The organism is Natrialba aegyptia DSM 13077, assembly GCF_000337535.1.
GTDB lineage: Archaea > Halobacteriota > Halobacteria > Halobacteriales > Natrialbaceae > Natrialba > Natrialba aegyptia.
Window position 1 is genome coordinate 1 of the sequence record NZ_AOIP01000020.1, and the last position, 57671, is coordinate 57671.

Sequence of the window (57671 nt, forward strand, 5' to 3'; positions counted from 1 at the left end):
GCTCAGAGATGTGTATAAGAGACAGGAGGAGGCCGGCTCACCGTCGATCGAGACACTTGCCGAAGGCGGGCTTCTCGATTTCCCCGCTGACGTTGCGTTCGGACGGACCGATGCCGACGAAACGTTCCTCTATGCCTGCAACTTCGCAATCGGGCGGTTTGAGGCCGAAGAAGAGACCGCAGAGCCGAGTCTCGTTCGGCTCGACGTCGGCGCAACCGGCGCGTTCTTCGAACCGAACGAGTTCGTCACAGCTGGTGAGACCGCAGACGATGAGGCAGCTAGCGAGTCGGATGATGATACTGAGATGGGAGACGCGGCTGATGACGGTGAGACGGATGCTCGAAACGATGGGAGTAATGGGGTCAGTGGAGACAACGGTACTGGGAACGAGAACGGAACCGGAACCGGAACTGGAACCGGAACTGAGACCGGGAACCACGGGGATACCGAAGACTACTGACGACAGTTCCAGCACCCGCTGATGGACGGGCAGCAGTGAACTCGCTGTTGTCTCCTGGGGTGCGCGATAGAACGCAACCGAATGCGGTGGCGACGGATCGATCGGGCGGCGTCTGCGTTGAGTTCGATAGAGAAGTACCTCGTGATTCGTGAGAACGGCAACCGCAAAGGGGAGAACCGATCAGATGACGCGGTTCTGCAGGTAGTCGAGGTGCTTTGCGTTGTAGACGATTTTGACCTCGTCGGTCTCGGCGGAGCCGATGCAAGTCAGACGGACGTTCTTGTCTTCGACCTCCTCGTCGGAGAGAATCTGCTGCATGTCCATCTGGATTTCCCCCTCCTTGACGATGGCAGCACAGTTCGCACAGGCACCGGCACGGCACGAGAAGGGCCAGTCGTAGCCCTGGGCCTCAGCCGCTTCGAGGATGTATTCGCCCTCGTTGACCTCGAGGGTGCCGTAATCCTCTTCGTCGAGCCCGGCATCTGCTGCCTGGCCGAAGAGGTCGTCATCATCCATGTCCCAGCCTTGGTCGTCCAGCACTTCGTAGTTGAGGTATTCTACCGTGGGCATCAACCGGCGGTTCGAGTCCCGCACTGGTATAGCTTGCTGTTCGGTTTTCAATGGTTTTTGAACCAGAATTTGGCGTTCGTCTGAAACTGATCGCTGAACTCGAGGTAGAAGACGGCCGGTACGCGACTCAAAGCGGCACCAGGACGAAGAAGCCGTAGGGCAGTCCGAGGGATGCTGAGGGGCTGATAATCCAGAAAGAGACAAGGCGTGCGATCGTTGGCCGAACGAGGTCGTCTGCGTCGACCATTTCTTCGGGATCTTCCTCGCCGATTTTGGGCACTTCGTTCGAGTATCCTGTGTTACTGCGCCCGTCGTGAACTCGAGTTCTTCGTCGTCGCGGCCGTTTTGCCGGTGACACTGGTCCCAACTGCTGGTCCCCAGGCGATGCTTATAGACGAGCCGCCGATAGTGAAGCCGACGGAGAGGCGACGAGAATTCCGAGTCGCAAGATCACAGAGAGCATGGCCCATAGACACGAAAGTCGGAAAAATCCGTTTCCAAGTACCGAGTGACTGCCAACGTGGCTGAGAGCTACCGAACGCCCGCTAACGAGTTCAAAATCCGAATATCGGCACGAATCTGAACGTGAGATAGGCACCGACTGTCGAGATGATCGGGACGACGTTTTGCATGAGGATGACGCGAGCAGTCGTCGATGGGTCGAACAGGTCGGAGGCGGCGGGGATGTCTTCGGGTTTTTCCTCGCCGATTTTCGGAGGTGTTTCGCCGGCTTCTTCGGCGGTGAGTGCCCCGATCGACACTCGTGTTTCTTCACCGGCTCTGACGCCGGAGAGCGTCGTTGTTCGGGTCGCTCGTCCCCAGCCGAGGCCGATGATGCTCATCGTTGCCACGACGACGAAGCTAGCGGGAATGCCGATCCAAGAGAGGCCGGTGACGATGGTCGAACTGATGACGGCGACGATGATCGCTGCTGTCAGCGGCAGGTTCGTGATGTCGTTGCCGAGCGTATCGAGCGTGCGGCGCGCAATCGTGAAACAGCCGATCGCGACGGCAGCCGAGCCGATCACGATCAGTGCGGTCATATCGATCGGAACGGCGGTCGAGCCGATCGCGAGTTCAGTTCCGGAGCCGGAAACGGTGCCGTAGATCGGGGCGATTGCGTTCGCGATGTTGCTCGTTCCGGACGAAAAGCCCATGAGACAGCCGATGGCGACGACGACGAACGCACCGGTGATCTCGCGGCGGTTCGTGCCGTCGCCGAACCGGAGTCGAGGGAGCGTTCCGCTCCGGTCGATGGTGATCATTTCGCGACCCTCGCGGTTCGTTTCGATTGCAACCCACTCGTTGATTTTCGGGTAGAAGTACCGGCCGACGACGCCGGCGACCCAGAAGCCGGTGATCGGTGCAACGACCCACCAGATGACGATTTCGCCGAGAACGTCCCAGGCGAGTTCACCGGTTGCGAGGCCGAGTGCGGCGATAGCGCCGACGGCGGTCATCGAGGTGGAGGCGGGGACGCCGGCGTAGTTGCCGAGAAAGAGTGCGCCGCCGATGAAAAAGAGGACGGCGACGTTCGAGCGCATCGTAAACACGCCGGTGTCGTGGACGAGGTCGTTACCGAGGGTGTCGACGACCTGCGGACCGATCGTGATCGCGCCGAGGAAGAAGAACACGGCCATCAACCCGGCGGCCAGTACCTTCGTGATTACGTTCGCGCCGACGGCGGGGCCGAACGCGGGGCCGGTCGTCGCTCCGCCGATGTTGTACCCGACGAAGATTGCGACGAGAATTCCCACGATAAGCAGTACTTCCGTCACGTGTTGGAGTCACGCGATCCGACCCTAAAAACGCGCCTATTCCGGTCGGCTCCGACGAGGGTGGACGGCCATGTTTGCGACGGCTGGTGCGTTTCTCATCAACGCGGAGCGGTGAGACCCAAAGCGTTTCACCGAATCGGATCCTGTATTACAATAGCATGTTGCCACGCGTATCATCGACTCGGTGGGGAGGCGTTCGGCGGAGTGAACGGCTGTTGTCGTGGTCGCAGGCGCGACTGCTGGTGACTGGTGTGGGTTTGGATATTTTCTTTCAATGAGACCGGCACGTATCGACGCGATCGTCGACCTCGCGTACGGCGCGTTGATCCTCCTCTCGGTTGTCTTGATCGCGACGCTCGACATACAGGTTGGGCTGGTGTTCGGGTTGGGTGTGTTCGTCTCGTACGTACTCCACGTCGTTTGGAAGATGGCCCGGTTCGATCCGGACTGGATGACGACGGCCGTTCAGGAGTCCGTCGAGCAGACTGTTGGGGAGACCGTCGAAGAACGGGTCGAACAGACGGTCGAAGAGACCGTCGGCGAGACGGTCGAGCAGACTGTCGGAGAAACGGTCGAAAAACAGGTCGGGGACACCGTCGAGGAGACGGTCGAGCAGACTGTCGAGGAACAGGTCGGACAGACGGTCGAGGAGACCGTCGGCGAGACGGTCGAACAAACGGTTGGCGAACAACTCGAGCAGGTCCAGTCACAGGTCGAATCGGTGGACGAACGCATCGATCGCCGCCCTCGCGAGGACCAGGTCGAGGAACTCATCGAAGAGTCGACCGAAGCGGACGACGACGCCGAGAATTGAGACGGACTGCTGTCAGTCAGTTCCGGCGCACTCCCAGGACGGGTCGCGGGTGGTCGGGAATCAACATAGCAGAGTGTATGATCGCTCGTCGACCCGTCGACTCATCTTACCGCACGACAACGACAGGGACCGAAGATCGATTGACGACCTTTTTGGCGACGTTGCCGACGTAGAGGTACTCCGAGACCGAACCGCCGTGACTGCCGACGACGCCGGTCTCGTAGTCATCCGCGCGGTCGATGATCGCGCGAACGGGATGCCCGAGTTCGACGACGGTATCGAGTTCAGCGTCACTAACCACAGGAAAGCAGTGACCGCCAGCAGATTCATTATCTCAGTTCTATTATCGAGAGTCGGAGAAGGGTTTTTACTTCATGGACGGCACCGTTCGGACAGTGTCCAGTAGTGACTCTCAGAACGTTTTAAGCGGTCTGACTAAAGGGTCGTTTGGGGCTGGGTTCTTCTCGGTCTTGCTTCGGTTCCGCTTACACTCATCGTCTCGCGGGAAAGTACAACCCTCGTTCATGGTGGTCCGATGATAGCGGTTGGACTTATCGTTGGATACCTCTACGATGGAAGATCCACTGACAGTTCTCGAGCCGGATTAATTGGCGGTTTTGCTGCGTCAGTCGGGGGAATTATGGCATTTGGCACAGGAGCGGTTACGAGAATTCCCACGCCCCTAACTGAAAGTTCGGTAATCGAGATCGTTACAATACCGTTTGTGCTCATGCTGCTGACCCTGTGTTTTGCTGCACTAGTGATGATCTGTGCAATGGTTGGAAACTGGTTGGCGACAATCAGCCCTCGTTTCTGATCTATTGGACACACAGATAATCGACGACAGTCCAGACGGTTGGTCTATTTTCTCCGTCCCGTCGTACGTATCCTGAAACTGGTAGGAGTCACGGGAGGGGGTGATGGTGGCACAGTCGGTAGAAGCGTAGGGTGGTGAGGTGGTGAAAGCAATGGGACGGTGAGGGCGGTGGAAGCAGTGGGGGTGGCGAAGGTCACGGTCTAGGAGGGATGAACGATCAGACGAACGGGACGGCAACGAAGAAGCCGTACGCCAGAAGCGTCGACATCGCCGGCCCGATGATCCACATCGAGATGTACTTCATCACGGCTCGCGGGTTGAACAGGCTCCCCGCGTCAAGAACCTCGTTGGGTTCGGCTTCCCCGATCTTCGTGACCGGGGTATCCGGTTCCGCTTTTAGTGCGCCAGTCGCGAGTTCAGCGTCGGCTTCGCCGCGAATCGCTTGGCGGGCCGTGACGGGTCGGGTCGCTCGTCCCCAGCCCAGGCCGACGATCGTCATCACCGACGCCATCACGAGACTGATCGGGATGCCGGCCCACGAGAGCGCGGTCGTGATCGTCGAGGCGGTGAGCATGACGACCAGGGCGGCCAGCAGCGGGATGTCGCTGAGTTCGCTGCCGACGGATTCCATCGTCCGTCGAGCGATGGTGAAGCCGCCGAACCCGATCGCCACCGTCGCGATGATGATGGCGGGGTTCCGATCGAGCGCCCCGCTGCTGACGAGCGGTGCGACGGCGTTCGGGACGTTGCTCGCGCCCGCGCTGAAGGCCATGTAGCAGCCGATGACGAAGACGACGCACGTCCCGACGAGTTCCTGAATCGTCGTGTTCGGTCCGAGCGTCGGCTTCGGAACCGAGCCACCGCGATCGAGGGCGAGCAACGGTCCCTCGGAGGCTCGAATCTCGAATCGGCGGTTGAGTTCCGGGTAGACGTACCGACCGACGGTCGCGCCGATCCAGAACCCGATGATCGGGGTGACGACCCACCACGAGACGATCCTGCCGATTTCCGCGTAGTTGACCGTGTCCGTCGCCAGCCCCAGCCCGGCGATCGCGCCGACGGTTACCATCGAGGTCGGGACGGGAACGCCGAAGACGTTCGCGATGAGGATTCCCAGCCCGATGAAAAAGAGGACGGCGACGCCGGCGGCGAGCGAGATCTCGATCGTGATAATCCCCTCGCTCAGCGTGTCCATCACGTTTCGGCCGACGGTCCAGCCGCCGAGGAAGACGAAAACCGTCATCAGCCCGGCTGCGGTGGCCTTTCGGAGCAGTCCGGCCCCGACGGCGGGCCCCCATGCGATCCCCGTCGACGACCCGCCGATGTTGAATCCGACGAATATTGAGGCGACGATCCCGACCAGGAGCACGGTTTCCACCATCGGTTGGTACTATCGGTCTCTCCATGAAATACGTATTGGGACGACGAATCACTCAGTTGAGGTATGTGACACGGAACAACATGACACATAGCATCCGACGGTCGTTCGCCGGTCTGATCCGATCCTAATAAAACATTGATAGTTCGGTCACACGCCCCAGAAAAACGCGATTCCAAGGACGGTTACGACCGACAGAATCAGCTGTAGGGGCGCACCGACGCGGAAGTAGTCGCCGAACCGGTAGCCGCCGGGTCCGTAGACGAACAGATTCGTCTGGTAGCCGATGGGGCCGAGGAAGGCCGTACTCGCTGCGAACGTGACCGCCAGCACGAACGCGAACGGGTTCGACCCGATGCCGGCCGCCGCCGCCGCTGCGACAGGGAGAAGCAAGACGACGCTCGCGTTGTTACTGATCACCTCCGTAATGAGCCCCGTCACGATGTAGAACAGCCACAACACGACGAGCGTCGGCAAAAAGTCCGCCGTCGAGACGACGAGCGACGCGAGATAGGCCGCCGAACCCGTTTGCTCGAGTGCGATTCCGAGCGGGATCACGCCCGCGAGCAGGAAGATGATATCCCACTCGACCGCGTCGTACAGTTCGTTCGGTTCGAGCACGCCGGTCACGACCATCGCGACGACGCCTGCAAGCGCCGCGATCAAGATCGGATAGAACTCGAGCGTCGCGACCGCAACGACGCCGACCATGATCGCGACCGCGATCGGCGCTTTGTCGGTGCGGTAGTCGGGCTGGGGCGGTTCGCGGGCGACGATCATATCCCCCCGCCGCGCGAGCCGATCCAGCGTCTCCGGCGGGGCCTGGACGAGCAACGTGTCACCGACATCGAGGCGTTTGCCAACGATGCGTTCGCTGACGAGTTCACCGCGGCTCCGCAGGCCGAGGACGGCAGCACTGAACTCGTCGCGGAACGCCTCGGGGTCGAGACGGTCGCCGACGAGGCGGGAGTCGAGCGAGATAACGAGTTCGGTGAGGATGCCCGCGTCGGCGTCGGTCGAGAGGCCGGCCACGGACTGCGGGCGGGCGACGGGTTCGACGCCGGGGATGTCCGCGAGTTCGGTGATCGCGTCGCGGTTCGTTCGGACGACGAGGATGTCGCCTTCGGTGAGCGGGAGGTCCTGGCGGGGAGCGACTGCGCGGCCGGGAGTGGAGTCGGAGTCGGCACCGGCTTCGCGGTCGCGGTCGCGACTACGATCGCGAACCACCTGGACGATGTCGATGTCGGGGCCGAGAATCTCGGTCGCGTCGCCGACGGTACCGTCGACCAGGGGGGAGCCGGGGACGACCGCCACGTCCGCGACGTAGTCGCTTACGGCGTACTCCGCCAGATAGTCCGCCCGCGGTGGGACGCGCTCTGGAAGAAGGTAGTGGCTGACGAAGATCAGGTACAGTCCGCCCACGAGGGCGACGATGAGTCCGAGTCGAGTGAACTCGAACATCGAGAAGCGGTGGAGTTCGGGGTACGTGGTGCCGAGTCGGGCGCTGACGTCACTCGCGAGGATGTTCGTGGAGGTGCCGATGAGGGTGAGCATGCCGCCGACCTGCGAGGCGTACGACAGCGGGATGAGGAGTTTCGAGGGCGACGTGTTCCCGCGGTTGGCAACGTCGGTGACGACCGGAACGAGCAACGCGACGACGGGGGTATTGTTCAGCACGCCCGAGACGGGGCTGGTTGCGGCGACCGTCGCGAACAACTGCTTTCGGACGCTCGTTCCCGCGAACGCGGCCATGCGGCGGCCGAGTTCCTGCACGATGCCGGTCCGACTGATCCCGCCGCTCAGGATCAACATCGCGAGGACGGTGATCGTCGCTTCGTTCGCGAACCCGGAGATGCCGGTTGCGGGATCGATCCCGGTCCACGGTTCGAGGACGACCAGGATGACGATCAGCAGGATCGCAGTGACGTCGACCGGGAGCCGTTCGGTGAGAAAGAAGACGAGTGCGAGGACGACGACCCCGAAGACGACGATCATATCCGTCGTCAACTCGGGTTGGGTCGCCGTCTCCTGTACGAGCGGGGCACTCGCCGCCATGGGTATCGAAGACCACACCGGGCGAAGATGTAATCTCTCTGCACGGACGCTGAACAGTGTTCGATCGATGGTCGTCGACTCGGCATCCGCCCAAACCGTCGCCTTTACTCGGGTCGCCCGCACGCACACACATATGACCGGGACGGAGACCGATACGGCGACGAGCGAGACCACTGACGAGTTCGAGACGTTCGAGGTCATTCCGGCCGTCGACATCCAGGACGGCGAGGTCGTCCAGCTCGTCCAGGGCGAGCGCGGAACGGAACGGACCTACGGCGAGCCGGTCGCGGCCGCGCGGCGTTGGATCGACGCCGGCGCGGAGTCGCTCCACCTCGTCGATCTCGACGGCGCGTTCGAGGGCGAACGAGCGAACGCTGCGGCCATTGACGCCGTCATCGACACCGTCGACGTGCCGACGCAACTCGGCGGCGGCATCCGAACCGCCGCCGACGCGCGAGCCCTTCTCGACCGCGGTGTCGACCGCGTCATTCTCGGCACCGCGGCCGTCGACAACCCCGACATCGTCGCCGAAATCAGCGAGACCCACCCCGACAGCGTCGTCGTCAGCCTCGACGCGAAAGACGGCGAGGTCGTCGTCGAAGGCTGGACCGAAGGCGCTGGCATCTCCCCGGTCGAAGCCGCCGAACGCTACGCCGACCTCGGTGCCGCCGCGATCCTCTTTACCAACGTCGACGTCGAAGGCCAACTCGAGGGCGTCGCGACCGAGCCCGTTCGTGAACTCGTCGAGGCGACCGACGTGCCGGTGATCGCAAGCGGCGGCGTCGCGACCCTCGAGGACGTCCGTGAACTCGAGGCGGCCGGCGCGGCTGCGGTCGTGGTCGGAAGCGCGCTCTACGAAGGCAAGTTTACGCTCGCGGAGGCCCAAGCTGCCGTGGATCGTTCGTAATCCCGAAACATGCTATTGATCCCCACACTACCGAAAGAGTCGTCTTGATTCCGCGAGAGGGAGCGGTCGATGCCACCATCACCGTCACCGCCACCGTCATCGTCGCCATCCGCGTCGACGCCGGCGACCGTTCGCGATCTCACTCCCGACGACGCTCCCGCGCTAACTGCCCTCTACGAGGAGTACGAGTGGTGGGACGACCGCGACGAAGCCGCCGTTCGGGACGCCCTCGCCGAGACGGCGGTCGCCGTCGGCGTCGAAGCGGACGGACGACTCGTCGCCGCGGCGCGGGTGCTGACCGATCACACGTACTACGCGACCGTCTACGACGTTATCGTCGCTGCTGACCATCGTGGTGAGGGGATCGGCGAGACGCTCATGCGCGCCGTCGTCGATCACCCGGACCTGCAGTCGGTCGCCGGCCTCTCGTTGCTCTGTCGGCGCGGACTGGTTCCCTACTACGAGACGGTCGGTTTCGAACTGTTCGATCCCGAACTGGAAATTCCCGAAGGCGGCGTCGAGGAACTGGTCCGGATGACCTATACCCATCCTGACGACGAACACGGAGACGCGGACGAAAACCGAGACTGACCGCGCCGCTCAGGATCGCCAGTACGACGGCAACAACAGCACGAGCACCGGCACGATTTCGATCCGGCCGATCCACATCATGACGATCATCATCGCGCGCGAAACCGGCGAGAACCCCGCGTAGTTCTCCATCGGTCCGGCGAGTTCAAACGCGGGGCCGATGTTCAGGAAGATCGAGGCCGCCGCACCGAGCGCGGCGAACTCGCTGACGTTGGTGGCAGCCCAGACGGCGTCGACGACGAGGAACACCGTCAGCCCGAAGAAGATGACGAGCACGAGCAGGACGTAGCCGATGATGTCGTTGACGGTCTCTTCGTCGACGACGCTGTCGCTGACCCGGAGCGGTCGGATGGCGTCCGGATGCACCGCGGTGAAGAGGTTCCGACGGAACGCTTTGAGGACGACCAGCCAGCGCAGGGACTTGATCGAACAGGTCGTGCTCCCGGCCATGCCGCCGAGGAACATACACAGGAACAGGACGTGCTTTGCGCCGGCCGTCCAGTGGTTGAAATCGGTGCTTGCGTAGCCGGTCGTCGTCACCATGGAGACGACGTTGAACAGGCCGTGGCGGATCGTCTGCTCGATGCGCAACTCGATGGCCGGATCGACGGCGAGGACGCCGATGACGATCGCACCGAAGACGCCGAGCGTTCCGAGATAGAATTTGAGTTCTTCGGACTGCAACGGCCGCTCGAACTCGCCTTGCGTGATATAGTACAGCAACACGAAGTTGGTCGAGCCGACGATCATGACGGGAATGAGCGTCCACTGGACGATCGGACTGAAAGCGGCGATGCTGTTACTTTTGGGCGAGAATCCGGCCGTGGAGACGCTCGTGAGCGCGTGTGCGATCGCGTTGAACAGCGTCATCCGCGGTGCGAGGCCGACGAGATTGAGCGCGTAGAGGGCGACGATCGTGGCGAGCGTGAGGCCGACGTACAGCCCCCAGATAAGCCGCGCGGTCTCGGAGATGTGTGGGCGGAGTTTGCGCACGTTTCGCGTCTGCGTTTCGGTTTCCATCAACTGGGCACCGCCGACCATCAGGTGCGAGAGCAGACCGATGGCGACGATCAAAATCCCGAGTCCGCCGAGCCACTGGAGGATCTGTCGCCACAGCAGGATCGACCGGGCCTGGTTGTCGAAATCCCACTCGGTCATGATAGTCGCTCCCGTCGTCGTCAGTCCGCTCATACTCTCGAAGAACGCATTAAGCGGTCCGTAGATGCCGGCAAACGAGGATTCGCCGCCTGACGCTGTGCCGGTGAATAGAAACGGAATCGTGCCGATAAGGGCCACGCTGAGCCAGGTGAACGCGACCATCAGAAACGACTCTCGCTGGCCGAGTTCACGGTCGTCGCGCAGTTGTTCGAGCGCGAAGCCGACTGCGATGGTGATGGCGATGGCGACCAGAAACGGTCGCAGGTCGGTGCCGTCGATCACGGCGAGGGCGAGCGGGGCTGCGAGGGGGACGGCAAGCCATCGAAGCACCGTTCCGGTGAGGCTACAACTCGAGCGCCAGTCGACGCGAATCTGCATTCAGTAGGAAACGCTGCGAGAGGGACGGTCATAATCCGTTCGGAAGAGACCAGCAGGAGTCCCCCTGCCACGCCCAGCAGGTGTGCCCTCCGATGACCGCTGTCGTTCGGGAATTATAATCCGGTTAGATCGGCGACTGATTCGACGATGTATCGGGTCTGCAATCGATCAATCTGTGCGCCAGATAGGTCACGACTGGTTGTAATCACGTCCGATATAGAGTGCGAGGACGTTGAGTCCCAGCAGGGCGAGAAAGACGAGCGTGATCCGCGGATTGCCGAGTCCCTGCGTCAACAGCGGCAGGTGGACGAACGGCAGGGCGACGGCGATCCAGAACGACAGAAACTGCGTCGATCCCTTGAGCGAGTGGATGAATCGACTGCGCGCCGGATCGCTGTTTTGGTTCGACTCCGACCCTGCTGGAGACAGGGAGTCGTTCGACAGTGGGGAGGGGCTGGGGGAGTTGGACATTGTGACGGGTCACCTCTTCGTAGTAACGACATTCACTCAGGATAGCATATAACCGTCAGACGGTTGGTCTCGTTTCGGTCCGTTTCACGCCCGTAATGATGGTAATACTACCCTTCGAAACATCTTTAGAACTGCGTAAAAATTTTACAAGCGCCTCTAAATCTGTCTCACGATATTTGTCATGACATGTGGAACGGTCCGTTATAGCTGCTCCATTCTCCGTCACCGATCGCTCGTGGCCGCTGCATACTCTCCGTCGCAACCGAGCGCAATCCCCTTGTACCGAGAACGCAACCATTTCGACATGAGCGAGCGACGCGCGACCGTCACACGAGACACGGCCGAAACGACGATCGAATGCACGGTGTCCGTCGACGGCAACGGCACAGCCGCGGTCGAAACCGGCGTCGGCTTCTTCGATCACATGCTGACGGCCTTTGCCCGCCACGGCCTCTTCGATCTCGAACTCGAGTGCGACGGCGACCTCGATATCGACGATCACCACACGGTCGAGGACGTGGCGATCGTCCTCGGGACGGCGTTTGATGAGGCACTCGACGATCGGGCGGGCATCGTCAGGTACGCCGACCGGCGCGTCCCGCTCGACGAAGCCGTCGCGTCGACCGTCGTCGACGTGAGCGGTCGCCCCCGATTCTACTTCGACGGCGAGTTCTCCCAGGCGGCGATCGGCGAGTTCACCAGCGACATGGCGCGTCACTTCGCGGAGTCGCTGGCGATGAATGCGGGACTGACGCTGCACGCTGGCGTTCGCGGCGAGAACGCCCACCACGAGGTCGAGGCGCTGTTCAAGGCGCTGGCGCGCGCGCTCGACGACGCGACGCGGCTCGATGACCGACGCGAGGGAACCCCGAGTACGAAGGGCACGTTGACCGACTAAGTGAAATGCAGCGCGAGGCCCCATCACCGACGAACTACGACGACGGGCGGTGCAACTCCTCGCCGCGCTCGACGAACTCGTCGCGTTCGAGTGCGTGTTCGATTATCTCCTCGGCCTCCTCGGCTTCGAGATCGTAGGCCCCGGCCGCCAGCGATTCGACGGCCTCGCGGCCCATCGGGAACTCGCGGTTGCGAAGCAAGCGGATGACCTTGGTGTAGGCTCGCGGCGATGCTGGGGCCGCTCGCGTCGATTCGGATCGGGCTGTCGACTTGGCTTCGGTTTCGGTTGGATTCGATTCCTGGGCTGGTTCTGCCGTCGCTTCGTCCGTCTCGCCAGTCGCATCTCCGGAACCCGATGTCTCCTCTGACGGCTCGTCGAACGTAATCTCGTTTCCCGTTTCGAAGCGCTCTGCCGGTGGCGCGTCCGATTCTGCGTCCGAATCCGTCTCCGAGTTCGAATCCGAATCTGAACCCGAATCCGAGTTCACCGCGCCTTCCGAACTCGTACTCTCTGGAGGAGTTCTCTTCGTACTCGAATCGTCGCTCCCAGTCCCGTCAGTAGCCGGGGCCTCGGCCGTTTCAGCGTCGCTGTGTGACCGGTGTGAGTCGGTGACGGTGTCGCTTCGGAGCCGCTCGAGGAGCGGTTCGAGAACGGTTCCAAGACGGCGTTTGCAGTCCGGACAGAGACTCACGCGGCGTTGTTCGGCCTCCGTCGGATCGAGTTCAGCGGGAATGACCTCGTAGGTGCCGGCAGCATCGCTGGCACAGAAGTCACAGTGGTTGAGCGCGCGCATAGAATACCGTCTCGTTCGAAGTGGTAAAAACGTCCGTCAGACACAGGGTGGCGCGGCGGTCGAGTTTGCTGAACGGTGTCGACCGCTCTGCATCGTGACGGTATCGACGCGTCCCGTCACCTCGACTGCTGAACTCGTTGTGACCGAGCGTCAATCACCGACCATTATACCTGGGCACGCGTATACTCACCAACGAATGTTCGACGAGATAATGGGGAAGTTCGAGGGGTCCCCGAGCCAGCAAGCAGTCATTCGACTCCTGTTAGAGCGTGGCTTTTCGGTCAACGACGACGGTCGCGTCGTTTCGGGCGGGATCGAGATCCCGAACACCGGTATCGCTCGCGAGATCGATGTCGATCGCCGCGTCGTCGACTCGACGACGAACGCGATCCTCGACGATCCCGAACTCCGGCGGATCTTCCAGAACATCTCGCAGGTGCCGAGCCTGATGGATCTCGCACCCGTGCTCGATCTGACGGTGCTTTCGATCGCCGTCGACAACGCGGAGCAAAAGGGGATCGTCGCCGCGGTGACGGGGACGCTCGCCGAAAACGACATCTCGATTCGCCAGACGATCAGCGAGGACCCCGAGTTCACCGACGAGCCGCGGCTGTACCTGATAACCGACGAGGACGTTTCGGGCGCGGCGATCACAGAGCTTCGCGACCTCGAGTTCGTGCGGAAGATCGAGTTACAGTGAGCGTACAGTGAGCGACCCGATCGACTGTGCGAGGTAAAACCGTGAATGACACCTACACGACGATCGCCGAGGCCGCGACCGCCGAGTTCGTCGTCCAGGGCTCGGAGTTTATCGGCCACGCGCGCCCGGTCGAATCCGTCGCGGACGCCGAGGCGTTCGTCGATGCGATCCGCGAAGAGTACGCCGACGCGACGCACAACGTCCCCGCCTACCGGGTGCGCGCGGACGCCGACGGCGACCTTCTCCGGGAGTATTCAAACGATGACGGCGAACCCTCGAGTTCGGCGGGCAAGCCGGCGCTCAACGTCCTCGCGCAGCGCGAGATCGAGAACTGCGCGGTCGTCGTGACGCGGTACTACGGCGGGACGAATCTCGGCGTCGGCGGCCTCGTCCGGGCGTACTCCCGCGCGGTGAAAGACGCCGTCGACGCGGCGGGGGTCGTCGAGGAGCGCCCCCACGAACGCGTCTCGATCACTGTAGAGTACGACGATTCGGGCACCGTCCGCGGCATCATCGAAAGCGAGGGCTACGAGTTCGACGCGGACTACCAGGCCGAGGTTTCCTTCGTCGTTCGCGTCCCGGTCGCGGCGGCCGACGCCTTCCGTGATCGGATTCGAAGTGCGACGAGCGGGCGTGCCGAACTCGAGTCGGCGTAAGGGTACGGGTACAGCGCTTCGAAGCGGGACGATGTTCTTCGGCTTAGGGCAGTGTCGTCGTTCGATCCGAGAGCCGCCGTTCGACCGTCGCGATGATCGTTTCCGGCGCGTCGAGGGACTCGCGGTCGAGACGCACGTCGAACAGCCCGCGATCGAAGACGAGTTCGTCGTCGCGCAGGCGGACGTGATCGATTTCGTCCCAGGGGACGAATCTGCTGGTGTAGGGTCGCTGTTTGACGAGGCCGTTCTCGTAGAGCCGGATCTCGGGGTCCGTTCCGGTTTCGCCGACGCGGAATCGGCCCTCGATGAACCCGCCGACGAGCCAGCAGAGTCCGAGCGTCCCCCAGCCGAGCGCGGTGAGCCAGTTCCCGCCGGCCGCGTTGAGGACACCAAGCGCCGGCCAGGCGACGAGCAAAAGCGCGTCTATCTTTGGCGTGCGTGGCGGGTGCCAGCGACACGCCGCGATCGGACGGCCGTGCGCTCTGTCGGCGGCGTACCGCGTCTCGGCGACACCCTGCAGCACGTATCCGGCGACGAGGAGCGCGCTCGTCGACGCGGCGGCCACGAGTCCGAGTTCGGTATCGACCGGACCCAGCACCGAGGCGAGGCCGACGAGCCCGAACGGTACTATAGGAAAGAACGGCGCGGCTCGCTGAACTCGGCCGCGGCCCAGTCGGGCCGGGAGGTCGTGGAAGCGACGGTGGACGGCGGTACCGAGACCGATCCCGACGACGAGTCCGACGAGGGTCACACCGGCGAGGACAGCGGTATCACCGTTCAGTGCCGTTGCACCCGTCAACGCCACCGCTGCGAAGACGACGCCGATGTAGCCCGCGAGAATGCGTCGCTCCATCGCAGCAGAGACGGATGCCGTGGCAGTACCGCCGTCAGCTTCCCCTGCGGATGAACGACCGTTCATACGCTTCCGTACGCGAATCGAGGGTATATGTGTACCGGAGCTGACCAGTCTCAGACCTCGCCGGCGACGGCTGCGGAGCGGTCGGCGGTACCCGTCGTGGTCCCGCGCGATCGGTTCCGATTCGTGAGGCCGACGAGCATCGCCAACCCGAGTCCGCGGAGCGACAGGGTGATTCCGGAACTCGTCAGTGACAGGTTGATACCGGCGACGGCGAGCACTCCCTCGAGAATCAAGAGCGGGATCTCGGGTACCACCAGTAGAATTGGAGGAACCACGTAAATTCTCTCCCACATGTAAAACCGTAAGGCATGTGCGCTCTGTACTTCGGAAGTATTATCACCTGATTTCAAGAGCCTACCACATGAGAGTATGACTGGATTCTTCATGACCTTATGGAGACAATATCGATCGGTACCGATTGTCTATCGGATCGGAGTAGCGTTCGTTCTCGGCGCTATCGTCGGGTTGGCCGTCGGTCAGCCGGCGATGGAACTCCAGCCGATCGGTGACTTGTTCGTCCGATTGCTCGAGATGATCATCGTTCCGATCATCATTTTCACGTTGTTGATGGCGACGCGGGAACTGTCCCCGAAAAACCTGGGTCGGATTGGCGGACAGGTCGTGCTCCTGTATCTCGCCACGACCGCCGTTGCCATCGGAATGGGACTTGGCGTTAGTAATCTCATCGATCCCGGGACGGGGATGACCTTAGAGCAGACGGACGTCCAGACTGGACAGACGCCGTCGCTGACGGATCAAGTGTTCAATATCGTCCCCGAAAACCCCATCACTGCGATGGCGGAGGGGAACATCCTCGCGATCATCTTCTTCACGCTCGTCTTCGGCCTCGGGATGACGATGGTCCGAGCGGAAGTCGAACCCGACTCGGCCGTCCGGAACGGCATCGACACCATCTTCGACGTGGTTGATGCCGGCGCAGAGGTTATGTTCAAAATCGTCTGGGGAGTCATGGAATTCGGCGTCCTCGGCGTATTTGCGCTGATGGCGGCGCTGTTCGGAGAAGTCGGTGCCCAGGCCATCGGAGCGTATTTCTCCCTCTCGATGACGCTCGCGATCGCCATCGGACTTCAGATCGCGCTGGTCTACCTCCTGGTCATCATTCGAGGTGCGGTTGGCGTTTCACCCGTCGACTTCCTTCGCGGCATCAAGGAGGCACTTATTACGGCACTCAGTATTCGGTCGTCCACCGCGACGCTCCCCATCTCGATGTCGGACGCCGACGAGAACCTCCAGATCAAAGAGCGCGTATACGGTTTCTCGCTCCCGCTGGGAGCCACGATCAACATGGACGGCACGGCGATGTACCTCGGCATCGTCGCCATCTTCGCTGCGAACATCGCCGGTGCTTCACTCACACTAGTCGAACAGCTTACTATTCTGCTGACCGCGCTTCTTATGAGCATCGGCACTGCGGGCGTTCCCAGCGCGAGTCTGGTCATGATGACCGCGGTGTTGACTCAAGTCGGGCTTCCACTCGAAGTGATCGGGATGATCGCGGGTATCGATCCGCTGCTTGACCGCCTCCGGACGATGAACAACATCGCCGGCGATATGGCGGTAACGACGGTCGTTGCAAAGTGGAACGATGCGATCGACCTCACATCCGGCGTGTGGGCTGACGCCCCCGCCGAGTTCAGTGAGGAAGCCGTTAGCGCGACGAACGACGACTGAACACCCCTAAATTCCGATAAATGATACACGGTGCGCGGAATATCACGGTCGGAATCGCGGATCCACGCGACAGACACAGCCCTGAAACCGTACGACGTCACCCATCTGAGGTTACATCTCTGTGCAACTCGAGTGGGAAAATTGGGGTTGGATTGGTTCGGACGGACGCAATCATCCGCTCCTCGCTTCGACCCGATCGCTACAAACCGGGATCGGCCTCCGCGGTCGGAACGGTGCCGTTGTCGGGGTGGGCACTGTGACCGATTCCGATCGTACGGAATCCGACGAAATCAACCCTGCGGAGGGAGTGAAAGGCGATTTTTCGACGAACACGAACCGAATGGAACCGATCGTTGACCGCGCACGCGAGATAATCCCTGGCGGTGCACAGACCGGGTTGCGGGCACAGGCGTACGACACGGGGGATGTCGCCTTCGAGTCGGCGTCGGGTGCCACGCTGACGACCGTCGCCGGTGAGCAGTACACCGACTACCACCTCGGATTCGGCCCGATCATCCTCGGCCACGCTCACGAGGATGTCGACGCGGCGGCCCGAGCGGCTATCGACGACGGCGTCTTGTACGGTGCGGGCACAACACCGCTGGAGGTCGAGGTTGCTGAACGCCTCGTCGACCTCGTACCCAGCGTCGAGATGGTGAACTTCTGCAACAGCGGCAGTGAAGCCACTTATCACGCGATCCGGCTCGCCCGAGCCGCCACCGGTAACGAGAAGGTGCTAAAATTCGAGGGCTGTTACCATGGCTGGCACGACTACGTCGACGTCAGCGTCTATCCACCCGCCGACCGCGTCGGCGAGCGTTATCCCGAGTCCGACGGTATGCTCCCGGCAGCCGTCGAGAACACGCTTGTCGCTCCGTTCAACGATCCCGACGCCGTCGAGGGGATCGTTCGCGACCACAGCGACGACCTCGCGGCGGTCATCCTCGAGCCCGTTCCCCACTCCGTCGGCTGTCTCCACCCGCGAACGGAGTTCCTCGAGACGCTGCGCGAGGTGACCGAAGTCCACGGCGTTCCGTTGATCTTCGACGAGGTCATCAGCGGCTTCCGTCACTCGCCACACGGCGTTCAGGGCGAGGTCAACGTTACCCCCGATCTCACTTGCGTCGCGAAGGCCTTGGGCAACGGGTATCCCGTGGCGGCCGTCGGTGGCCGATCAGATCTACTCGCCCAGGCGGGCGGTGACAACGAGTCCGGCGTTGTCATCAGCGGGACGTATTCGGGTAGTCTTCCGGGACTAGCCGCTGCACGCGAGACTATCGACACCATCGTCGCCGAGGACGTTCAGGCGTCCCTGACCGACCTCGGTGACCGCTATCGCGACGGGCTGGCCGACCTACTCGAGGACCACGGGGTCGACGGCCGGGTTGTCGGCCACCGGAGCATTTTCAGCGTTCAATTCGGCGTGCGTGGCGAACCCCGTACCTACGAGGACGTTCTCGGACTCGACGAGGAGCGCTTCCACGCGTTCGCGGCGGGCATGCGAGAGCGCGGCCACTTCTTCACGCCGAACCCGTACAAGCGCCACCACCTTTCGGCCGCTCACGACGAGGCCCACCTCGAGTCTTATCTCGAGGCTGCCGATACGGTACTCGCTGAACTCTGATTCGGCTTCTGAACCAGAGACGTGTCCCAGGGGACGGCACGCTCAACTGTCTTCTCGATCACGCTCCGTGTGAACCTCTTACTTCCAACTGTTGATGCCACCGCCGACCTCCCTCTCTTCGACTTCTTCCTGTACGACGTACCGGAACGCGAACATCTTTTACGTTCCTCCCGGAGACAGCGTACATGAACGCCATTACCGCAGCCGATTACTACGATTTGCGGCAGGTTTCGGAACCCCGACTCTCGCCGGACGACGAACGGGTGGCGTTCGTCCGCCGAACGCCGACGGACGACCGATCCCACGAAGCGACGATTTTCGTCGTCCCGGTCGGCGGCGACGAACCGACCCAGTTCACCATCAGCGAGGGCGTCGATAGCCAGCCCCGCTTTAGCCCCGACGGCGATCGCCTCGCGTTCGTCAGCACCCGCGGCGAGGCCGACGACCGACAGCAACTCTGGGTCGCCCCCACGACGGGCGGCGAGGCCCGCCAACTCACGTCCGTCGTCGGCGGCGTCACCGAACTCGAGTGGAGCCCCGACGGCTCGCGGCTGCTCTTCACCCAGCGCGTCACCGCCGACGACCGCGCGGAAGACCGCGACCTCGCGGTCGATCCCGACTACGAACCCGCGGAGCCGGACCCGCGCGTGATCGACCGCATGGTCTACCGCGCCGACACCGAGTACGCGGACGGCCGACGAAGCCACGCGTACGTTTTGGACGTCGAGACGGCGCTCGAACGCGACGCCGATCCTCGGGAGGCGGGGACCGGCGACGCCATCGAGCGCCTCATCGACGGCGACGAGGACCACATCAGCCCGACCTGGGGCGACGACGCCACGATCTACTACGCGGTCAAAACCGCCGCCGAGGGCGTCCACCCCGACGACTCGCTCCGCTACGACCTGTACGAGCACGACCTCGACACCGACGAGGCGACGGCCTTTGCGCAGACGACGGGCTGGGCAACTGAACTCGCGGCGACGGCGGACGGCCTGGTTGCGTTCGAGTTCACTCCGGCGGAACGGTCCTCGATGCGCCAGACGGAGGTCCGCGTCCACGATCGGGAGACGGGAACGGAGACGACGCCGACGGCGTCGCTCGATCGGACGATCGGTCACCGCTGTGACTTCGCGTGGGCACCGGACGGCGAGTCGCTGTATTTCACGACGCCGGAGACGGGATCGCGGGTGCTCTGGTCGGTCGCCGTCGGCGCGGGGATGGGAGCCGGTGCTGATGACGGGACGAGTGACGAGGTCGGCAGCGAGGAGCCGACGCGCGTCTACGGCGAGGGCGTTACGGTCGCGGATTTCTCGGTCGGCGAGAACGCGGTGGCCCTCGTCCAGAGTGAGTGGGATCATCCCGGCGACGTGTTCGTCACGACGCGAAGCGGCACCGAGACCCACCGGCTGACGCGCGTCAACGGCGATCTGCTCGCGGACCGGGCGGTGCGCCAGCCCGAAGAAGTCTGGTTCGAGGGCGGTGCCGTCGCCGATGGTGGTACTGGTGACGGTGCCGGTGCGGAGGGTGGTACGGATGACGGCGTCAAGGGCGGCGATGGCGGGGACGACGGCGACGGAGCGGAGACGCAAATTCAGGGCTGGCTCCTGACGCCGCCAGAGTTCGACGCCGACGCCGCGGGCGGGCCGGACGAGACGTATCCGCTCGTCGTCGAGATTCACGGCGGCCCGCACGCCCAGTGGACGACTGCGGGGACGATGTGGCACGAGTTCCAGACGCTCGCGGCGCAGGGCTACGTCGTCTTCTGGTGTAACCCGCGGGGCTCGACGGGGTACGGCGAGGCGCACGCGACGGCGATCGACCGCGACTGGGGCGACGTTACCCTCGCGGACGTGCTCTCGGGCGTCGAGACGGTCTGCGAGCGCGAGTTCGTCGACGAAGACGAGACCTTCGTCACCGGGGGGAGCTTCGGCGGGTTCATGACCGCGTGGACGGTCACCCGAACTGACCGCTTCCGGGCGGCGGTTTCCCAGCGCGGCGTCTACGACCTCACCGGTTTCTACGGCTCGACGGACGCGTTCAAACTGATCGAGGGCGATTTCGACGCGACGCCCTGGGACGAACCCGATTTCCTCTGGGAGAACTCGCCGGTAGCACACGTCGCCGAGGTCGAGACGCCGACGCTGGTGCTTCACTCCGATCGCGACTACCGCACGCCGGCCAACACCGCCGAACTGTTCTACCTCGGCCTGCAGAAACACGGCGTCGACACCCGGATGGTCCGCTACCCGCGCGAGGGACACGAACTCTCACGGTCCGGAGAGCCCGGTCACGTCGTGGATCGCCTCGAACGTCTCGTCCGCTGGTTCGACGGCTACGCCGACTCGCGCGAGGCCCGGCCGGCGCTCGAGCGCGAGCGCGGTGCAGGTCTGTCCGGCGGGCTAGCCGAGTCGGACGAGTCGGACGAGGAGTGACGGATGACGAGCGACGAACGATAAACGACGAGCGACGAGCGACGAGCGACGAACGGCGGATGTAGCCGCCCTCGCTGTCCGGCGATCGATCATCGATCCGCCCTCATCGCCGACCGCGCGTTCACAGGGGCTACTCCTACGGGTCAGGCACGCGTTCGATCGGGTATGGACAGAAACGTCGGCGGCGTCGATCGCTTCCTTCGCGGTACGCTCGGGCTCGCCCTTCTGCTCATCGGGTACCGAAATCGGGAGAAAACGGCCGGCACGCTCGCGTTCATCGCCGGGAGCGACCTCCTCGCGACGGCCGTCATCCAGCGGTGCCCGATAAACGCCCTTCTCGGGATCGATACCTGCGGGCGCAGCGAGTGACCTACCGCCCGTCCGTTCACTCGTCCCGGTTGAACTCGTCTCGGCTGTCCGGATCGTACTGCACCGCGTCGTCAGCGGCCGGCGGCGCACCGATCGCCATCACTTCGATCGCTTCGTCCGCGCGGGCCGGATTGTAGGCTCGGTGCGGGGACGCAGGCTGAGCCGTGAACGTCGCCCCCGTGGGAACCTTGAACTCGCCGTCGGGCGTTTCGACGTGGAGCGGTCCCGAGAGAACGACGAACGCCTCCTCCTGTTGCTCGTGATAGTGATACGCAAGCGGCAGCTGTTCGCCGGGCTCCGCCGAGAAGTGATTGATCGCCACGTTCTCCAATCCGGCCGTCTCGCTCACCCGCCGGCAGTCGCAGGGCCGATCCCCGACCGCGTCGAGTTCGTCCGGATCGACGACGCTGTAGGGCATGGCTGACCCGTTACCGGCGAGGCGCAAAAGTGTCGCGGTCCGCGCGCCGATCAGGTCGTTCGGAACGCCCGGTCGCCGGCGTCGCCCAGCCCCGGGATGATGAAGCCGTCGTCGTCGAGTCGGTCGTCGATCGAGACCGTCAACAGGTCGGTCTCGGGGAACTCGTCGTCGACCCGCAGGAGGCCCTCGGGCGCGGAGACCGCAGAGAGCACGATCAGGTTCTCCGGGTCGGACGAGTTCTCGACGACGTGATCGAGGACGGTGCACATCGTGGAGCCGGTGGCGAGCATCGGATCGGCGATGATGACCGTGTCGTCCTCGGTGATCTCGGGGAGTTTGACGTAGTCGACGGAGATCGGGAACGAACCGTCCTCCGCGCGCCCGGCCTCCTCGTTGCGACTGGCGCTGATGACGCCCTGTCGGGCGCGGGGGAACGCCTTCAGGAGTCCCTCGACGAACGGCGTCGCCGCGCGCAGAACGTTGATGATCACGACGTCGTCGAGGCCGCGGACCCGTTCGCCCATCGTGGTCTCGAGGGGCGTCTCGATCTCGACGTACTCGGTTTCCATGCGGCCGTCGATGATCTCGTAGCCGCAGATGCGGCCGAGTTTGACGAGGCCCTTGCGGAAACTGACCTGCTCGGTTTCGATGTCTCGAAGCTGCGAGAGCGTGTGTTTCGCGAGTGCGTGTGTCACGAGATACGCGTCATCCCGGTCTTCGATTGGCATACTCGTATGGCCACCCGCGGGGTAGTTCACAGTGTCGATCACCGGCGACGATGTCGCGTACACGCCCTTGCAAGGGGCTGACACGCAGCGGAGAAGTTTATGCCGGTCCATCTCCTACTACCCGCTCACTCGAATGGAAGAGAGCATTTCGGGATTCAAAGTTCGCGGCGACTGGGGCGACGTCGTCGAACACGGCGAACGCATTACCCGGGCGCTGCGCGACGAAGGTGTCCACGATCCCGCACACGACTACGGCGCACACTTCGCTCGCGCCTTCGAAGAGTGGGACGAGTGGCGACCCAAGGCACACGAGACGCTCGACGCCGACGTCAGCGAGAAGACTGCAGACCAGGCGAGCGTCGAGGAGGGAACGGGCGAACAAGCTGGCAAAGACCCCGACGAAGACATCAAAACTGCCGGAGAGAAACTCACCACCTCCTACGAGCAACTCGAGGAGGACGACCCCGAGGCCGCCGTCGACAACTGGAAGGAATCGATCGACTACGTCGCCCGCGCAGCCGACTCCGCCGGCCGCAAGGCCCTCCGCCGCGTCGAAGACACCGTCTACCAGAACGTGATGACCCAACTCGCACCGTACTACTTCGACAACGAACTCATCAGCGCCAACGTCCAGCAATCCGCCCGCAACGGCGACAACGGCGAACAGTTCGTCTTCGAGGTCAACGTCAACGACGACGGTCTGAAAGATGCCGTCTCCGACCGCCTCGCTGAACTCGACGACGAAGTCGACCGCTGGCACGTCGAAGTCGAAAAGGATACCGGCGCTGCCGAGGCGATCGAGGGGGCGGAGCCGCCGCCGGAGGCCGATGATCAGTCGAAGTTCACGACGAACTGAGCCTTTGTGTGTCTCGGCCACATCAGCTATCTACAGGCCGGCACACACTTGTAGGGTCCGCGAATAGAATCCCCTGTAGATGGTCGAACCCGCGACGGTCGCGACGTTTCTGGTAGCCGCCCTCGCCAGCCTCTTTATGGCCTGGGCGATCGGTGCCGGCTCGAGCGGCTCGACGCCGTTCGCTCCCGCCGTCGGTGCCAACGCGATTTCGGTGATGCGAGCCGGTTTCTTCGTCGGACTCCTCGGATTCATCGGCGCCGTCGTCCAGGGTGCAAACGTCTCCGAAGCGGTCGGCAGGGAACTCATCGGCGGCGTCATCCTCTCGCCGAGCGCCGCGACGATCGCCCTGACCATCGCCGCCGGACTGGTCGCCATCGGCGTCTTCGCCGGCTACCCCATCGCCACCGCCTTCACCGTCACCGGTGCCGTCGTCGGCGTCGGCCTGGCGATGGGCGGCGATCCCGCGTGGCCGAAATACGTCGAAATAGCCACGCTCTGGGTCCTCACGCCGTTCGTCGGCGGCGGTCTCGCCTACGGTATCGCCCGGCTCCTCCGGAGCGAACCCATCGCAGAACCCTCCCTGATCGTCGGCCTCGCCGCCTTCGTTGGCCTCCTCATAGCCAACATCGAGTTCGCCTTTCTCGACCCCGACAGCGCCGGCGGCGCGTCTATCGCACGGGCTGCAAGCGACTGGGCACCCGGTCCTGAACTCGTCGGTATGCTCGCCGTGACGGGACTCGTGGCGCTGCTGTGGGGTGGAATCGTCGCCGCCGATCTGCGCAGCAGCGTCGAACGCGGTGAACGACATTTCCTGCTCGTTCTCGGGGCGCTCGTCGCATTCTCGGCTGGCGGCAGTCAGGTCGGGCTGGCAATCGGGCCGCTGATTCCGCTCTCCGAAGATGTCGGTCTCCCGCTTCTCGCGTTGCTTCTGGGCGGCGGCGTCGGCCTCCTCATCGGATCGTGGACCGGTGCGCCGCGAATGATCAAGGCTATTTCACAGGACTACTCCTCGCTCGGTCCACGGCGGTCGATCGCCGCGCTTATTCCGTCGTTCATGATCGCACAGACGGCAGTATTGTTCGGCATTCCCGTCTCCTTCAACGAGATCATCGTCAGTGCGATCATCGGCAGCGGCTACGCTGCAAGTGGTAGCGGCGTCAGCGCCCGGAAGATGGGGTATACCGTCCTCGCGTGGGTGCTCTCGCTCGCCGGTTCGATTATCGTCTCCTTCGTCGGCTACACGGCTCTCTCGGCAGTGCTTCTGTAACTATTCTCTGGAACGCTTGCCAGTTGGTTGTGATCCATCAGTTCCCATGCACCAGCACGAGCAACGGGGCCATTCGCGAGTAGCCGTGTTCCCGGCAGGTGTCCGTCGTTACCCCCTTCTCGATCACGCGTCTGCCGTCACCATCCACTTCAGCATCTGTGGGAAGAGTACGAGTTCAAACGCAGCGAGCCCCAACACGAGCAACCGGGTCATCCCCTCCAGGTACGAAATCGCGACGAACGCACAAATCGAAGCGCTGCTTAGCCCATTCCGTAGCGATACACCGAATTTTCGAATATGTCACTCATACGATGGGTTCTTCAATTGAGCCGTATGTCTGTACCTGTTGTCGTCTGCGCGCAGTGTGACCAGCAACGACCGCTGTCGGATACTCATCACCCGCTCTAGAGTACCCATGCAACGATTCACACCGGCCGCATAGCTGTCGCAATCGGGTGTACTGTGACATGCAGCGGCGACGATCGCTGCACTCGCTTTGCCGTGCTGAATCGGGCTTTCCAGCCCGGGTGAGGAATATCGAACGGTCTTTACACGATCAACGACGAGTTCACCCATGGAGGATGCGAACGCGAACGCGGCGGCACCGTCCGGAGACGAGTCGGAGCCGATCCGGTGGCGGCGTGACGCATCGACCTCGCGGACGGTGTGGGCGCTGTGGTCGCTCGGCGTCGGGACGTTCTTCGCGGCGATTTCTATCGTCGCCTTCTGGCGGGTGTACGATCTGGCTCTGCAGCTCGGTCTCGGTGGAGTCGTCCTTGCGGCTGGGGCCGGGGTCATCGCAACGGTGCTCGCGTTTGCGCTGACCGAAAATACGGAACAGCGCCTGCAGCGGCTTACGTCGAGGCTTCCGGTCTCGTCACCGTCTGGGCGTGGCCTCGAGCGGGCGACGGATGCGGCTCTCGGAACGATTGCGATGATGGCGATCATCGTCTCGCTGATGGTCGCCGGACGCGTCGTCTCGCAGAACGGGCTGCTCGGCGGTATCGGTGCCGGTCCGTTTACCGGCCTGGCGGCGATAACGATCCCGCTTGCGCTTCTCGCGCTCGTTCTCGCGTCGTTTCTTCGCTCCGTGGGCGCTTTCGACCGCGAGGAGGGGGCGATCTATCTGTACGATCCCGAGCAGGCGGTCGATCTCGACGTGATCGAGGCCGTCTCGATTCGTCAGGTCGGTAGTGTGGCGGTGCTGACACTGACGTACATCGAGCGGGATGGCACGTACGTTGCTGGCCCGCGGCGGCTCGTCGTGCCGCCGGCGGTTGCTGTTGCAGTTCAGGATGTCGTCGAATCGAACCGATAACGGAGTCGATAGTGTACAGCCGCCCGCAATTAGTGTGGCAGCCCAGACCGCAATCGATTCTTAGCGCGCCCGCTCGTTTCCGTCAGTAGCGGGTGTGCCAGTTCCAGTGTCAGTGTCAGTGTCAGTGTCTGTGCGCTGAGTTCCGTTCTGTTCGTTCTCTCCGGTGCCGTCACCGGCGGATCCGGACCCGTTCTGGTCGCGTTCACCCGTCTCGGCTTCGGGCTGCGTCTCGGCATCGAGTTCAGCCTCGTCGACGTCGGCCTCGTACGTTTCGAGTTTTCGCAGTCGCGCCTTCATGATTCGGGTGTTCTCGACGGTTTCGACCGTGATTCGGACGCCATCGTAGGTGATCTCTTCGCCCTCTTCGACGAGTCGGCCGGCACGATTGAAGATGAAGCCGGCGATCGTTTCGAACTCCTCGCCTTCGGGAAGGTCGATGTCCAGTGATTCGTTGACGTCCTCGATGTTGACCTCCCCGCGGACCATCACGGTCCGGTCGTCGAGTTCTTCGATCGGCATGTCCTCGCCGCCCTCGAGGATTTCGCCGATGATCTCCTCGACCATGTCCTCCATCGTGACGAGGCCTTCTGTCGTCCCGAACTCGTCGATGACGATGGCCATGTGCATCCGGTTTTCGCGCATTTCGGTCAGGAGTTCGTCGACGTTTTTGGATTCGGGGACGTGCAGCGTCGGCTGGATGAGGTCGCCGAGTTCGAGTTCCTCGGTTTCGGTTTCGCCGTAGTTGAGATCTCGGACGAGGTTGCGGATGTGGACGACGCCTTGGACGTTATCGAGGCTACCCTCGTAGACGGGGACGCGGGCGTGGCCGCTCTGGATACAGGTTTCGATGGCCTCGTCGATGCTGGCGTCTTTCGGCACCGCCGTCATGTCGAGTCGCGGGGTCATCACCTCCTTGACGATGGTGTTGTTAAAGCGGAAGATCCGCTGGAGCATCTCGTGTTCTTCTTCCTCCAAGACGCCCTCGCGCTCGCCGGATTCGATCATTTCCTGGATCTCGTCGCGGGTGACGTAGGGCGACTCGATCGCACCGGTTGTCGAGCCCGTGAGTCGGTTGATCTGTCGCGTGAGATAGTCGAAAAGGACGATGAGCGGATAGAGGAAATACTCCGTCGCCTTGAGCGGCTTCGCGATGCGGATCGACCACGATTCGGTGTGCTCGACCGCGTAGGACTTTGGCACGCTCTCGCCGAACAGGAGGACGATCGCGGTCACGCCGAAGGTCGACAGCACGACCGGTGTCAACCCGGATTCGAAGTAGATCCCGAGCAGTGCGGTCGTGATCGAGGACATCGCAATATTGACGAGGTTGTTGCCGACCAGAATCGTCACGAGCAGCCGGTGCGGATCGGATTTCAGCTGCTCGACGAGTCTCGCGCCCTCGACATTGTCCTCGACCATTCCCTCGAGCCGGTGTCTGGGCAGGTTGAACATCGCGATCTCAGAGGACGAGAAAAACCCCGAGAAGGCGATCAGAACGACTATTGTGAGCACGCCGAGGACGGCGATCGTCGACTGCCCGACCTCGAGCCCCACCATCGGTACCGTGTAGAGAGGGGTACCGATGCCGGTCCCGACCGCGACACCCACCTCGGAAAGCGAAACCAACGCCATTGGTGTACAGCGTTATCACCGGATCGGTTAACCGTTTACCATTTGACCACGTTTCCCACCCCGTTTGTCCGCTGACGACACGTTTACCCGCTTGTTCCACGAACCAATCGCCATGAGTCACGCGACCGATTCGCCGATTACGTTCTACCGCCTGCACGGGTGTCCGTACTGTGAACGCGTTGCTCGACTCCTCGACGAGTTCGATCTCGACTACCACTCCCGGTTCGTCGAACCACTGCACTCGAAGCGCGATGTCGTCAAGCGCGTCGCCGGCGTTCGGTCGGTCCCGGTCGTCGTCGACGAGACGACCGGCGTGACGATGGCCGAGAGCGCGAACATCGTCGCCTACCTGGAGTCGACCTACGGCGACGGGGCGGACACCGGCGAATCGGCCGCAACCGCCGGAGGTGCTGACTGATGCCCGAGTTCGATGTCGTCGATCTCGGTCCCGCCAACCATCCCGAACCGGGCGATGACGCGCCCGAGTTCACCCGGCCGCTCGTCTCCGACGAGTTCTGGGCGGACCGGGCGCTCTCCGAACTCGTCGGAGACGATGGACAGACGATCCTCGTCTTCACGCCGATGATCGGCTCGTTCGCGGCCACGTACGTCTGGAACGAACTCTTCGAGCGCAACTGGGACGAGCGCGCCGACCGCGTCGTCGGCGTGACGGCCTCGACGCCGTACGCGATTTCGGACTTTCTCGCCGACAACGACCTGCCCTTTGACATCTTCGCGGACCCGGCGAACGATGTGGCGGCGGCCTACGGCATCGCTCACGACTTAGACGGAATGGAAGGCCTCAACGAACCGCGTCTCGCCGTCTTCGCCGTCGACGCCGACCTGACGGTCACCGACGCCTGGGTTGCCTCCGACTGGCCCGAGTTCCCCGACTACGACGACCTCGAAGCGCGGTTCGACCTCGCGTAGATACAGACCGTCCCACACCGCTTCACCACCGGAACGCGGTACCCTTTTTGCCGCGACGACGCCAGTATCCGATATCGACACATGTCCGACATCGATCGCGCCGCGGACGCCATCCGCGACGGCGAACTCGTCGTCTACCCCACCGAAACCGTCTACGGCCTCGGCGCGGACGCGCTGAACTCCGACGCCGTCGACCGCGTCTTCGACGCGAAGGGGCGGGACCACTCGAAACCGATCTCGCTCGCCGTTCCGTCGGTTCCGGCCGCACTCCAGTACGTCCGCGCGACCGAGCGCGAGCGCCGATTCATGGCAACCTTCCTCCCCGGCCCCGTGACGGTCCTCTGTCGAGCCCGCGAGCCGGTCCCCGAGGTGCTGACGGCGGGCCGCGACCGCGTCGGCGTTCGCGTTCCCGATCACCCGACCGCACTCGCGCTGTGCGAGCGCGCCGAGACGCCGATCACCGCGACCAGCGCGAACGTCAGCGGCCGCGGCAGCGTTCGTCGTCTCGATGAACTCGATCCCGAGTTCCGGGAGGCGACTGCAGCCACGCTCGACGGCGGCGAGACGCCCGGTACCGAGAGTTCAGTTGTTGATCCGACGAATGAGACGATCCACCGGCGCGGTACGCTGGCGGACGACATCGAAACCTGGTTCGAGACGCACTGAGGATCGCCGCGGCCGTACTTACGCCTTCCCGGTCCGAACGGCTGGCCGTTGGCGAGACTATCGAAACCTGCTTTTTTGGTACCGCCGTCCGATGGACGGCTATGAGATATCAATTTCGACCGGCTGACTCCGCTCAGCAGATCGTCGGCGGCTTTCTGCTTGCTGGGCCGTTCGTCGTTACTCAGGAAGTGTGGGATCTCGCCGAGAGCATGAACTGGATTCAGTCACTGCTGACCGTTATCGTCGTCTGTAGCATCGGGTACGGGGCGCTCTACCAGGCGGATACGAAGCGCGATCCGGACCGCGAGGCGACCGTCGTTGGTGTCCCGGTCCGGTTTCTCTCCCTGATGTGTGTAGCGTTCGGATCCGTTGCGATCCTCGCGCTCCTGTTCGATGCCCCGGACACGTTTCTCGACTCGACGGACTCGACGACTGAAGTGGTTGCGACGACGTTCAAAGCGGTGAGCGTCGGGGCGATCTTCAGCGTCGTCGGCGCGGCGACGGCGGACACGCTGTTTTAAGCCACCGTTCTGTCACTATAGCTATTCTCGGAGTGGATTTCTGTTCAGTGAACCCAGTTATTATCTTCCCAATGGTTGTCCGTGGTCGTCGGTTGGATACTTGAATCCACGCGCCATGGGATCGGATGAAAACAGTTTGTCGACATATTCGTATAGGATGAATCACAACTAGCCGACAGAGCGTTCGTTGCTCAAAGACGCCAACCAGAATATGCAACCAATATACTGCCAATAATGGAAAGAACTATTTGAATCATAAACGCACCCTTCTTTGTAATCCAGGGGCTCCCTTCAGAACTATATCCAGTCCTGTAGTAATAATCTCCATTTTGTTCAATTATTCTACCTTGCTCGAATTCCTCAATTTCTTCATCATATACAGTAACTGATCCCGTTTCAACAGCCTCCTTTATTTCTGAAGGCCGATCTTCTAATGAGATTGCAGTATATTCAACTGCTTCCATATTAGAGATTTCCTGTAATGTGAACGTAGTGGTATCATTGATAATCTCACTTTCTGGCCGATAGACCTTCTCTTCAATTTGAACTACAGGGTAGAATGGCCCTCTATCGATACTACCATTATATTCTATTTCCCCTTCGTTACGTACTTCCTCTTCAAACACGCATTCTCTCGCCCCGGGACAATTTAGAACTTCTTCTGATGAAAGAAGTGCTGATTCAGCTATTGATTCATTTTCTATTTCATCAACACGATACGTAATCCCATATTCTTCTCCTGAATTAATATTTAGATATATGGGATTCAATATAGTTATTAGTCCGATAGAAAATGACAGTACAACAACCAAGAAATTCCTTCTAATCATACACTATCTCTAAACATAGTCCCGTATATTAATTACGTAGCTATGGGGTATTTAAACATATAGTGTGTGTCTTGTGGGATTCACACCGATTATCCGTCTGGCACACTATCTACATCAAAGTTGAAAGAGTCCCCCCTTCACCTGCAGTAAATAGGACGACTTCTCCATCATTTCGATCTACTTCAACAACCTCAAATCCACGAGACCATTCTGCAGAAATCCTTTCATTGTATAGCTATTTCCACCCTCTATATCGAATACAATAATGCGGTGGTCGTGATCCAGCTTCTACCTCCCTCGGTACTACCCAAATCCCAGCAACGACCGCAGCGTCCGCGTCCGCACGCCACACTCCGAGGTGAACTCGCAGGACTCACACTTCGAGCGGTTGTCCGTCCGCGCCGGCGGGCCGTCTAACTCTCGAACCGTCCGCAGCGCGCGCCGATACCGGGCCTTCCGGCGCGTCGTCATCGTCACCGACCGAACCACGCCGTAGGCCGGATACTCGATCCACACCCGTTCGACCGGCGTCTGGTGCTCCCAGGCGAGCGCCTTCGCCGCCGCGACGGCGTGTACCGACCGAGACTCCCAGACCCCCTGCTCCGGCGGCGAGCCTGTTGCGACCAACACCGGCTCCAGCGGGTCAACGAGCACTTTGTGAACGCGGCCGCGACAGTCCCGTCCACTCACGATCACATCCCGTTCGTGCGGCTCACAGAGCCGCTGCCAATCGCCGTCGGCCGCGAGTTCATCGCGCGTCTCGGCCAGCGTCCGCCGGTATGCCGCCGGTGGCCGCGCGATCGGTTCGGATTCGAGTTCGGTTACGGACGCATCGAGCAGGTGCTCGTACCGGGTTGCGAGGTCGCGAATCGCCTCGACCGCCGGCGGGGGGTCGCGGTCGGTTTCACGAGTACGGGCGTAGTAGCACTTTCGCGGGCAGTAAGCGGCGGTTCGGAGGTCACTGAACGTGACGGGAGGACGGGTCACGACCGGTTTGGGCGCGGCTTCCTATAAAAACTGTAGCAGCCGATCGCAGTGGGGAAGATTCCTCACCCGGCGGATTCCGCGGGATAGACGGACCCGCTTAGAAGTCGACGTCCGTTTCCATTCCCTCGGTCGCGTCTTCGAGGCCGTCCTCGCGGACGTCGGTCGCCATCTGCGCCGAAAGGTCGGCGTCGGCGAGGATGCTGTCGAACTCGTCGCGGTAGCGGTCGTTAGCCGCACGAGACTCGTCTTTGGCCGCGGCGACGCGGCGGAAGCGGCGGATGTCGGCCGCCGTAACGCCGTACTCCTCGGCGAGCGTTTCGTCGTCTTCCTCGCGGTCGCGGATCGCGACGAGGTCGACTTCGTCGGCGTCGTCCTCGCCGACGAGATGCAGCGCCATGCGGGCCTCGAAGACCGTTTCGGCGTCGCTTCCGAGGTCGGCCGCGATGGTCGCGTCGTCCCGTCCGTCGTAGAATCCGTTCGCGACCGCGATCAACTCCTCGTCTTCGAGGGGCGTTTCGAACTCGTATCGCTCGCGCAGCTGTGTGACGACGCTCTCGAGGCGCTCGTCGTCGGACCGTTCGTCCCGTTCGAGCGAGCCGCGGGTGTTTTCTTGGGATTCGGTGATGGTCTCTTCGCCGTCGGTAACGTCGGTGAAGATGTCCCGGAGTTCTTCGGTTTTGTCGTTCATGGGTGGACACTCCCGAGGGCAGTCTATTTAAGGCTGTTGCCAGATGGCAGTGGGCGCAAATCTAACATCGACAACGATTATAAACTTGAAAACTCGACTACTATTTCCGCAAGACGGCGGAGAGATCGCCTGTCGTGCGGTGTGGCAAGAATTAAGTCACGCCCCACCCCGTGGTTGAACATGAACACCATAGCACAGGCGGCCGAAGGACGGGAGACCTACCTGGGGATCAGTGACGTTGGCTACGTCCTGTTCTATCTCCTCGTGGCGATCGCCGTCACCGTTTTCGCCTACGGCGTCTATCAGCGCGTCCGGCGGTACACGCGGGGTGACGACGATCCCTTCGATCGCGTCTCCGACCTGTCGAACCGCGTCGTGAGTAGCGCCAAGATCGTGCTCTCGAACGAGAAACAGTTCAANGACGACGATCCCTTCGATCGCGTCTCCGACCTGTCGAACCGCGTCGTGAGTAGCGCCAAGATCGTGCTCTCGAACGAGAAACAGTTCAACAGGGACCTCTACGGCGGATTGATGCACTCGTTTATTCTCTGGGGATTCCTGACGCTGTTCATCGCGACGTCGATCATCGTCGTCGAACAGTACGGTACCGAGATATTCCTCGGAATCGTCTTCTGGGAGGGCGACTTCTACCTGGCCTACCAGTTCATCGTCGACGCGATGGGACTGCTGTTCGTCGTCGGCATCGGGATGGCGCTCTACCGGCGCTACTGGGTCCGGAACCACCGTCTCTGGGGCCGTCACACCTCGAACGAGGACGACATTTTCATCTGGACGCTGTTCGGCCTCGGCCTCGGCGGCTTCCTCCTCGAGGGCGCGCGGATCTACGTGACCGGCATGCCGGACCACGAAATCGTGAGCTTCGTCGGCTACGGCATCGCGATGGTCCTGCAGGCGATCGACCTGCCGACCAGCGGCGCTGCGCTCGAACCGGCGACCTACGCCGCCGGCGACTACTTCGGCGCGAACGCCGAGACGCTCCACTGGGCGTTCTGGTGGAGCCACTCGCTGCTCGCTCTCTTTTTCATCGCGTGGATTCCCTACGCCAAGCCGTTCCACATGCTCTCGTCGTTCGCGAACGTCATCACGCGCGACGAGAAAGCCGGTACGCGCCTGCCGAACGTCCCGTCGGACTTAGACGCGACGAACGCCGAGTCCATCGACGACTTCACCTGGAAGGAAATCCTGGACCAGGACGCCTGCACCAAGTGCGGTCGCTGCTCGTCTGTCTGTCCCGCCAAGGCCTCCGACCGCCCGCTCGACCCGCGAAACGTCATTCTCGACCTGAAGAAATACCGCGAAGAACTCGACGCCGGCGGCGAGGAGAAACCGATCATCGCCGACGGCGGGACGAGCGTCATCAATACGGAGACCATGGAATCCTGTATGGCCTGTATGGCTTGCATGGACGCCTGTCCGGTTGAAATCGAGCACCTCCAGTCCTTCACCCGACTCAATCGCCAGATGACCGACCAGGGCGACGTGTCCTCGTCCATGCAGGACGTCTTCCAGAACGTCATGCAGGACGGCAACACCTTCGGCGACAGCCCCCGAAACCGCGCCGACTGGACCGACGACCTCGAGTTCGACGTTACCGACGCCCGCGAGGAGGAAGTCGACTACCTCTGGTACGTCGGCGACTACCCGAGCTACGACGAGCGCAACAAGCAGGTCGCTCGCTCGCTGGCGACCATCTTGCAGGAAGCCGACGCGAGCTTCGGCATCCTCTTCGAGGACGAGAAGTACGACGGCAACGACATCCGCCGCGTCGGCGAGGAGTTCCTCTACGTCGAACTCGCCGGCCACCACGTCGAAACCTGGGCGGACTGCGAGTTCGACAAAATCGTCTGTACCGACCCACACTCCTACAACACCTTCAAGAACGAGTATCCGGAGGTCGACTTCGAGGAGTTCGCCGACGACCCGATGATGCCCTTCGAGTACACCGACGAGTGGAACGCGGACGGCGAGATCGACGTGCTCCACTGGACCCAAGCCGTCGAAGAACTGGTCACCGAGGGCCGACTCGACCTCGACGGCACCGAACTCGACTACACCGTCACCTACCACGATCCGTGTCACCTCGGCCGGTACAACGACGAGTACGAGGCCCCGCGCGAACTCATCCGTGCCACCGGCTGTGAACTCGACGAGATGCCGCGCAACCGCGCGAACTCGTTCTGTTGTGGCGGCGGCGGTGGCGGCCTCTGGATGGACTTCGAAGAAGAGCCGAAGCCGAGCGAGGAGCGCATCCGCGAAGCGTTAGAGGACACCGACTCCGGTTCCGGCGTCGAGAAGTTCGTCGTCGCCTGCCCGATGTGCATGACGATGTACGAAGACGGCCGCAAGACCGGCGGCTACGAGGACGACATCGAAGTCGTCGACGTGGCTGAACTCGTCGTCGAGGCAATCGGTGCCGAGGACGAGGCGAACCTCGAAATCGCGGCGGACTGAGCGGATACTGCGTTCTTTTCGGCGAATCCGTGTCTGTGGTTCGTACGGAGTGACGGCTCTTGGCTCGACTGTCACCGAATCATCGTCGCTGTGCGGTCGCTATGGCTCGTCTCCAGTGTTCGCCGGCAGGGTGAACACGAACGTTGCCCCGTCGCCAGGCTCCGATTCGACCCAGATCTCGCCACCGTGGCGTTCGACGATTCGTTGCGTCAGTGCCAGCCCGAGTCCGGTGCCGCTGTGTTGGGTCCGGCCGTGAAGCCGCTGGAACACCTGAAAGATTCGGTCGGTATCGTTCGGATCGATCCCGACCCCGCTATCGGCGACTGCGAGCCGCCACATCGATCCCTCCCGCTCGGCCGAAATTTCGACGGCAGGCGGCTCGTCGCCGCTGTACTCGATCGCATTACTCAAGAGGTTCTGGAACACCTGTCGGAGTTGGCTCCGATCGCCGCTCACACGCGGCAACTCCTCGGCACCGATTTCCGCGTTCGACTCGTCGATTTGCAGCTGCAAATCGTCGACGACGTTCTCGAGAACACGATCGAGTGCGACCGGTTCGAACGGCTCGCCTTGCGTCTCGACCCGTGAGTACTCGAGCAGCCCGTCGATCATCTCGCGCATCCGCTCGGCTCCGTCGACGGCGAACTCGATGAACTCCTCACCGTCCGTATCGAGTTCGTCGCTGTATCGTTGTTCGATGAGTTGCAGGTAGCTGCTTACCATTCGAAGCGGTTCCTGCAGGTCGTGCGAGGCGGCATAGGCGAACTGTTCGAGCCGCTCGTTGGATGCTTCGAGTTTCCGGCGTTGTTCCGTTCGTGTCGTAATATCCCGCCCGATTCCCGCAAGCACCGGATTTCCCGCAGGATCCTCGAGTGCAGCGGCGATGAACTCGTATGGAACGTGCGTGCCGTCTTTCGTGAGTAAGTCCGCTTCAACGCGGGCGTGTCCGGTTTCGAACACCTCTTCGATCGTGTTCGTAATCGACTCGTGGTCGTCCTCGTTGAAGAACTCCAGTGCGTGCATCGACGCTATTTCTTCGTCGGTGTATCCCGTGACCTCACAGACACGCTGGTTCCACCGCTGAAGGGATACGTCCGCGTCGACGACGTAGAACACGTCGTCGATTGCGTTCAAAATGTCGTCCGTATACTCTTTGTACTGGTTGAGTTGGCGTTCGCGATCGCGGAGTGCGTACTCGGCCTCCTTCCGCGGTGAGATGTCTCGGAACAGCCCGACGAAATAGCGATCCTCGTCGAAGAAAAAGTCGTTCAACGAGATACCGAGCAGGACTTCGTGCCCCGATTTGTGCTGGCCGGGGAGTTCGACGTACTCCCAGTCGATGTGTCGGCCTCCGGTTTCGAGATAGCGGTTGAGTGCTTGCAGGTGTGCCTTGCGGAGCCGCTCCGGGATAATACTGAGTTTGCTGCTCCCGACGAGTTCGTGTGGCGTGTAGCCGAGGATTCGCTCGACGGCGGGGTTTGCGTACTGGATCTTACTGTCCGTATCGAGGACGATGATCCCGTCGGACAGTGCGTCGGCGAGAGCTGCGAAGGCTTTTGCCGGTGCTGTTTCTGTGCCGTGGGGCCCGCTCCATTCGGGATGAGAAGCTGCCATCGATGACGGCTCCGAACGGTGATGAAGCGTCCCGATGATACCGTCATTCGTGCTGGAAGAGGGCCGGTCGAAATAGCCGTCAAAAACGGCCGTGTCGCCGTTCGCGGTCGGTATCGTGAGCGGGACTGTAATCACATTCGTGGCCACCGAGTTACCGCTTAGAAAGGCTTCCAGTCGCTCAGGAACTGTCGGTAGAAGTGATTGCAGTGAGCTCCCGCGAAGCGTTTCGGTGGCGTATCCAGTTTTCTCGGCGAGCGTGTCGGTTGCGGTGATGATCTCGCCGCTCTGGGTCAGTTGGACGACTGCGACATCTGCTTGCGCCAACAGCGATGCCAGTTCTCGCGGGACCATCAAATCGCCGTCTGCCGGGGGCCGATCGCCGGAACGGGTCACGAGTGCGTTACTGGTGTGACGATAATAAATTACACTATCGCCGTATAGTTCGTACTCGCAGACGTTTCAATTGCGTCGCCTTTCACGCTATTGGACAGTATCGATGCCGATTTCGATGACCGCCCCACGAAGTTTATAATAATCCGATGAGACCGAGTCGGTATGGACGACATCACGATCGCTACGACGGACGAACTGGACGGCCGAGAAGTAACCGAGTACTGCGGTATCGTCACGGGCGAGGCGGTCATCGGCGCGAACGTCGTGAGCGACATCGCCGCCGGCATTCGAGACGTCGTCGGCGGCCGGAGCGGGTCGTACGAGCGAAAAATCGAAACGGGCCGCGAAGAAGCGATCGCAGATATCCGCGAAGAAGCAGCCGATCTCGGTGCTGACGCCGTCGTCGGGGCCTCCTTCGACTACGAAGAGATGGCAGAGGGCATGCTGTGGGTCAATCTGTCGGGCACCGCCGTCAAAACGCGCCGTCGATAGCGACCGCCGATCGAGTTCAGCGCGCGGTATTCATACGGACTGCTGTCAGTCATTTCCAGCGGAACTGCGCCTGTCCTGCAGTTGCGCCGGTAAATCGTTACAGCAGACCGTATCAGTCCTCGATTTCGATCGCCGGCCGCCCCGGCGCTGCGTTCTTGCGGACGCTTTCGCCGACCTCGTCGGCGTGCACGACCGAAACGGGCGCGTCGAACTCGCGTTCTATCAGCCAGGCCGCAGACTCGAGGGCGTCGTGTTCGTCCTCGGGACCGAGCGTCATCGACAGCGCTTCGCGCTCCGCCTGCAGGTCCTGTCCGTAGTCGGCCGCCACGTCACCCTGTTCGCGGATGTGCGACTCCTGCATGAGTTCGCCGATCAGGTTGTCGGCGTCGCTCTCGACGGCGATTTCGAGGGCGTCGTACTTCCAGGTCGGTGCGACAACGACCTCGATCGCATCGGGATCCTCGATGCCAGCCACGTCGATAATGTCTCGAACGTCCTCGCGCGTGTTCTCGACTAACTGCCGGCGCTTGTCGACGTGCTCGCGGTCGACGCTCGCGGTCGGCCACGGCGCGTCCACGACGAACTCGTCGTTCCCGAGTTCAGCGTACAGTTCCTCGGCCAGGTGGGGCGCGACGGGTGCGAGCAGTCGCACGACGGCGGCAAGGCCGCGCTCGTAGGTTTCGGCGTGTGGTTCCGTGTGACTGGCGTAGTTCCGCAGCGTCCGCGTCAGATCCTGCGTTTCTCGCAGCGCACGGTTGAACGTCAGGTCGTCGTACTTCTCGCCGGCGATGGCGATCGTCGCGTCGATCTCGTTTGCGACGTAGCGCGCGATGGCGTCTTCCTCGCCGCCGGGCTCGTTCGAAACGAAGTCCTCGACCAGTTCCTTTAGTCGTGCGAGGAACGCGTTCGTCGATCGCACGCCCTCCTCGCTCCAGTCGAAGTCGCGTTCGGGCTGGGCGGCCTGCATCATGAACAGCCGCGCGGTATCCGCGCCGTATTCCTCGACGATCCGCTGGGGCGAGACGACGTTGCCCTTCGACTTGGACATCTTCTCGCCTTCCAATTGGACCATCCCCTGGGCGAGCAGGTTCGTGAACGGTTCGCGGTGTTCCAGTCCCTCGTGGTCTGCAAGCACCTTCGTGAAAAAGCGCGAGTAAAGCAGGTGCATCACGGCGTGCTCGATGCCGCCGACGTACTGATCGACCGGCATCCAGTCGTTGGCGCGTTCGAGATCGAACGGGGCGTCTTCCAGGTCTGGAGAGACGTACCGCAGGAAGTACCACGAGGAGTCGACGAAGGTGTCCATCGTGTCCGTCTCGCGTTCAGCCGGTCCGCCGCAGTCGGGACAGGTCGTTTTCTTCCACTCCTCGGCGGCGTCCAGCGGGTTCCCAGTCGTGTTGATGAACTCCGGGAGCTCGACCGGCAGGTCCTCGTCGGGAACCAGCACGGGACCGCAGTCCTCGCAGTGGACGACCGGAATCGGCGTCCCCCAGTAGCGTTGGCGGGAGATTCCCCAGTCGCGCAGCTGGTACTGCGTGGCTTCCTCGGCGCTCTCGATGTCCTCGGTCAGGCGCTCGCGAGCCGCTTCGCTCTCGAGACCGGAGTACTCGCCCGAGTTCACCAGCACGCCGTCGTCGGTGAACGCGTCCTCGCTCACGTCGGGGACCGTCGGCTCCTCGCCCTCGGCGGGTTCGGGTGCGATAACGGGAACGATCTCCTCGCCCATCTTCTCCGCGAAGGCGTGGTCGCGCTCGTCGTGGCCGGGGACGGCCATCAGCGCGCCCGTCCCGACGTCCGAGAGGACGAAGTCGGCGACGTAGACCGGAATCTCCTCACCCGTAGCAGGGTTCGTGGCCGTCAAGTCGGTCGCGACGCCGTTCGGTTCGTCGCCCTCCGGGTCGGCCTCGTGCTCGATGAACTCGCGGACAGTGTCGTCTTCCGCGGCCAACTCCTCGGTGATCGGGTGATCGGGCGCGAGCGCGAAGAACGTCGCCCCGTGGATGGTGTCGATTCGGGTCGTGAAGGCCGTCACTGGACCGTGGTCTTCGATTTCGAAGTCCACCTCGGCACCGTACTGTCGCCCGATCCAGTTGCGCTGCATCTGGCGAACCGAGTTCGGCCAGCCCTCGAGGTCGTCGATATCCTCGAGCAGTTCGTCGGCGTACTCGGTGATTTTCAGGAACCACTGCTCGAGTTCGCGTTGCTCGACGGGGGTGTCACAGCGCCAGCAGAGTTCGGCCTCGCCTTCGACCTGTTCGTCGGCGAGGACGGTCTCGCAGTGTGGACACCAGTTGACTTCGGCGTCGCGGCGTTCGACGAGGTCTTCGTCGTGGAACCGGGAGAAGAGCCACTGGTTCCACCGGTAGTACTCGGGCGTGCAGGTGGCGATTTCGCGGTCCCAGTCGTAGCCAAAGCCCATCGCCCGCATCTGGTCGCGCATCGTGTCGATGCAGTCGATAGTCCAGTCGCGAGGGTTCGTATCGCGTTCCTTGGCGGCGTTTTCCGCGGGGAGACCGAAGGCGTCCCAGCCCATCGGGTGGAGTACTTCGTCGCCGCACATTCGACGGTATCGGGCGTAGGCGTCCGTAATCGTGTAGTTTCGGACGTGGCCCATGTGGAGCTTCCCGGACGGGTACGGATACATGCCGAGGACGTACGTCGGATCGTCGACGTCGTCCGGCGTCCGATACGCGTCCGCGTCGTCCCACGCGGCCTGCCAGCGTTGCTCGACTGCTGCGTGGTCGTATCCCGCGTCGCTCATTAGGTAGGTGTGGGGGCGACGCCGCCCTATATTTTCGCATTACCGCTCGGCGGGAGTTCCGAAGAAACAGCCGTCGTACCATCTAGTCGTCACCGCTTCCGAGACCGACCGCGTTCCGTTCGCCCGGGCCGACCGGCGGCCGTCCTACTCGAGGTGAATCGCCGGCCGGAACGGCTTGGCCTGGCTCGCCTTGCCGTCGGGATCGACCGGGTCACCGTCCTCGTCGTAGACGTCGACGTCGGCGTCGAACTCGCGGCCGAGGAATCCGGACGCGCCCTCGTAAACCGCCCGTTCGTCGATCTCGGACAGGGACGCGAGCGTCGAGTCGTCGCGCTCGCGGACGAACGCGACGAGATCGCCGACGAGAGCGTTGACGGCGTCGCCTTTCTCACGCAACGCCTCGTCTTGCATCACGTCGCCCATGACTCGACCCTGATCCGGACCCACATCACGGACGGTATCGAGGACGCTGCGCTTCCAGTCGGCCGCGACGTAGAGTCGAATCGTCTCCGGATCGGTGTCGGTGACTGCGATGATATCGCGAACGTCTTCGAGGACGCCTTTGCCCAGCCGCTCCCGTTCGATGACGGTTGGATTCTCGAACTCGGGGACGGGTTCGGGCCAGGGAACGTCCTCCGCGGGCTCGCCGGTCAGGCGCTCGTGGAGTTCGTTTGCCATGAACGGGACGAACGGTGCCAGCAGCCGCAGTCGAGTTTCGAGGACCGTCCGCAGCGTCCAGCGGACGCCCGGTCGCCGAGCGCTCACTTCGGGAGCGCGATGCTCGGGGGATGCGTCGGCCCCTCGTTGATAGAGGTTCACGCGGCGGCGGTACCATTTGAGGTGCTCCTCGAAGCGGTAGAAGGCACGCTGGCTGGCGGTACGTGTCTCGAAGCGCTCCATGGCGTCGGTGACGGTACGGACGGTCCGCTGGAGTCGGGCGAGCAGCCAGCGGTCGATCGTCTCGAGGTTTCGCTCGCCTTCGGGTTCCTCGATCACGTCGACGGAGCGGTTCCAGAACCGTTCTAGCTGGTCGCGAGTCGAGCCGACCTCGCTGGCCCGCCAGTCGAAGTCCTGCCACGGCTCGGAGCTGTTCAGCAGGAAGAATCGGACGGTGTCTGCGCCGTACGTCTCGATGGCCTCGTCGGGTAACACGACGTGGCCCTTCGAGGAACTCATCTTCTCGCCCTCGAGCAGGCCCATACCCATGCTGGTAATCCCCTTTGGCCACCGGTCTTCGTCGAAGAGTTCCGCGTGATGGTAGAGGAAGAACGTGAGGTGGTTCGAAATCAGATCGTTGGCCGAACAGCGGTAGTCGACGGGGTACCAGTAGTCCCACTCCTCGCGCAGGTCCAGCGCGCGCTCGTCGGGGTCGGGGTCGGGGTCGGACACGGCGTCCTCGCCGTAGAACAGCGTCTCGAAGAAGTCCCGGTCCATCTCCTCCGGCGGAACGTCCTCGAGCCGGTGGGCGATGGTGTAGTAGGCCATGTAAATCGTCGAGTCCGACAGGGGTTCGATGACGAACTCGTCGTCCCACGGTAACCGCGTCCCAAGCCCGTAATTGCGGATGCAGGGCCACTCTTCGAGCCAGTCGACGGTGTGGGTGTACTGCTCGCGGGTCGTCTCGGGGATCGCATCGAGGTTCTCGATCGCTCGCAGGGCCGTCTCGCTCCACTCCTCGTCGTTGTACCGCAGGAACCACGTCTCCTGTTCGGCGACTTCGACGTCGCCGCCGCAGCGACAGACGACGTCCTCGTCGAAGTCGTACATCGCGTCGAAGACTCCCTGCCGTTGAAAGTGCGATTCGAGTTCGTCTCGAACATCCTCGATACCCTCGCCGCCGAACTCGCCGTACTCCTCGATCAGTTCACCCTGATGGAACTCGCGGTTGTACAGCTCTCGGGTGGCCTCCTCGAGCGCGGGATCGCTCGAGGATTCGACGCCGTGGTCCTCGACGGCGTCTTTCGCGGGGAACTCGCCGTACCCCTCGATGGTGAGGATCGCCCGCGGTTCGATCGCCTGGATCTCGTCCGGATCGAGCCCGTATTCGGTCAGGTCGTCGGCCCGCGCTTTCGCCTCTTTGAGGGCGATCCAGTCGTCGGGAGAGTGGGCCGGAACGGACATCACGACGCCGGTCGCGTTGTCGGTGTCGACGAAGTTAGCCGGAACGACGATGATCTCCTCGTCGGTGACCGGATTCGCGACGCACTCGCCGACCAGTTCGGCTCCCTCGAAGGTCTCCTCGACGTCGACGTTGCGAGCTTGCAGGTCCAACTTCTCTGTCGCTTCCGCGGAGACGATCCACTCCTCGCCGCCGGAAGACGCACCCGCGCCTTCCTTGCCTTCCTCGCCGTTCGAGCCGTCCGAGCTGTCCGAACCGTTAGAGCGTTGCTCGGCGACGTCAACCGTCACGCGGGCGTAGGTCGCGTCGGGATCGACGTACGCGTTGGTGACTCCACGGACCGTCTCCGGGCGGAGCGTGGCCATCGGATAGACGACGCCCCCGTCCTCGTCTTCGAATTTGATCAGGGTATACTCCTGAAATTCCGCATCTTCGCCCTCGAGCAGGTCGTGAGTCGTGACCGGCTGTTCCTCGTTCGTACAGTAATTGACGGGGTGCAGCCCCTTCTCGAGCAGCCCGCGCTCTCTGAGGGCCTCGTACTGCCACGTGATGAACTTCGAATAGCGTTCGTCGTTCGTCGTGAACTCGCGACGCCAGTCGATCGACAGGCCGAGCCGGCGCATCCCTGTCTTGTAACTACAGTCAGCCTCCTCGATGAAGTATCGTGCGTAGCCCATCGGCGTTTCGAGCTCCGTCAGATCGGACTCGGGGACGCCGAAGGCGTTTTCGAGGCTGTGTATCTGCTCCTCCTCGCCGCTTTTGAGCCGTTCGACTGCGCCGACGATCGGCGTGCCCGTGACGTGCCAGCCGATCGGGAACAGCACGTTATCGCCCTGCTGGCGGCGGTATCGTGCGTAGACATCCGGAACCGTGTACGTGCGTGCGTGGCCGATGTGCATCCCGCCGCTCGGATAGGGGTAGGGAACAGTCACGAACGTCGCGTCGTCGGCCCCTCGTCGGTCGGGATCGGCCTCGTACCGTCCCGACTCGGCCCAGCGCTCGCGCCACTCGGCCTCGAGTTCCCGCGGGTCGTAACTCATGACTGCGTATTATGCCGGATCGGGTAAAAGTACTATCACGTTTGGCACGTGCCGCTGACCGAGAAAAGCGTCCCGCGTCGTCGTCCACCAACCGCTCACTCGATGTCGATCCGCTTCGACTCCTCACTTCCCGACTCCTTCGGCAATCGAACGGTCAACACGCCGTTCTCGTATCCGGCCGACACGTCGTCCTCGTCGACCGGCTCCGGCAGCCGAATGCTGCGGTTCGCCGTCTTTCGAGTTCGTTCGTGTCGGAGGTATCGCCCCTCCCCCTCGTCGTCCGCGAACTCGGCTTCCTCGGTGCGGTTCGCTTCGAGTCGCAACGTTCCCTCCGTGAGCGTCAGGTCGATATCCTCGACCTCGTAGCCCGGCAGGTCGGCCGTCACGACGAACTCGTCGCCGGTATCGGTCACGTCGACCGGTACCGTTCCGGGGACCTGCAGGCCGCCGCTTGCCATCCCTTCCTCGACCTGCTTGCTTACGCGGTCGAGCATCTCCTCGATTTCGTCGAACGGGTTTCGTCGCATACGTCCACCTAGGTGTTCGAGGTGGATAAATTCTGCCCGTGATAAAACAACAGAACGGGCGTGCGAGTTCTTCGAGCGGCGCGACCCGTCTACTCCGGCAGCGTCACCAGGTCGTCGTCCAGCGCGTCGAGCAGTACCTCGCGTGCGTGCCCGTCCGGATCGACGTTCTCGTAGACGGCCCGTATTTCGCCGTCGGCGAGGACGAATGTCGTCCGCGGGGCTGTCCCGTCGGTCACGTCGACACCGAAGGCGTCGGCGACCTCGCCGTCGGGGTCCGCGAGCAGATCGAACTCGAGTGCTTCCGACTGAGCGAACGAGCTGTGAGACGCAACGTCGTCGGTGGAGACGCCGTAGACCTCGACGCCAGCCTCCCGATAGGTCTCGCGTTCGCGCTGGAACTGCGTGGCCTCGGTCGTACAGCCGGGCGTGTCGTCGTGCGGGTAGAAGTACACGACGGTCGGATCGTCGAACGCGGGGGAAACCGCTTCGCCGTCCTGGTTTGGCGCTGTCACGGTCGGCGCGTCGTCGCCTGTTGTCAGTGTCATCGTTTCCGGTCGTGTGTCCGCGAGACGAGGGAAAACAGTTTGCGGTCGGTGTCAGTGTCGGTGTCGATGTCGTCGTCCGCGGTCGGCGAATCAGCCTCACTCGACGACGTGTTCCATATCGTACGAGCCGAGTCGCCGCACCCAGCCGTTCTCGGCGAGCGCTTCGAGTTCGGCGATGGCTTCGCTTGTTCGCGCTTCGTAGAGGCCGGCCTCGATGTCGACGTGGAAGATGTAGTCGCCGAGGCGCTGGCCGCTCGGGCGAGATTCGACGCGCGTGAGGTTGATGTCGCGGTCGGCGAAGGGTTCGAGCAGTTCGAGCAGCAGTCCGGGGTAGTTCGCGTTCGGATAGACGACGAGCGTCGTCTTACCGCCGCCTTTCGACCGATCTTCGGCGGGCGCGACCGCGAAGAATCGCGTCGCGTTCGAGTCCTGATCCTGGATGTCCTCGGCCAGCACCTCGAGCGCGGCGTCGTCGGTGGCGTTTGCGGGGTGAGCGATGCCGGCGACGGAGGGATCGTCGCGGGCGAACTCGACGCCCTGGGCCGTGCTCGCGACGGCTTCGAGGGTGGTGTCGGGGTACTCCCGATCGAGATAGGAGCGACACTGGGCGAGGGCCTGCGAGTGGCTGGCGATCGTCTCGAAGTCGGGGCCCTGTGCGAGCAGCGCGTGTTTGATCGGCGTGACGATTTCGCGGACCACGGCCACGTCGTACTCGGCGAGCGCGTCCAGGCTCTCCGTGACGCTGCCCTCGATGCTGTTCTCGATGGGGATGACGCCGCGGTCGTACTCGCCGCTCGCGACGGCATCGACGATCGAGGTCACGGACTGGCGAAAGTCGATCGCATCCGTGTCGGCGATCGACTGTGCCGCCCGGTGCGAGTAGGTCCCTTCGGGGCCGAGTGTCACTGCGGTCATCGCCATTTCATTGCCGAGAGAACGTGAAAATACCCGGGGTTCGTGCCGACGTTGCCGGGGTGTTCGGCGCGGTCGCCGCGGTCCGGCACCGCCTTCCACCCCGGTATCGGCGATAACAGTTATCTGGGGTCGACACAGTCGTGTTCACTACCCCGCAGTTACGGCCGAGTCGTCTCGATACGAACGGCCACAGATATGGATACAGACACTGATACGATGACTGACATACCATCCATTTCGATCCGCCGTCGGCGACAGCACCGTCAGCACACCATCTCAGGAATCGCCCGTCCCGAACGTCTCGAACTCGTCGGAGGGAGCCGATCGTGATCGGTCCGCTCGCCCTCCTCGGCGTGTCGAGCGTCGTGCTCGTCGCCGCCGCGCTCGCGTTCTACTGGCGGACGCGATCGCTTCGCCCGAACTCTCGACCGTACGGGTACGCCGTCGTCGTCGCAACGATCGCGATGGGAATCACCTATCTGTGCATGGCTGTCGCCGACATGTCCGGGATCGGGACGGATTTCATCCGGTTCATCGGCTACACGGTCATGTGGGCTGCACTCATCCCCGTCGTCTGCGCCGTTGCCGGTGCCGATCGCCGGCTGACGCTCCTGCTAGTTGCCGTCGTCGTGGGTCGGCTTTGGGTCACCCTTGGAAGCTGGTTCCTCGAGGGAGCGCTCGCGATGATCGCAACGCTCGGCACGTTCGGCGCTCTCGGTGGCGGGCTCTACTTGCTGTTCGGACCGATCTCCCGCGCGGCGAGATCGCTCCCGGCCGAACGAGCGCTCCTGTTTACCAAACTCAAGTACCTGCTCGTCCTCGGGTGGGGCGGTCTCGTCGTGACCGGACTGCTCTCGGGAAGCCTGAGCCTCGCGGACGACTTCGTCGGCCAACTCATCGTCATCTACGTCGAGGCGATCCTGCTGCTCGGTTTCGGCGGCATGGTCCTCCGGAGTTCTGCGGCGCTCGAACAGACGGCGTCATCGACCGGGCTTCTCTCGTTCGATACTGAACTCGGCGATGCTGGCACGCCTGGATCCACGGAGCACGTCGACCACGCCGATTAGTCGTCTCCCGTTGGATTGGCAGCACCGATCGGTTCGTCGCCGCCAACGGCCAGGCCATCCTCGGTCGCACGCTCCGCGATCCGGGGCTGGAAGACCCACGAACAGAGCGCCAGAATGGGGACCATCGTGACGGCGACGACCGCGTACCCGACGTGCAGATTGGGAAGGAACGGCGCGGCAAACACGAGCGGATAGACGGTGCCACCGACAGTTCCGATCCCGCCGACGACGCCGGAGACGGTGCCCGAATTGTTCGGGAACATCGCGGGAACCTGTGCGAAGATCGCTCCTTCGGAGAACGCACAGCCGACGCCGACGAAAAACCCGGCGACGACCGCGACGTAGATGTTGCCGGTCAGTCCCGCGGCCGTCATCACCAGCAACGACACGACGACGAAGACGAGCATCGTAAACGTCCACTGTTCGCGGTAGCGACCCTCGAACCACGGCAACACGGACCGTTCCGTTCGAGCGACGAGATCGCTAACGTAGCCACCGATGGGACGAAGCAAGCCAGCCGCAATCGAGAACGTCGCCGCGAACGTCGCCGCGATCACGATATCCCCCTGACCGAACGCCTCGCGATAATACGTTCCGAGCCAGCCGTTCATCGCGACTTCGAGCCCGAACGTCATCACGTAGGCGGCCGACAGTACGATCGCGCCGTACCGTGTGCCCACGTAAAGCACTCGCCGGAGACTGGCGCTCTCCCTCGTCGCACGACGCTTCGCCTCGGTCTTTGCGGCATCTCCGAACAGGGAGTAACCGAGTCCCAGAACGATGGCGATAAGTCCCGTATAGAAGAACGCAGCGCGCCAGTTCGTCGAGAACAGCGGCCCGGCGTAGTCGGAACCGAAGACTCTCGGCAGCGTAAAGTACGCGCCAAGGCCTGCCCCGGCGTTTCCGACACCGGCGAAGATACCCTCCGCCGTTCCCAGATTCTCCTCTTTAAACCACTCAGAAACGTGCTGAATGCCGATGACGAACGTGATTCCTGCCAGGGAAGCGATGACTCGCGAGACCGTAAATATCTCGTACGTCTGTGCGAACGCGCTGATCACCGAAAAGACACCGACGATGACGAGCGTCACACTGGCCGTTATCGGTGCACCAAAGCGGTCAGTAAGTGGCCCGATAAGGAGTCGGCCAGCCGGAACCGCAACGACTGCCGCACTCGAGACGATCCCGAGTTCAGCGACCGAGAGTCCGAACTCGGTGGCGATGTCGTCGGTAAACGGGGCGAACGAGAACCAGATCGTAAACCCCAGATTGAACATGAGCGTCGCGAGTATCAGATTCTTCCATTTATCGTCGATCATAGACACGCATCACCGCCCCGTTGTCAGGGGTGCTTCTACTGAGACTGACACACTATTGGCGGGGTTCGAATCGTGTCGTTCCCCAATTGAACTCGAATAGCAGCGGATAGTTGTACTCATGTGGCGGGAGGTACTGGACGTATACAAACATATAGGCTTAGTTCTTAGATAGATATGAAACGTATGCTGGCTGCGGTACTACCCTAATCCGTATTATCGCCCCTAGAGGTTCGACAATTGTTGGGTTCTCTGCTGGTGTCCCTCCGTCTAGGGATCGCTAGTGAATTGCTCTCACGCGCCCCGGACCGGCGAACGGCGGGTAAAGCGGTAGGTACAGCTGTGAGGGACGAACCTGGTGCTCGTGATCGATCGTCCCAAAACTGGTATACAAGTAGAACTGATGCGTGACAATTATGGTTTCATTCACCGCAGATGAGCGAGCAGCCGTCTACAAGTCGATCTATGCGCGACGCGATATCAGGCAGTTCAGTGATGATCCCGTTTCCGAGGAAACGATGGCGCGGATTCTGGACGCTGCACATCACGCACCCAGCGTTGGATTCTCCCAGCCGTGGGACTTCATCGTCATCGAGGACGGAGAGACGAAAACCGAGGTTGCAGCGATCGCTGAACGAGCGATTGCTGCTGCGCGCGAAGGGTATCAGGAGCCACGGCGGTCCGATTTCGGCGCGTTGAAACTGGAGGGAATCACCGATGCACCGGTGAATATTTGCGTCACTTGCGATCCGACCCGTGACGCGCCTCACGTCCTCGGTCGCAACACGATGCAGAAGATGGACGCCTATTCGACGTGTCTTGCCGTCCAGAACATCTGGTTGGCCGCACGGAGTGAGGGTATCGGCGTGGGATGGGTATCGTTCCTCTATCCCCACGAACTCCGCGATGTGCTGGGGATTCCATACCACGTGGATCCCGTCGCGTACCTCTGTGTCGGCTATCCCAGAAACGGCTTTCCTGCTGAACCCGTCCTGCAAGAGCAAGGATGGCGTGACCGTCTCGATGGCGAGCAACTGATCCACTACGACGAGTGGAACTCCGAGAAAGCGCCGCAGGGGCGATGACCTGTATCGCCATCCGGGCCCGAGTTACCCGTCGTCGCTGGATAGTTACTCCTCGCCAGAGACGCCACTCATGGACTCGTCCCCCCGAAATCGCCGACAATCCGCGTTACTCGTCCAGGTGGTCGATTCCCTTCTTGGAGACGTTCGCCTCCGTGATCTCGTCGGGCATCCAATCCGGCTTATCGTCGGGCGCTGTCTCCTCCCAGGCCCAGCCGTCGTAGATGTGGACTTTATCCGTCCCCTTCTCACGAAGCCTGAGTTCAGTTCGGTCAGCCGCGTCCTCGCTCGAGCCCGGTTCGAGCCGTCGTGCCGCCTTGAGGGCGGCTTGCCGGGGAGTGTTCCCCGAAAAGACACTTTCCTCTTCCCCGCTCGACGCTCGCAGCGCAAAGTTTCGTTTACCGTCTTCGCGTACCATGGTTTTGCCTCCATGCCAACCCAGCACACGGCCCGACATAAATATATCCCTGAAAATCGACCGACAGTGCCGGTATCTTTAAGTATATCCGTCAGGCACCTCTTTGCACTATCTCGCTCCACCGGTCGCCGCTCTCTCGTAATTGTCCGCGTAACTACTGTGTAATAAGGTCATTCCTCGGGGCGTCGAAAACACTTAAGTATATCCTACGGCGAAGTTCGTCATAGAATCCCGCGATGGTACGGAAAAAGAAGTTGAGTCCAAGCGGTGCGAAAGACGAAGACGGTAACTACCACAACGTCCACCTCAATCTGCACGAGGATGAACTCGCAGTCGCGGGGATGGATATCGGCGACGAAGTTTTCGTTCGGGTCCGGGACGGGAAGATCATCATTCAGCAAGCCGACGAGGAAGACGTCGAACACGAGTTCTAATCGACTATTGAACGACGGACAGAAGTGTCGTATGTCGAACACACTCGCCGCTACAGCACGAGCGTGGGTCCGTTTCGCGTTCGACCGCGCTCGTTTCTCGAGAAGACGGCACTCACACAGACTGCTGTCAGCCGGTTCCGGCGCACCCACACACTCCTGCGGTTGCGACGGAAATCGGTATAACAGCCTCTCAGGAATCAACTACTGACCGTTGCACTCGCTGCAGCGGTCGACTCCTGCGACTGAATTCCGATCAGAGTACGTCCGCCGTTGTAAGCGTACGTGTTCCAGAGACGCTCGCTCTTTCCACACCGTACTTACCGAGGATCATTGTGGGCTATTTCCGTGGGTAACAACCACGTGATCGAGAATGTCAGACGACACAGAGAACGAGACCCCGAGCAACGCGACGGACCGGTCGGCTGCCGGCGACGAGCATCTTCCCGTCGAACGGTTCACGAACAGTCCCGTCGATCGACGAACGTTTCTCCGCCTCTCGGCCACGACCGGTGCCGCGCTCGCGCTTCCGGGCAGTGCCACTGCCGACGTTTCCGGCGACGCGCTCACCGACGAGTTCACCTTCGTCGTCAATCACACGCCCGAGGCGTACGAGGCTGCGACCGTCATCGAGTTCAGCGAGCGGGAGGCGTTCGACGCCTTTGCAGACGAGTACGAGGAAGAACCCGATCCGGAGCTGTCCCGGGCACCGAAGGCGGTCACCCGGGAGGAGCCGACGCTCGCGGCGCACGCCCACCTCACCGCCGCCGAGGTCGAGGACGTGCTCGACCTGAGCGGTGATGGAATCGACGTCATGGACTTCGCACCCGGTGCGAACCCGTGGTGGACGATCGAGGCTCCCTACGAAGACGGCGTCTTTCCGCCGGTCGAGTCGGCGCGCAACTACGTTTCCTACGAGGAAACCGTCGAGGCGCTCGGACACCTCGAAGACGCGTATTCGGATCGCGTTCGGGTCCACGATATCGGCGAATCTCCGGGCTGGACGAACGCATTTACCGGCGAGGAGTCCGATCCGCGGGATATCTACGTCGCGGAGGTGACGAACGACGTTCGAGACGAGACCGCCTTCGACGAGAAGGAGAAGGTCGTCTTCTCGCTCAGCATTCACGGCGACGAACGCGCCGGCGTCGAAGCCGGCAGTCGGCTCCTCGAGGACCTCGCCCGCGGGGAGGCGGCGGCGTTCGAACCCCTGCTCGACGACATCGCCGTCGTCTTCCTGTTTACCAACCCCGACGGCTGGGTCGCGCGCAACCCCCAGACCGAAATCCCGTGGGTCGAGGCCCACGACACCAACTTCCAGCGCGGCAACGCGAGCGTCTTCGACGGCCAGCCGATCGATACCAACCGGCAGTATCCGACCATCGGGTGGACGAATCCGAGTTTCCGGCCGGCCGAACCCGAGGGCGTACCCGACGAGTTCACCGAACTCGTGCCGGATTCGCTGGCCATCGTCGAGCACTTCCGCGGGTACGAGAACGTGGCGTTCCTCTGTGATTACCACGGAATGTACACGGCCGACCACCTGGTGTTCAACCTCGAGACGAACGCGTCGTTCGAGCACGAGGGGACCCACGATCTGGACGAGGTCAACATCCGGATCGGCGAGGGGATGCAGGACCACTGGGGCGGTATCGATGCGATCGCCGACGACATCGAGACGGCCGGCGAGGAGATGTACGGCGTGCCGTTCGTGCCGGACGGCGACAGTTTCGACGGGCTCCTGGACTGGGGGTCGATCTACGACTCGCTCGCCTATCAGATCACCGGGAGCTTCCTCGGCTGGGCCGGCCAACCCGAGGCGGACGGGGGACTCGGCGCGATCACCGTCGCCCCGGAGATCGTCCTCTCGAACCACTATATGAACGCACAGAAGGAGTGGAAACCCTACTGGTCGCGCCACTACGCGACGGCCTACCGGCTCTCGATGCGCGAGTTCGCCCAGATGGCCGCCCGCGACACGACCGCAACTGTCGCGACCGGCGGTCAAGACACGGCCTACGTCACGACGGACGAACTCACCCGCTCGTCCGCCGATCTGCCCCACACGGGCGTCGATTCGGGTCGCGGCGGAGACGACGGCAGCGGTCGGGGACAGGGACGCGCTCAGAATCAGGGTCGCGGGACGGCGGTACGGCGACGCCACGAGGTCGTCCAGCCGGGCCCGTCCGGTCAGTCGCGCGTCGGCGCGGAGACCACGGACGCCTCACACTCGCTGTTCGTGGATCTCGAGGGCGTACAGAACGCGACCGACGGCACCGTTCGCGTCCGCGATCCCGCGGGAACCGTCGTCCGCGAGGTCGACCTCGCGGCGAAGGCCGACCCGGCCGAGACGGACGTCAGAACGCACGACTTCGAGGGTGCCTTCGTTCGCCGACCCAAGGCAGGCCAGTGGACCGTCGAGGTCGACAGCGACGCCGAGGTACACGTCCTCACGACGGTACTCAACGTCGAGGGCGACGACGAGATCCCCGACCCCGGGGAAGTTCTCGGCTACGAGCAGCGCCCCTACACCGTCAATCCGATGCGGTTCTTCGCCGACCTCGACGAGTCGGTCGTCGACGGCGACGTGGACTACATGGGCACCCACCACGTGAGCGTCGGCCGCCTCCTGCGGGGCAACTCCGGAAAGCGCCACTACGACAAACTCGTCGTCTCCCACGACGACGGTATCGACGACTCGCGGTACGTCTCGGCGATCGAAGAGTTCGTCCAGGCTGGCGGCGACCTCGTCCTCACGGATTCGGGCGTGAATCTGCTCGCCGAACTCGAAATCGGCGACGCCGCCGACATCGCCGCCGCCGACATCGCCGACGTCCTCCTCCCGTTCGCGAACCTCGAAAACAGGGACTTCGACCACCCGCTGCTCGCCGGTATCAGGCCCCGCCAGCAGGAGATCTGGAAGGGGTCACAGCTCGGCTACACGACCGGCGTCGACCAACCCGCGACGATCGTCGACCGGGAGGCGTTCGAGCGCGCCGGCGGCTCCGTCACCGGCACGTTCACCGTCGGCGACCTGCAGGACGGCGAACCGACCGACCTCGCGTCCGGCGTCGCCGCCGGCACGCTCTCGGCGGATGATAGCGAAATCTCGATCGTCGGCTCGGTGCTGCCGCCCGCCCGACAGACCGAACTCCACCCGTTCGGGATGGCCGACTACGCCGTGTCCTTCATGGGCCATACGCTCCTGTGTAACGCGCTCGGATTCGAACAGCGCCGCTACGCCGACGGTGAACTCGTGCGGACGTACGGGGAGATACGGTAGCTGCGCCGTCTCGAAACCACTCGCGGCGCTTCGCACCGCCTCACGACGCGGGTTACTGCAGGGCCGCGAGATCGAACTCGAACGCCGCGACCGGCACCTCGAGATCGTGTTCGACGAGGATTTTCGGATGAACTTCCCCGATCACGCCCACCACCTCGTCGTCCATGACGACGGCCGCCGTTCGACCCGAAATGAAGGTGGGGTGTTCCGTCGGCGGCGTCTCGAGTTCGACGTCGAACCGACGGGCCAGCGCTTGCAGTCGCGCCTTGGCGTCCTCGTAGCCGGCGTCGTGATTCGCGAGAACGGCCCCCACGTGACGGCGTTCGTCGATGCCGATGTTCTCGGTCTCGTCGACGGCGGCGGTAAAGCCGATCTCCGCGAGGTGCTGGGGGTACGCGCGGTGGGTGTTTCGCTCTAACACCATCAACAGCGAGGGCATGGCCCACGTTCGTAACATCGTGAAGTCCTCGCTGTAGGGTTCCTTGATCGTCGCGGGTTCGCCGGCCCCGTAGACGTCCGCATCGGGGTCGAGATCGAGGCGGTCGTAGTTCTCCGCCTCGTTGATCATGTGGAAGTTCAGCAGATCCTCGAAGCCGAGGCCGACGAGTTGGGTGCGCGTCGCGTCTTCGAGTCGGGAGCGTTCGTGGCGACCGCCGACGGTCCCTATGTCGGGGTACTTCGGCTCGAGTTCGTTGAAGCCGTAGGCCCGCCCGAGGTCGTCGATGATATCGAGCGGGTGGAGCACGTCGACGCGGTAGGGTGGCACGGTGAACTCGTAGACGAGTTCGCCGTCGTTATCGCCTTCTTCCTTCGCCGCGTCGAGTCCCGACCGCTCGGCCAGGTCGATGACCTCGTCCGGATCGAGGTCGATTCCGAGGATGGTTTCGATGCGGTCGTGGGGAACGGTCTTGGTCTTTGTCGAGAGATCCGGGCGGACGAGTTCGTGATCGGAGTATTCGACGGTGACGTCCTCGAGCGTCGCGCCGCGGGCCGCGAGTGCGTAGCAGACGATGTTCAGCATCTTGTCGATCGTCCACTGATCGGTGCCGGTCATCTCGACGAACAGGTCGCGAGAGTCCGTCGACACTTCGGTGCGGCGGCCGTTGATCACCGGCGGGAACGAGAACAGTCCGATGTCGTCGTAGATCGCCGGGTAGCGCTCGTACTCGCTGACGAGGTCCGCGTACGTCCGGCCCGTGTCGTGTTCTTCGAGCACCTCGGCGGGCGTCAGTTCGGCGTCCGAGTCGAGCGGTACGAAGCGGTCCCCGTCGGGGTCGATGCCGACGTACTCGATGGTCGGGTTGCCCTCAGTCGCCGGGCTTCCGCGGAGCATCGTCAGGTCGTGAATCCCGATCGCGCCCTTCGCGCGCTTTCGGCCCATCGTCGCGTGTAACTTCTCCTGGAGTTGGATCAGCGAGTCGAGGCTTTCCTCGTCCAGATCGACGTCGCGGATCACCGCGCCCGTCACGTACGGCCGCTCGTCCGGCACCGACTCGTCGACCCGAATCGTCCACTCGGCCGAGTTCGTCGCGGGAACGTGCACGCCGCGGGCGTCGCCGTACTGGTAGCGCATCGAGCGGGCGACGCCTTCGACCGACAGCCGGTCGAGCCGATCCGGCGCGAACTCGAGTTCGAACGCGCCGTCCTCGGTGCGGCCCTCGAACTCGAGGCCGAGTCCGAACAGGTCCTCCTGCAGCTCCTCGTCGGATTTTTCCTCGTGGCCGGTCAGTTCGCGCAGTTCGTCGGGGTCGATATCGACCGTTGGCATCAGTAGGTCACCTCCGTCTCGCGAAGCAGTTCCAGGTCACACAGCGTCCCGTGGATGTCCCGGATGTCCTCGAAGCCGTACATCAGCATGAGCAGGCGCTCTAAGGCCAGTCCCCAGGCCATCACGTCGCACTCCACGCCGAGGGGTTCTAACATCTCCTCGCGGAAGATGCCCGAGTTGCCGATTTCGACCAACTCGCCGGTCGTCGGGTGAGTCCCGAACAGTTCGAACGACGGCTCCGTGTAGGGGTTGTAGTGGGGTTTGAACTGGATGTCTTCGATGCCGAACTGGGCGTAGAACTCCTCGAAGGTGCCCATCAGGTCCCGGACCGAGAGGTCCTCGGCCATCACCCAGCCCTCGATCTGGAAGAACTCGAGCAGGTGGGTCGGGTCGAGCGTGTCGTTGCGGTACACCTTCTCGACGCTGAAGAAGCGCGCCGGCGGTTCGATCTCGCCGATCTCCCTGCCCGACAGATAGCGCGTCGACAGCGAGGTCGTGTGTCCGCGGAGCGCGAGCGCCCGGGCGAAGTCCTCGTCCCAGGGCGAGTGATAGCCCTCGCCGTCCTCGCCGACGCCCTCCCTGTGGGCGCGCTCGACGCGCTCGACGAGTTCGGCCGGCAACTCGTCGATGTGGGTCGGCCGCTCCAGGGCGAACCGGTCCCAGTGCGTGCGAGCGGGGTGGTCCTGGGGCATGAACAGGCTGTCGTTGATCCAGAAGTCCGCGTCGACGTGCGGGCCTTCCATCTCCTGAAAACCCATGCCGACGAGCACGTCCTTCACGCGGTCGGCCGTCTGGCGGAGGATGTGCACCCGGCCGCCCTCGAACTGCTCGGCGTCGGCCTCGACGTTGTACTCGGCGAATTCGACGTCCTCCCACTCGCCGCCGGTGAGGAGTTCGGGCGTGACCTGGCCGACCGTCTCGGCCGTCTCGAGGCCCGCCATCAGCTCCGTGACGCCGTCGTCAGTCAGCGTGATCTCGCGGACCGTCGTCTCGGCGAGTTCGAGCAATCCGCGGCGTTCGAGTTGGTCGCGAATTTCCGTGCTGAACTCGTCGGCGGCGAGTTCACCGTCGCTATCACTCTCACCGTCACCATCACCGTCGTCGGCAAGCACCGACAGGGCGTTCGCCTCCGCGTCGGCGTCCGGGTCGGCGTCGGGATCCGCGGTGATTTCGCCGCTGTCGATCTGCCCGTAGCCCTTGCGCGCGTAGTTCGAGAGCGCGATATCGACCTGGTTGCCGTCGAGTTCGGCCGCGCCGATGACCTGTCCCATCGAGACGGGCTCGTCGTCGGCACCGGACGCGAGTGCGGCCTCGTAGAGGCGGATCTCGGGGAGGTCGCCGGCTGCGTATTCGGCTCCCTCGTCGGTGAGCGTGATCGTTTCGTCGACGCGTTCCGTGACGGCGACCAGCCCCTCGTCTTCGAGTTCGAAGACCGCGCCGGTGACGGTCTCGGGGGGCAAGTCGGTCGCCTCGGCGATGGCGTCGACGGACGTTGCGTCGTCCGCGTTCGCGGCCTCGAGGACCGCGACCTGTGCTGCTGGAAGTTGCATTCGCTTGTGTAGATGGCTGTGTGGTGGTCAGTTAGCGGTTCCGACTCGAATCGATGGCGGTAGCGAGTGCAGCGAGCGACGGCGAGTGTGACGATCCTCTCGAGACCGTTCCGTACCGATGCCACTGCGGCCCCAGCCGCTCATGCTCATCGGCGTCCCGTGACCGGTTTCACCGCGACAACCCGATGTGGATCGTCGCGGGTTCACCGGGTCCTCTCACTCTCAGCGCGCAAAAACGAACCCGAATCCCGAGTGTGGCTGCTGTGGCTGGCTCACGACGCTGGCACGAGACGGGGATTCGGGTGCCATACACGTTCGATACCCTGGCTGGGGCAAAAGCGTTGCGGGACGGTGACACCGCCCGCGACCGATCCTTCGTCGGCTCACCCGCGTTCGGACGAGCCCCGGCCAGCGGACTCGAACGGACTCTTGCAGCGGTCTCGAACGCGACCCCGTCGCGGACTTGCCGGCTACGACTACGAGTTCGACACGCGCGTCGTCTCAAGCGTGCCCGATTCGACCCAGACGAACCCCGACTGCTCGGCCGCCGCCTTCGCCCGCGAAACCGCCGCCGGATCGAACGCGTCGACGAACTCGATACGCGTCTCCGATCGCTCCGTTTCCGGCAGCTCCGGCAGGAACTCCTCGTCCTCGAGCAGTCCGCGCACGGAGACGTTCCCGCCGGCACCGAGGGCCGCACCCAGCGCGCGATACCGGTCGTCTTCGGTCTCCCACTCGACATCGCCCCCGAAGGAGTCGTTTGCAACCCGCGTCGTCGTACTCGATCCCGAGAGCGAGCCGAACTCGTCGGCGGCCGTGGAATCGGATGCTGACGCGTCCGTCCCGGACGATGCTGAGGCCAAGGGCGATGCCGAGGACGATACCGTGGCTGACGCTCCGTCGAACCCCTCGCGTTCAGTTTGCGAACGCGGGTCGGTGCTGGGTCCGGGTGTGTCGGCGTTGGCATCGGTTCCGGGTCCGATTTCGCTGGTCTCGTCGGTGCCACCCTCCGCCACCCGCGAGACGCTCGGTGAGCCGCGGAGTTCGAAGTCGTTCTTGCTCTTGCTCTCGCGCTCCGGGGCCGCCGTCGCCTCGGTTTCTGCCTCCTCGATCAGCGAGTTGAACTCGTCGCCTGCCGTCCGCGTCCCGTCGCGCTCGCGGTCGGCGGCCCAGTCGGGCCACGGGGCAGCACCGTCGCCCGGTGCTGCACTCGAGTGGGCTGTCGACTCGTCGGGGACGTACGCCCCGAGTTCGTGCTCGGGGAGGAGCGGCGTTCCGACGGCGTCGATTCGCGGACCGTACCGTTCGCGCAGCCGCTCGAGTTCGGGTTCCTCGACCAGCGCGGCCCGCCAGCGATCGACGCCGGCGGAGAGCAGGACGAATCGCGCGTCGGTTCCGGCAAGCAGCGAGGCGTTGATCGCGTGCAGGATCGCCGGCAGATTGTCGGTGCCGAGCGGCGTCTCGGGATACTCGACGGTCGTCTCTCGCTCTCGGCCCTGATAGTCGGACGCTCGCAGGTGGAGTCGGTCGTCCGAGCGCAGCGCTGCGGCGATCCGTTCGCACCGAAACGACCA

Annotated in this window: 49 protein-coding genes and 3 pseudogenes (1 of these 52 running past the window's edge); 25 read left to right on the forward strand and 27 right to left on the reverse strand. The window is 62.9% G+C overall.

Features of this window, described 5'->3' with window-relative positions; all coding sequences use genetic code 11:
• Window positions 1–460: pseudogene (locus tag C480_RS09420) on the forward strand (SMP-30/gluconolactonase/LRE family protein); the annotation flags it as partial.
• Between the two features lie 180 nt (window positions 461–640).
• On the opposite strand, the gene fer reads toward C480_RS09420, so the two are convergent.
• Both fer and C480_RS09435 read right to left on the reverse strand, forming a co-directional pair.
• Window positions 641–1030 carry a ferredoxin Fer gene (gene fer / locus C480_RS09425; protein ID WP_006665383.1) on the reverse strand — a complete coding sequence of 130 codons (390 nt, stop codon included), beginning with the start codon at window positions 1028–1030 and terminating at the stop codon, window positions 641–643.
• 554 nt (window positions 1031–1584) lie between these two features.
• On the reverse strand, window positions 1585–2808 hold the full coding sequence (locus C480_RS09435; protein WP_006665385.1) for an inorganic phosphate transporter: 1224 nt from the start codon (window positions 2806–2808) through the stop codon (window positions 1585–1587).
• 274 nt (window positions 2809–3082) lie between these two features.
• Between C480_RS09435 and C480_RS09440 the strand changes: the two genes are divergently transcribed.
• Window positions 3083–3622 carry a hypothetical protein gene (locus tag C480_RS09440; RefSeq protein ID WP_006665386.1) on the forward strand — a complete coding sequence of 180 codons (540 nt, stop codon included), beginning with the start codon at window positions 3083–3085 and terminating at the stop codon, window positions 3620–3622.
• Window positions 3623–3728: 106 nt separating this feature from the next.
• On the opposite strand, the pseudogene C480_RS09445 reads toward C480_RS09440, so the two are convergent.
• Window positions 3729–3914: pseudogene (locus C480_RS09445) on the reverse strand (universal stress protein); the annotation flags it as partial.
• A 180-nt stretch (window positions 3915–4094) separates the two neighbouring features.
• Here C480_RS09445 and C480_RS24765 point away from each other — a divergent pair.
• Window positions 4095–4439, forward strand: a pseudogene (locus tag C480_RS24765) (DUF5518 domain-containing protein); the annotation flags it as partial.
• Window positions 4440–4656: 217 nt separating this feature from the next.
• Here the strand turns inward: C480_RS24765 and C480_RS09450 are convergent.
• Complete coding sequence (locus C480_RS09450) at window positions 4657–5820, reverse strand: inorganic phosphate transporter (protein WP_006665388.1); 1164 nt, start codon at window positions 5818–5820, stop codon at window positions 4657–4659.
• A gap of 147 nt (window positions 5821–5967) precedes the next feature.
• Window positions 5968–7872 (reverse strand): SLC13 family permease, encoded by a 1905-nt coding sequence (locus C480_RS09455; RefSeq protein WP_006665389.1) that lies wholly within the window; start codon window positions 7870–7872, stop codon window positions 5968–5970.
• Window positions 7873–8005: 133 nt separating this feature from the next.
• Here C480_RS09455 and hisA point away from each other — a divergent pair, with 133 nt between their 5' ends.
• Together hisA and C480_RS09465 are read left to right on the forward strand one after the other, a co-directional pair.
• Window positions 8006–8779: a 1-(5-phosphoribosyl)-5-[(5-phosphoribosylamino)methylideneamino]imidazole-4-carboxamide isomerase gene (hisA, locus tag C480_RS09460; RefSeq protein WP_049903515.1), complete on the forward strand. Its 774-nt coding sequence runs from the start codon at window positions 8006–8008 to the stop codon at window positions 8777–8779.
• 69 nt (window positions 8780–8848) lie between these two features.
• Window positions 8849–9370 carry a GNAT family N-acetyltransferase gene (locus tag C480_RS09465; protein WP_006665391.1) on the forward strand — a complete coding sequence of 174 codons (522 nt, stop codon included), beginning with the start codon at window positions 8849–8851 and terminating at the stop codon, window positions 9368–9370.
• Between the two features lie 9 nt (window positions 9371–9379).
• Here the strand turns inward: C480_RS09465 and C480_RS09470 are convergent, their stop codons facing one another.
• Together C480_RS09470 and C480_RS09475 are read right to left on the reverse strand one after the other, a co-directional pair.
• Entirely contained in the window at window positions 9380–10906 is a 1527-nt protein-coding gene (locus C480_RS09470; RefSeq protein ID WP_006665392.1) for a TrkH family potassium uptake protein, read from the reverse strand.
• Window positions 10907–11095: 189 nt separating this feature from the next.
• A complete protein-coding gene (locus tag C480_RS09475; protein ID WP_006665393.1) occupies window positions 11096–11377 on the reverse strand; it encodes a hypothetical protein in 282 nt (93 codons plus the stop codon).
• Between the two features lie 304 nt (window positions 11378–11681).
• On the opposite strand from C480_RS09475, the gene hisB reads away from it, so the two are divergent.
• A complete protein-coding gene (hisB, locus tag C480_RS09480) occupies window positions 11682–12275 on the forward strand; it encodes an imidazoleglycerol-phosphate dehydratase HisB (protein WP_006665394.1) in 594 nt (197 codons plus the stop codon).
• Between the two features lie 34 nt (window positions 12276–12309).
• On the opposite strand, the gene C480_RS09485 is transcribed toward hisB, so the two are convergent.
• Window positions 12310–13068 (reverse strand): hypothetical protein, encoded by a 759-nt coding sequence (locus tag C480_RS09485; protein ID WP_006665395.1) that lies wholly within the window; start codon window positions 13066–13068, stop codon window positions 12310–12312.
• A gap of 196 nt (window positions 13069–13264) precedes the next feature.
• Between C480_RS09485 and C480_RS09490 the strand changes: the two genes are divergently transcribed.
• A complete protein-coding gene (locus tag C480_RS09490; protein WP_006110991.1) occupies window positions 13265–13768 on the forward strand; it encodes a hypothetical protein in 504 nt (167 codons plus the stop codon).
• A 41-nt stretch (window positions 13769–13809) separates the two neighbouring features.
• Window positions 13810–14424 carry an IMPACT family protein gene (locus C480_RS09495; RefSeq protein ID WP_006665396.1) on the forward strand — a complete coding sequence of 205 codons (615 nt, stop codon included), beginning with the start codon at window positions 13810–13812 and terminating at the stop codon, window positions 14422–14424.
• 43 nt (window positions 14425–14467) lie between these two features.
• On the opposite strand, the gene C480_RS09500 is transcribed toward C480_RS09495, so the two are convergent.
• Window positions 14468–15343, reverse strand: a complete 876-nt coding sequence (locus tag C480_RS09500) for a hypothetical protein (RefSeq protein WP_241433809.1) — start codon at window positions 15341–15343, stop codon at window positions 14468–14470.
• 50 nt (window positions 15344–15393) lie between these two features.
• Window positions 15394–15618 (reverse strand): hypothetical protein, encoded by a 225-nt coding sequence (locus C480_RS09505; RefSeq protein WP_193787806.1) that lies wholly within the window; start codon window positions 15616–15618, stop codon window positions 15394–15396.
• Window positions 15619–15727: 109 nt separating this feature from the next.
• On the opposite strand from C480_RS09505, the gene C480_RS09510 reads away from it, so the two are divergent.
• The 4 genes from C480_RS09510 to C480_RS09525 all read left to right on the forward strand — a co-directional run bounded on the left by C480_RS09510 (window position 15728) and on the right by C480_RS09525 (window position 21463).
• On the forward strand, window positions 15728–17035 hold the full coding sequence (locus C480_RS09510) for a dicarboxylate/amino acid:cation symporter (protein ID WP_083873363.1): 1308 nt from the start codon (window positions 15728–15730) through the stop codon (window positions 17033–17035).
• A 256-nt stretch (window positions 17036–17291) separates the two neighbouring features.
• Window positions 17292–18659: an aspartate aminotransferase family protein gene (locus C480_RS09515; RefSeq protein ID WP_049903520.1), complete on the forward strand. Its 1368-nt coding sequence runs from the start codon at window positions 17292–17294 to the stop codon at window positions 18657–18659.
• A gap of 185 nt (window positions 18660–18844) precedes the next feature.
• On the forward strand, window positions 18845–21094 hold the full coding sequence (locus tag C480_RS09520; RefSeq protein ID WP_006665401.1) for a S9 family peptidase: 2250 nt from the start codon (window positions 18845–18847) through the stop codon (window positions 21092–21094).
• 165 nt (window positions 21095–21259) lie between these two features.
• Entirely contained in the window at window positions 21260–21463 is a 204-nt protein-coding gene (locus C480_RS09525) for a YgaP family membrane protein (RefSeq protein WP_006665402.1), read from the forward strand.
• A 16-nt stretch (window positions 21464–21479) separates the two neighbouring features.
• On the opposite strand, the gene C480_RS09530 is transcribed toward C480_RS09525, so the two are convergent.
• Entirely contained in the window at window positions 21480–21881 is a 402-nt protein-coding gene (locus tag C480_RS09530; RefSeq protein ID WP_006665403.1) for a cupin domain-containing protein, read from the reverse strand.
• A 50-nt stretch (window positions 21882–21931) separates the two neighbouring features.
• Window positions 21932–22609 (reverse strand): uracil phosphoribosyltransferase, encoded by a 678-nt coding sequence (gene upp / locus C480_RS09535; protein WP_006665404.1) that lies wholly within the window; start codon window positions 22607–22609, stop codon window positions 21932–21934.
• Between the two features lie 133 nt (window positions 22610–22742).
• On the opposite strand from upp, the gene C480_RS09540 reads away from it, so the two are divergent.
• The 3 genes from C480_RS09540 to C480_RS09550 all read left to right on the forward strand — a co-directional run bounded on the left by C480_RS09540 (window position 22743) and on the right by C480_RS09550 (window position 26050).
• Complete coding sequence (locus C480_RS09540) at window positions 22743–23465, forward strand: DUF5828 family protein (protein ID WP_006665405.1); 723 nt, start codon at window positions 22743–22745, stop codon at window positions 23463–23465.
• 79 nt (window positions 23466–23544) lie between these two features.
• Complete coding sequence (locus tag C480_RS09545) at window positions 23545–24732, forward strand: inorganic phosphate transporter (RefSeq protein WP_006665406.1); 1188 nt, start codon at window positions 23545–23547, stop codon at window positions 24730–24732.
• Window positions 24733–25306: 574 nt separating this feature from the next.
• A complete protein-coding gene (locus C480_RS09550; RefSeq protein ID WP_006665407.1) occupies window positions 25307–26050 on the forward strand; it encodes a hypothetical protein in 744 nt (247 codons plus the stop codon).
• Window positions 26051–26110: 60 nt separating this feature from the next.
• On the opposite strand, the gene C480_RS09555 is transcribed toward C480_RS09550, so the two are convergent.
• Entirely contained in the window at window positions 26111–27682 is a 1572-nt protein-coding gene (locus tag C480_RS09555; protein WP_006665408.1) for a hemolysin family protein, read from the reverse strand.
• A 112-nt stretch (window positions 27683–27794) separates the two neighbouring features.
• On the opposite strand from C480_RS09555, the gene C480_RS09560 reads away from it, so the two are divergent.
• The 4 genes from C480_RS09560 to C480_RS09575 all read left to right on the forward strand — a co-directional run bounded on the left by C480_RS09560 (window position 27795) and on the right by C480_RS09575 (window position 29799).
• A complete protein-coding gene (locus tag C480_RS09560) occupies window positions 27795–28100 on the forward strand; it encodes a glutathione S-transferase N-terminal domain-containing protein (RefSeq protein WP_006665409.1) in 306 nt (101 codons plus the stop codon).
• A complete protein-coding gene (locus C480_RS09565; RefSeq protein ID WP_006665410.1) occupies window positions 28100–28612 on the forward strand; it encodes a redoxin domain-containing protein in 513 nt (170 codons plus the stop codon). Before C480_RS09560 ends, C480_RS09565 begins: the two co-directional genes overlap by 1 nt.
• Window positions 28613–28693: 81 nt before the next feature.
• Complete coding sequence (locus C480_RS09570; RefSeq protein WP_006665411.1) at window positions 28694–29278, forward strand: L-threonylcarbamoyladenylate synthase; 585 nt, start codon at window positions 28694–28696, stop codon at window positions 29276–29278.
• A 101-nt stretch (window positions 29279–29379) separates the two neighbouring features.
• Complete coding sequence (locus tag C480_RS09575) at window positions 29380–29799, forward strand: hypothetical protein (RefSeq protein ID WP_006665412.1); 420 nt, start codon at window positions 29380–29382, stop codon at window positions 29797–29799.
• A 191-nt stretch (window positions 29800–29990) separates the two neighbouring features.
• On the opposite strand, the gene C480_RS22160 is transcribed toward C480_RS09575, so the two are convergent.
• From C480_RS22160 to C480_RS09585, 3 genes are all read right to left on the reverse strand, one after another.
• On the reverse strand, window positions 29991–30629 hold the full coding sequence (locus C480_RS22160) for a hypothetical protein (protein WP_083873362.1): 639 nt from the start codon (window positions 30627–30629) through the stop codon (window positions 29991–29993).
• 303 nt (window positions 30630–30932) lie between these two features.
• Window positions 30933–31616 carry a CRISPR-associated protein Cas4 gene (locus tag C480_RS09580; RefSeq protein WP_006665413.1) on the reverse strand — a complete coding sequence of 228 codons (684 nt, stop codon included), beginning with the start codon at window positions 31614–31616 and terminating at the stop codon, window positions 30933–30935.
• A 97-nt stretch (window positions 31617–31713) separates the two neighbouring features.
• Window positions 31714–32304: a hypothetical protein gene (locus C480_RS09585; RefSeq protein WP_006665414.1), complete on the reverse strand. Its 591-nt coding sequence runs from the start codon at window positions 32302–32304 to the stop codon at window positions 31714–31716.
• A 180-nt stretch (window positions 32305–32484) separates the two neighbouring features.
• On the opposite strand from C480_RS09585, the gene C480_RS09590 reads away from it, so the two are divergent.
• Window positions 32485–34776, forward strand: a complete 2292-nt coding sequence (locus tag C480_RS09590; RefSeq protein ID WP_006665415.1) for a (Fe-S)-binding protein — start codon at window positions 32485–32487, stop codon at window positions 34774–34776.
• Window positions 34777–34875: 99 nt separating this feature from the next.
• Here C480_RS09590 and C480_RS09595 read toward each other — a convergent pair whose 3' ends face one another.
• Complete coding sequence (locus C480_RS09595) at window positions 34876–36741, reverse strand: sensor histidine kinase (RefSeq protein WP_006665416.1); 1866 nt, start codon at window positions 36739–36741, stop codon at window positions 34876–34878.
• Window positions 36742–36945: 204 nt separating this feature from the next.
• On the opposite strand from C480_RS09595, the gene C480_RS09600 reads away from it, so the two are divergent.
• Window positions 36946–37275, forward strand: a complete 330-nt coding sequence (locus C480_RS09600; RefSeq protein ID WP_006665417.1) for a YbjQ family protein — start codon at window positions 36946–36948, stop codon at window positions 37273–37275.
• Between the two features lie 112 nt (window positions 37276–37387).
• Here the strand turns inward: C480_RS09600 and leuS (C480_RS09605) are convergent, their stop codons facing one another.
• The 5 genes from leuS (C480_RS09605) to pheA form a co-directional block, all read right to left on the reverse strand.
• Window positions 37388–40036: a leucine--tRNA ligase gene (gene leuS, locus C480_RS09605; RefSeq protein WP_006665418.1), complete on the reverse strand. Its 2649-nt coding sequence runs from the start codon at window positions 40034–40036 to the stop codon at window positions 37388–37390.
• Window positions 40037–40180: 144 nt separating this feature from the next.
• Window positions 40181–43195, reverse strand: a complete 3015-nt coding sequence (gene leuS, locus C480_RS09610; protein ID WP_006665419.1) for a leucine--tRNA ligase — start codon at window positions 43193–43195, stop codon at window positions 40181–40183.
• Between the two features lie 95 nt (window positions 43196–43290).
• Entirely contained in the window at window positions 43291–43722 is a 432-nt protein-coding gene (locus C480_RS09615; RefSeq protein ID WP_006665420.1) for an Hsp20/alpha crystallin family protein, read from the reverse strand.
• Between the two features lie 89 nt (window positions 43723–43811).
• The gene (locus C480_RS09620; RefSeq protein WP_006665421.1) at window positions 43812–44267 is read right to left on the reverse strand and encodes a peroxiredoxin; all 456 of its coding nucleotides are present in this window, start codon (window positions 44265–44267) and stop codon (window positions 43812–43814) included.
• A gap of 96 nt (window positions 44268–44363) precedes the next feature.
• Window positions 44364–45182: a prephenate dehydratase gene (gene pheA / locus C480_RS09625; protein WP_006665422.1), complete on the reverse strand. Its 819-nt coding sequence runs from the start codon at window positions 45180–45182 to the stop codon at window positions 44364–44366.
• A gap of 326 nt (window positions 45183–45508) precedes the next feature.
• On the opposite strand from pheA, the gene C480_RS09630 reads away from it, so the two are divergent.
• A complete protein-coding gene (locus tag C480_RS09630) occupies window positions 45509–46249 on the forward strand; it encodes a bacteriorhodopsin (RefSeq protein ID WP_006665423.1) in 741 nt (246 codons plus the stop codon).
• Here the strand turns inward: C480_RS09630 and C480_RS09635 are convergent.
• The gene (locus C480_RS09635; RefSeq protein WP_006665424.1) at window positions 46246–47568 is read right to left on the reverse strand and encodes an MFS transporter; all 1323 of its coding nucleotides are present in this window, start codon (window positions 47566–47568) and stop codon (window positions 46246–46248) included. The genes C480_RS09630 and C480_RS09635 overlap by 4 nt on opposite strands.
• A gap of 413 nt (window positions 47569–47981) precedes the next feature.
• Between C480_RS09635 and bluB the strand changes: the two genes are divergently transcribed.
• A complete protein-coding gene (gene bluB / locus C480_RS09640; protein ID WP_006665425.1) occupies window positions 47982–48650 on the forward strand; it encodes a 5,6-dimethylbenzimidazole synthase in 669 nt (222 codons plus the stop codon).
• A 106-nt stretch (window positions 48651–48756) separates the two neighbouring features.
• On the opposite strand, the gene C480_RS09645 is transcribed toward bluB, so the two are convergent.
• Window positions 48757–49065 carry a non-histone chromosomal MC1 family protein gene (locus tag C480_RS09645; RefSeq protein ID WP_006665426.1) on the reverse strand — a complete coding sequence of 103 codons (309 nt, stop codon included), beginning with the start codon at window positions 49063–49065 and terminating at the stop codon, window positions 48757–48759.
• Window positions 49066–49301: 236 nt separating this feature from the next.
• Here C480_RS09645 and C480_RS09650 point away from each other — a divergent pair, with 236 nt between their 5' ends.
• Both C480_RS09650 and C480_RS09655 read left to right on the forward strand, forming a co-directional pair.
• Entirely contained in the window at window positions 49302–49499 is a 198-nt protein-coding gene (locus C480_RS09650; protein ID WP_006665427.1) for a hypothetical protein, read from the forward strand.
• Window positions 49500–49869: 370 nt separating this feature from the next.
• Entirely contained in the window at window positions 49870–52779 is a 2910-nt protein-coding gene (locus tag C480_RS09655) for a M14 family metallopeptidase (RefSeq protein WP_006665428.1), read from the forward strand.
• Between the two features lie 52 nt (window positions 52780–52831).
• Here C480_RS09655 and pheT read toward each other — a convergent pair whose 3' ends face one another.
• From pheT to C480_RS09670, 3 genes are all read right to left on the reverse strand, one after another.
• Window positions 52832–54547 carry a phenylalanine--tRNA ligase subunit beta gene (gene pheT / locus C480_RS09660; protein ID WP_006665429.1) on the reverse strand — a complete coding sequence of 572 codons (1716 nt, stop codon included), beginning with the start codon at window positions 54545–54547 and terminating at the stop codon, window positions 52832–52834.
• Window positions 54547–56097 carry a phenylalanine--tRNA ligase subunit alpha gene (gene pheS, locus C480_RS09665; protein WP_006665430.1) on the reverse strand — a complete coding sequence of 517 codons (1551 nt, stop codon included), beginning with the start codon at window positions 56095–56097 and terminating at the stop codon, window positions 54547–54549. Before pheS ends, pheT begins: the two co-directional genes overlap by 1 nt.
• Before the next feature lie 476 nt (window positions 56098–56573).
• Window positions 56574–57671, reverse strand: the 3' portion of a protein-coding gene (locus tag C480_RS09670; RefSeq protein ID WP_006665431.1) for a hypothetical protein. 306 nt of this gene lie beyond the right edge of the window; the window shows 1098 of its 1404 coding nt (coding positions 307–1404); its start codon lies beyond the right edge, outside the window; the stop codon is at window positions 56574–56576.

Excerpts from the sequence above, each read along its gene's own strand:
- fer (WP_006665383.1), bottom strand. The coding sequence starts at position 1,030 with ATGCCCACGGTAGAATACCTCAACTACGAAGTGCTGGACGACCAAGGC.
- C480_RS09440 (WP_006665386.1), top strand. The coding sequence starts at position 3,083 with ATGAGACCGGCACGTATCGACGCGATCGTCGACCTCGCGTACGGCGCG.
- C480_RS09450 (WP_006665388.1), bottom strand. The coding sequence starts at position 5,820 with ATGGTGGAAACCGTGCTCCTGGTCGGGATCGTCGCCTCAATATTCGTC.
- C480_RS09455 (WP_006665389.1), bottom strand. The coding sequence starts at position 7,872 with ATGGCGGCGAGTGCCCCGCTCGTACAGGAGACGGCGACCCAACCCGAG.
- hisA (WP_049903515.1), top strand. The coding sequence starts at position 8,006 with ATGACCGGGACGGAGACCGATACGGCGACGAGCGAGACCACTGACGAG.
- C480_RS09465 (WP_006665391.1), top strand. The coding sequence starts at position 8,849 with ATGCCACCATCACCGTCACCGCCACCGTCATCGTCGCCATCCGCGTCG.
- C480_RS09470 (WP_006665392.1), bottom strand. The coding sequence starts at position 10,906 with ATGCAGATTCGCGTCGACTGGCGCTCGAGTTGTAGCCTCACCGGAACG.
- C480_RS09475 (WP_006665393.1), bottom strand. The coding sequence starts at position 11,377 with ATGTCCAACTCCCCCAGCCCCTCCCCACTGTCGAACGACTCCCTGTCT.
- hisB (WP_006665394.1), top strand. The coding sequence starts at position 11,682 with ATGAGCGAGCGACGCGCGACCGTCACACGAGACACGGCCGAAACGACG.
- C480_RS09485 (WP_006665395.1), bottom strand. The coding sequence starts at position 13,068 with ATGCGCGCGCTCAACCACTGTGACTTCTGTGCCAGCGATGCTGCCGGC.
- C480_RS09490 (WP_006110991.1), top strand. The coding sequence starts at position 13,265 with ATGTTCGACGAGATAATGGGGAAGTTCGAGGGGTCCCCGAGCCAGCAA.
- C480_RS09500 (WP_241433809.1), bottom strand. The coding sequence starts at position 15,343 with ATGAACGGTCGTTCATCCGCAGGGGAAGCTGACGGCGGTACTGCCACG.
- C480_RS09510 (WP_083873363.1), top strand. The coding sequence starts at position 15,728 with ATGACCTTATGGAGACAATATCGATCGGTACCGATTGTCTATCGGATC.
- C480_RS09520 (WP_006665401.1), top strand. The coding sequence starts at position 18,845 with ATGAACGCCATTACCGCAGCCGATTACTACGATTTGCGGCAGGTTTCG.
- C480_RS09525 (WP_006665402.1), top strand. The coding sequence starts at position 21,260 with ATGGACAGAAACGTCGGCGGCGTCGATCGCTTCCTTCGCGGTACGCTC.
- C480_RS09530 (WP_006665403.1), bottom strand. The coding sequence starts at position 21,881 with ATGCCCTACAGCGTCGTCGATCCGGACGAACTCGACGCGGTCGGGGAT.
- upp (WP_006665404.1), bottom strand. The coding sequence starts at position 22,609 with ATGCCAATCGAAGACCGGGATGACGCGTATCTCGTGACACACGCACTC.
- C480_RS09540 (WP_006665405.1), top strand. The coding sequence starts at position 22,743 with ATGGAAGAGAGCATTTCGGGATTCAAAGTTCGCGGCGACTGGGGCGAC.
- C480_RS09545 (WP_006665406.1), top strand. The coding sequence starts at position 23,545 with ATGGTCGAACCCGCGACGGTCGCGACGTTTCTGGTAGCCGCCCTCGCC.
- C480_RS09550 (WP_006665407.1), top strand. The coding sequence starts at position 25,307 with ATGGAGGATGCGAACGCGAACGCGGCGGCACCGTCCGGAGACGAGTCG.
- C480_RS09555 (WP_006665408.1), bottom strand. The coding sequence starts at position 27,682 with ATGGCGTTGGTTTCGCTTTCCGAGGTGGGTGTCGCGGTCGGGACCGGC.
- C480_RS09560 (WP_006665409.1), top strand. The coding sequence starts at position 27,795 with ATGAGTCACGCGACCGATTCGCCGATTACGTTCTACCGCCTGCACGGG.
- C480_RS09565 (WP_006665410.1), top strand. The coding sequence starts at position 28,100 with ATGCCCGAGTTCGATGTCGTCGATCTCGGTCCCGCCAACCATCCCGAA.
- C480_RS09570 (WP_006665411.1), top strand. The coding sequence starts at position 28,694 with ATGTCCGACATCGATCGCGCCGCGGACGCCATCCGCGACGGCGAACTC.
- C480_RS09575 (WP_006665412.1), top strand. The coding sequence starts at position 29,380 with ATGAGATATCAATTTCGACCGGCTGACTCCGCTCAGCAGATCGTCGGC.
- C480_RS22160 (WP_083873362.1), bottom strand. The coding sequence starts at position 30,629 with ATGATTAGAAGGAATTTCTTGGTTGTTGTACTGTCATTTTCTATCGGA.
- C480_RS09585 (WP_006665414.1), bottom strand. The coding sequence starts at position 32,304 with ATGAACGACAAAACCGAAGAACTCCGGGACATCTTCACCGACGTTACC.
- C480_RS09595 (WP_006665416.1), bottom strand. The coding sequence starts at position 36,741 with ATGGTCCCGCGAGAACTGGCATCGCTGTTGGCGCAAGCAGATGTCGCA.
- C480_RS09600 (WP_006665417.1), top strand. The coding sequence starts at position 36,946 with ATGGACGACATCACGATCGCTACGACGGACGAACTGGACGGCCGAGAA.
- leuS (WP_006665418.1), bottom strand. The coding sequence starts at position 40,036 with ATGAGCGACGCGGGATACGACCACGCAGCAGTCGAGCAACGCTGGCAG.
- leuS (WP_006665419.1), bottom strand. The coding sequence starts at position 43,195 with ATGAGTTACGACCCGCGGGAACTCGAGGCCGAGTGGCGCGAGCGCTGG.
- C480_RS09615 (WP_006665420.1), bottom strand. The coding sequence starts at position 43,722 with ATGCGACGAAACCCGTTCGACGAAATCGAGGAGATGCTCGACCGCGTA.
- C480_RS09620 (WP_006665421.1), bottom strand. The coding sequence starts at position 44,267 with ATGACACTGACAACAGGCGACGACGCGCCGACCGTGACAGCGCCAAAC.
- pheA (WP_006665422.1), bottom strand. The coding sequence starts at position 45,182 with ATGACCGCAGTGACACTCGGCCCCGAAGGGACCTACTCGCACCGGGCG.
- C480_RS09635 (WP_006665424.1), bottom strand. The coding sequence starts at position 47,568 with ATGATCGACGATAAATGGAAGAATCTGATACTCGCGACGCTCATGTTC.
- bluB (WP_006665425.1), top strand. The coding sequence starts at position 47,982 with ATGGTTTCATTCACCGCAGATGAGCGAGCAGCCGTCTACAAGTCGATC.
- C480_RS09645 (WP_006665426.1), bottom strand. The coding sequence starts at position 49,065 with ATGGTACGCGAAGACGGTAAACGAAACTTTGCGCTGCGAGCGTCGAGC.
- C480_RS09650 (WP_006665427.1), top strand. The coding sequence starts at position 49,302 with ATGGTACGGAAAAAGAAGTTGAGTCCAAGCGGTGCGAAAGACGAAGAC.
- C480_RS09655 (WP_006665428.1), top strand. The coding sequence starts at position 49,870 with ATGTCAGACGACACAGAGAACGAGACCCCGAGCAACGCGACGGACCGG.
- pheT (WP_006665429.1), bottom strand. The coding sequence starts at position 54,547 with ATGCCAACGGTCGATATCGACCCCGACGAACTGCGCGAACTGACCGGC.
- pheS (WP_006665430.1), bottom strand. The coding sequence starts at position 56,097 with ATGCAACTTCCAGCAGCACAGGTCGCGGTCCTCGAGGCCGCGAACGCG.